The sequence below is a fragment of the Mesorhizobium jarvisii genome (genome assembly GCF_003601985.1).
Taxonomy (GTDB): Bacteria; Pseudomonadota; Alphaproteobacteria; order Rhizobiales; family Rhizobiaceae; genus Mesorhizobium; species Mesorhizobium jarvisii.
In genome coordinates this window covers 1-56361 of record NZ_QZXA01000006.1, presented here as the reverse complement: position 1 = coordinate 56361, position 56361 = coordinate 1, and the positions used below count along the sequence as shown (strand labels likewise).

At 63.9% G+C, this 56361-nt stretch carries 58 protein-coding genes (1 of these 58 only partly in view); 21 read left to right on the top strand and 37 right to left on the bottom strand.

The features are described 5' to 3' along the window. From D3242_RS16280 to denD, 4 genes are all read left to right on the top strand, one after another. Positions 1–442, top strand: partial view of a GNAT family N-acetyltransferase gene (locus tag D3242_RS16280; RefSeq protein ID WP_027047365.1) — the 3' portion only. It extends 245 nt beyond the left edge of the window; the window shows 442 of its 687 coding nt (coding positions 246–687); its start codon lies beyond the left edge, outside the window; its stop codon occupies positions 440–442. 10 nt (positions 443–452) lie between these two features. Further along, positions 453–1424 carry a cation diffusion facilitator family transporter gene (locus D3242_RS16275; RefSeq protein WP_038649388.1) on the top strand — a complete coding sequence of 324 codons (972 nt, stop codon included), beginning with the start codon at positions 453–455 and terminating at the stop codon, positions 1422–1424. 82 nt (positions 1425–1506) lie between these two features. Then, the gene (locus D3242_RS16270) at positions 1507–1719 is read left to right on the top strand and encodes a hypothetical protein (protein ID WP_019861021.1); all 213 of its coding nucleotides are present in this window, start codon (positions 1507–1509) and stop codon (positions 1717–1719) included. Positions 1720–1731: 12 nt separating this feature from the next. After that, on the top strand, positions 1732–2709 hold the full coding sequence (gene denD / locus D3242_RS16265) for a D-erythronate dehydrogenase (RefSeq protein WP_019861020.1): 978 nt from the start codon (positions 1732–1734) through the stop codon (positions 2707–2709). 36 nt (positions 2710–2745) lie between these two features. Here denD and D3242_RS16260 read toward each other — a convergent pair whose 3' ends face one another. From D3242_RS16260 to D3242_RS16245, 4 genes are all read right to left on the bottom strand, one after another. Beyond that, positions 2746–3969, bottom strand: coding sequence for a nickel/cobalt transporter (locus D3242_RS16260; RefSeq protein ID WP_038649385.1), 1224 nt, complete (start codon positions 3967–3969; stop codon positions 2746–2748). Further along, positions 3966–4634, bottom strand: a complete 669-nt coding sequence (locus tag D3242_RS16255; protein WP_064980759.1) for a DUF1007 family protein — start codon at positions 4632–4634, stop codon at positions 3966–3968. The genes D3242_RS16260 and D3242_RS16255 overlap by 4 nt, the downstream gene beginning before the upstream one ends. A gap of 249 nt (positions 4635–4883) precedes the next feature. After that, positions 4884–5783 carry a LysR family transcriptional regulator gene (locus tag D3242_RS16250; RefSeq protein WP_019861014.1) on the bottom strand — a complete coding sequence of 300 codons (900 nt, stop codon included), beginning with the start codon at positions 5781–5783 and terminating at the stop codon, positions 4884–4886. A 3-nt stretch (positions 5784–5786) separates the two neighbouring features. Then, complete coding sequence (locus D3242_RS16245; RefSeq protein ID WP_064980757.1) at positions 5787–6983, bottom strand: amidase; 1197 nt, start codon at positions 6981–6983, stop codon at positions 5787–5789. Between the two features lie 542 nt (positions 6984–7525). Between D3242_RS16245 and odc2 the strand changes: the two genes are divergently transcribed. Further along, complete coding sequence (gene odc2, locus D3242_RS16240) at positions 7526–8659, top strand: ornithine/lysine decarboxylase (protein WP_064980756.1); 1134 nt, start codon at positions 7526–7528, stop codon at positions 8657–8659. Between the two features lie 152 nt (positions 8660–8811). Beyond that, positions 8812–9381 carry a GNAT family N-acetyltransferase gene (locus tag D3242_RS16235; RefSeq protein WP_064980755.1) on the top strand — a complete coding sequence of 190 codons (570 nt, stop codon included), beginning with the start codon at positions 8812–8814 and terminating at the stop codon, positions 9379–9381. A gap of 85 nt (positions 9382–9466) precedes the next feature. Here D3242_RS16235 and D3242_RS16230 read toward each other — a convergent pair whose 3' ends face one another. The 4 genes from D3242_RS16230 to D3242_RS16215 all read right to left on the bottom strand — a co-directional run bounded on the left by D3242_RS16230 (position 9467) and on the right by D3242_RS16215 (position 11661). Further along, on the bottom strand, positions 9467–9751 hold the full coding sequence (locus tag D3242_RS16230) for an SCP2 sterol-binding domain-containing protein (protein ID WP_064980753.1): 285 nt from the start codon (positions 9749–9751) through the stop codon (positions 9467–9469). Between the two features lie 180 nt (positions 9752–9931). Beyond that, positions 9932–10468 carry a hypothetical protein gene (locus D3242_RS16225; RefSeq protein ID WP_019861009.1) on the bottom strand — a complete coding sequence of 179 codons (537 nt, stop codon included), beginning with the start codon at positions 10466–10468 and terminating at the stop codon, positions 9932–9934. A 124-nt stretch (positions 10469–10592) separates the two neighbouring features. Further along, the gene (locus D3242_RS16220; RefSeq protein ID WP_027047362.1) at positions 10593–11018 is read right to left on the bottom strand and encodes a hypothetical protein; all 426 of its coding nucleotides are present in this window, start codon (positions 11016–11018) and stop codon (positions 10593–10595) included. 13 nt (positions 11019–11031) lie between these two features. Beyond that, complete coding sequence (locus D3242_RS16215; RefSeq protein ID WP_019861006.1) at positions 11032–11661, bottom strand: rod-binding protein; 630 nt, start codon at positions 11659–11661, stop codon at positions 11032–11034. 258 nt (positions 11662–11919) lie between these two features. On the opposite strand from D3242_RS16215, the gene D3242_RS16210 reads away from it, so the two are divergent. Further along, positions 11920–12960 (top strand): aminopeptidase, encoded by a 1041-nt coding sequence (locus D3242_RS16210; protein ID WP_051726865.1) that lies wholly within the window; start codon positions 11920–11922, stop codon positions 12958–12960. Between the two features lie 17 nt (positions 12961–12977). Here the strand turns inward: D3242_RS16210 and D3242_RS16205 are convergent, their stop codons facing one another. Both D3242_RS16205 and gloA2 read right to left on the bottom strand, forming a co-directional pair. Next, positions 12978–13505, bottom strand: coding sequence for a GNAT family N-acetyltransferase (locus D3242_RS16205; RefSeq protein WP_064981664.1), 528 nt, complete (start codon positions 13503–13505; stop codon positions 12978–12980). A 180-nt stretch (positions 13506–13685) separates the two neighbouring features. After that, positions 13686–14069 (bottom strand): SMU1112c/YaeR family gloxylase I-like metalloprotein, encoded by a 384-nt coding sequence (gene gloA2, locus D3242_RS16200; RefSeq protein WP_081295874.1) that lies wholly within the window; start codon positions 14067–14069, stop codon positions 13686–13688. A gap of 257 nt (positions 14070–14326) precedes the next feature. Between gloA2 and D3242_RS16195 the strand changes: the two genes are divergently transcribed. Both D3242_RS16195 and D3242_RS16190 read left to right on the top strand, forming a co-directional pair. Next, positions 14327–16066: a peroxidase family protein gene (locus D3242_RS16195; RefSeq protein WP_038649367.1), complete on the top strand. Its 1740-nt coding sequence runs from the start codon at positions 14327–14329 to the stop codon at positions 16064–16066. 2 nt (positions 16067–16068) lie between these two features. Continuing rightward, positions 16069–16470, top strand: coding sequence for a hypothetical protein (locus D3242_RS16190; protein ID WP_038649365.1), 402 nt, complete (start codon positions 16069–16071; stop codon positions 16468–16470). Here D3242_RS16190 and D3242_RS16185 read toward each other — a convergent pair. Beyond that, positions 16432–18498, bottom strand: a complete 2067-nt coding sequence (locus tag D3242_RS16185) for an AfsR/SARP family transcriptional regulator (protein WP_064980751.1) — start codon at positions 18496–18498, stop codon at positions 16432–16434. The genes D3242_RS16190 and D3242_RS16185 overlap by 39 nt on opposite strands. A gap of 23 nt (positions 18499–18521) precedes the next feature. Then, a complete protein-coding gene (locus D3242_RS16180) occupies positions 18522–19832 on the bottom strand; it encodes a YcaO-like family protein (RefSeq protein ID WP_223217860.1) in 1311 nt (436 codons plus the stop codon). Between the two features lie 508 nt (positions 19833–20340). Between D3242_RS16180 and D3242_RS16175 the strand changes: the two genes are divergently transcribed. After that, on the top strand, positions 20341–21894 hold the full coding sequence (locus D3242_RS16175; RefSeq protein ID WP_064980749.1) for a peroxidase family protein: 1554 nt from the start codon (positions 20341–20343) through the stop codon (positions 21892–21894). Between the two features lie 183 nt (positions 21895–22077). Here the strand turns inward: D3242_RS16175 and D3242_RS16170 are convergent, their stop codons facing one another. The 3 genes from D3242_RS16170 to flhA are packed head-to-tail and all read right to left on the bottom strand — an operon-like array spanning position 22078 to position 25299. Further along, positions 22078–22461 carry a hypothetical protein gene (locus tag D3242_RS16170; RefSeq protein ID WP_064980747.1) on the bottom strand — a complete coding sequence of 128 codons (384 nt, stop codon included), beginning with the start codon at positions 22459–22461 and terminating at the stop codon, positions 22078–22080. Between the two features lies 1 nt (position 22462). Continuing rightward, positions 22463–23215, bottom strand: coding sequence for a flagellar biosynthetic protein FliR (gene fliR, locus D3242_RS16165; protein WP_064980745.1), 753 nt, complete (start codon positions 23213–23215; stop codon positions 22463–22465). After that, entirely contained in the window at positions 23212–25299 is a 2088-nt protein-coding gene (gene flhA / locus D3242_RS16160) for a flagellar biosynthesis protein FlhA (RefSeq protein ID WP_019860996.1), read from the bottom strand. The genes fliR and flhA overlap by 4 nt, the downstream gene beginning before the upstream one ends. Positions 25300–25415: 116 nt before the next feature. Here flhA and D3242_RS16155 point away from each other — a divergent pair, with 116 nt between their 5' ends. Further along, entirely contained in the window at positions 25416–25715 is a 300-nt protein-coding gene (locus D3242_RS16155) for a putative quinol monooxygenase (protein WP_019860995.1), read from the top strand. Between the two features lie 35 nt (positions 25716–25750). Here the strand turns inward: D3242_RS16155 and D3242_RS16150 are convergent, their stop codons facing one another. Further along, positions 25751–26230: a MarR family winged helix-turn-helix transcriptional regulator gene (locus D3242_RS16150; protein ID WP_019860993.1), complete on the bottom strand. Its 480-nt coding sequence runs from the start codon at positions 26228–26230 to the stop codon at positions 25751–25753. Between the two features lie 62 nt (positions 26231–26292). On the opposite strand from D3242_RS16150, the gene D3242_RS16145 reads away from it, so the two are divergent. The 10 genes from D3242_RS16145 to D3242_RS16100 all read left to right on the top strand — a co-directional run bounded on the left by D3242_RS16145 (position 26293) and on the right by D3242_RS16100 (position 36007). Next, the gene (locus D3242_RS16145; RefSeq protein ID WP_019860992.1) at positions 26293–27021 is read left to right on the top strand and encodes an NAD-dependent epimerase/dehydratase family protein; all 729 of its coding nucleotides are present in this window, start codon (positions 26293–26295) and stop codon (positions 27019–27021) included. A 16-nt stretch (positions 27022–27037) separates the two neighbouring features. Further along, the gene (locus D3242_RS16140) at positions 27038–27550 is read left to right on the top strand and encodes a cupin domain-containing protein (RefSeq protein WP_019860991.1); all 513 of its coding nucleotides are present in this window, start codon (positions 27038–27040) and stop codon (positions 27548–27550) included. 154 nt (positions 27551–27704) lie between these two features. After that, complete coding sequence (locus tag D3242_RS16135; protein WP_019860990.1) at positions 27705–29486, top strand: chloride channel protein; 1782 nt, start codon at positions 27705–27707, stop codon at positions 29484–29486. Between the two features lie 165 nt (positions 29487–29651). After that, positions 29652–30311, top strand: a complete 660-nt coding sequence (locus D3242_RS16130) for a helix-turn-helix domain-containing protein (RefSeq protein ID WP_064980744.1) — start codon at positions 29652–29654, stop codon at positions 30309–30311. Positions 30312–30350: 39 nt separating this feature from the next. After that, a complete protein-coding gene (locus D3242_RS16125; protein ID WP_027047358.1) occupies positions 30351–31427 on the top strand; it encodes an extracellular solute-binding protein in 1077 nt (358 codons plus the stop codon). A 22-nt stretch (positions 31428–31449) separates the two neighbouring features. Then, on the top strand, positions 31450–32316 hold the full coding sequence (locus tag D3242_RS16120; protein WP_064980742.1) for an ABC transporter permease: 867 nt from the start codon (positions 31450–31452) through the stop codon (positions 32314–32316). Next, positions 32316–33113 carry an ABC transporter permease gene (locus D3242_RS16115; RefSeq protein ID WP_064980741.1) on the top strand — a complete coding sequence of 266 codons (798 nt, stop codon included), beginning with the start codon at positions 32316–32318 and terminating at the stop codon, positions 33111–33113. Before D3242_RS16120 ends, D3242_RS16115 begins: the two co-directional genes overlap by 1 nt. Next, the gene (locus D3242_RS16110) at positions 33110–34225 is read left to right on the top strand and encodes an ABC transporter ATP-binding protein (protein WP_064980740.1); all 1116 of its coding nucleotides are present in this window, start codon (positions 33110–33112) and stop codon (positions 34223–34225) included. Before D3242_RS16115 ends, D3242_RS16110 begins: the two co-directional genes overlap by 4 nt. A 24-nt stretch (positions 34226–34249) precedes the next feature. Then, entirely contained in the window at positions 34250–35635 is a 1386-nt protein-coding gene (locus tag D3242_RS16105; protein WP_064980739.1) for an NAD(P)/FAD-dependent oxidoreductase, read from the top strand. A 3-nt stretch (positions 35636–35638) separates the two neighbouring features. Beyond that, positions 35639–36007: a cupin domain-containing protein gene (locus D3242_RS16100; RefSeq protein ID WP_019860978.1), complete on the top strand. Its 369-nt coding sequence runs from the start codon at positions 35639–35641 to the stop codon at positions 36005–36007. 24 nt (positions 36008–36031) lie between these two features. Here D3242_RS16100 and D3242_RS16095 read toward each other — a convergent pair whose 3' ends face one another. The 21 genes from D3242_RS16095 to D3242_RS15995 form a co-directional block, all read right to left on the bottom strand. Continuing rightward, complete coding sequence (locus D3242_RS16095; protein ID WP_064980738.1) at positions 36032–37675, bottom strand: MFS transporter; 1644 nt, start codon at positions 37673–37675, stop codon at positions 36032–36034. Between the two features lie 265 nt (positions 37676–37940). Then, positions 37941–38207: a flagellar biosynthesis protein FliQ gene (gene fliQ / locus D3242_RS16090; RefSeq protein WP_010911298.1), complete on the bottom strand. Its 267-nt coding sequence runs from the start codon at positions 38205–38207 to the stop codon at positions 37941–37943. A gap of 13 nt (positions 38208–38220) precedes the next feature. Continuing rightward, entirely contained in the window at positions 38221–38628 is a 408-nt protein-coding gene (gene flgD, locus D3242_RS16085; protein WP_019860975.1) for a flagellar hook assembly protein FlgD, read from the bottom strand. Continuing rightward, on the bottom strand, positions 38628–39071 hold the full coding sequence (flbT, locus tag D3242_RS16080) for a flagellar biosynthesis repressor FlbT (protein WP_038649334.1): 444 nt from the start codon (positions 39069–39071) through the stop codon (positions 38628–38630). Before flbT ends, flgD begins: the two co-directional genes overlap by 1 nt. Then, positions 39068–39415: a flagellar biosynthesis regulator FlaF gene (gene flaF / locus D3242_RS16075; RefSeq protein WP_019860973.1), complete on the bottom strand. Its 348-nt coding sequence runs from the start codon at positions 39413–39415 to the stop codon at positions 39068–39070. Before flaF ends, flbT begins: the two co-directional genes overlap by 4 nt. Positions 39416–39444: 29 nt before the next feature. Continuing rightward, complete coding sequence (locus D3242_RS16070) at positions 39445–40488, bottom strand: flagellar hook-associated family protein (RefSeq protein ID WP_019860972.1); 1044 nt, start codon at positions 40486–40488, stop codon at positions 39445–39447. 3 nt (positions 40489–40491) lie between these two features. Further along, positions 40492–41946 carry a flagellar hook-associated protein FlgK gene (gene flgK, locus D3242_RS16065; RefSeq protein ID WP_019860971.1) on the bottom strand — a complete coding sequence of 485 codons (1455 nt, stop codon included), beginning with the start codon at positions 41944–41946 and terminating at the stop codon, positions 40492–40494. A 27-nt stretch (positions 41947–41973) separates the two neighbouring features. Further along, positions 41974–43230 (bottom strand): flagellar hook protein FlgE, encoded by a 1257-nt coding sequence (locus tag D3242_RS16060; protein ID WP_019860969.1) that lies wholly within the window; start codon positions 43228–43230, stop codon positions 41974–41976. A gap of 79 nt (positions 43231–43309) precedes the next feature. Next, positions 43310–43978, bottom strand: a complete 669-nt coding sequence (locus D3242_RS16055) for a response regulator transcription factor (RefSeq protein WP_010911291.1) — start codon at positions 43976–43978, stop codon at positions 43310–43312. Between the two features lie 223 nt (positions 43979–44201). Then, on the bottom strand, positions 44202–44789 hold the full coding sequence (locus tag D3242_RS16050; protein WP_064980737.1) for a transglycosylase SLT domain-containing protein: 588 nt from the start codon (positions 44787–44789) through the stop codon (positions 44202–44204). Beyond that, positions 44719–46098: a flagellar hook-length control protein FliK gene (fliK, locus tag D3242_RS16045; RefSeq protein WP_064980735.1), complete on the bottom strand. Its 1380-nt coding sequence runs from the start codon at positions 46096–46098 to the stop codon at positions 44719–44721. The genes D3242_RS16050 and fliK overlap by 71 nt, the downstream gene beginning before the upstream one ends. Beyond that, a complete protein-coding gene (locus D3242_RS16040; RefSeq protein WP_064980734.1) occupies positions 46095–47468 on the bottom strand; it encodes a chemotaxis protein MotC in 1374 nt (457 codons plus the stop codon). Before D3242_RS16040 ends, fliK begins: the two co-directional genes overlap by 4 nt. Next, positions 47465–48850: a MotB family protein gene (locus tag D3242_RS16035; RefSeq protein WP_064980732.1), complete on the bottom strand. Its 1386-nt coding sequence runs from the start codon at positions 48848–48850 to the stop codon at positions 47465–47467. The genes D3242_RS16040 and D3242_RS16035 overlap by 4 nt, the downstream gene beginning before the upstream one ends. Beyond that, a complete protein-coding gene (locus D3242_RS16030; RefSeq protein ID WP_064980730.1) occupies positions 48847–49467 on the bottom strand; it encodes a hypothetical protein in 621 nt (206 codons plus the stop codon). Before D3242_RS16030 ends, D3242_RS16035 begins: the two co-directional genes overlap by 4 nt. 3 nt (positions 49468–49470) lie before the next feature. Further along, complete coding sequence (gene fliF / locus D3242_RS16025) at positions 49471–51120, bottom strand: flagellar basal-body MS-ring/collar protein FliF (protein WP_019860961.1); 1650 nt, start codon at positions 51118–51120, stop codon at positions 49471–49473. Between the two features lie 131 nt (positions 51121–51251). Beyond that, the gene (locus D3242_RS16020; protein ID WP_019860960.1) at positions 51252–52322 is read right to left on the bottom strand and encodes a flagellin N-terminal helical domain-containing protein; all 1071 of its coding nucleotides are present in this window, start codon (positions 52320–52322) and stop codon (positions 51252–51254) included. A gap of 280 nt (positions 52323–52602) precedes the next feature. Beyond that, a complete protein-coding gene (locus D3242_RS16015) occupies positions 52603–53595 on the bottom strand; it encodes a flagellin N-terminal helical domain-containing protein (protein ID WP_019860958.1) in 993 nt (330 codons plus the stop codon). A 244-nt stretch (positions 53596–53839) separates the two neighbouring features. Further along, positions 53840–54571, bottom strand: coding sequence for a flagellar type III secretion system pore protein FliP (gene fliP, locus D3242_RS16010; RefSeq protein WP_019860957.1), 732 nt, complete (start codon positions 54569–54571; stop codon positions 53840–53842). Further along, positions 54568–55062 carry a flagellar basal body-associated FliL family protein gene (locus D3242_RS16005; protein ID WP_064980728.1) on the bottom strand — a complete coding sequence of 165 codons (495 nt, stop codon included), beginning with the start codon at positions 55060–55062 and terminating at the stop codon, positions 54568–54570. Before D3242_RS16005 ends, fliP begins: the two co-directional genes overlap by 4 nt. 20 nt (positions 55063–55082) lie before the next feature. Beyond that, positions 55083–55790, bottom strand: coding sequence for a flagellar basal body L-ring protein FlgH (flgH, locus tag D3242_RS16000; protein WP_019860955.1), 708 nt, complete (start codon positions 55788–55790; stop codon positions 55083–55085). Beyond that, positions 55787–56361: MotE family protein (locus D3242_RS15995; protein ID WP_245435300.1), on the bottom strand; the 575-nt coding region annotated here is incomplete at its 5' end. The genes D3242_RS15995 and flgH, both read right to left, overlap by 4 nt.

Here is a 56361-nt window from a genome sequence, read left to right as displayed (position 1 = left end):
CGTCATCGACAAGGCCAGCGGCAAGGTCGCCGGTCGCCAGACATTGATGCGCATCGATCCCGCCTACGGCGTCATCGAGATCGGCAACATCTATTGGGGGCCGCTGATCTCGCGCAAACCGGGCGCGACGGAAGCGCAGTTCCTGTTCATGAAATACATCTTCGACGAACTGGGTTACCGCCGCTACGAATGGAAGTGCAACAACCGCAACGAACCGTCGAAGCGGGCCGCGGAACGGTTCGGCTTCAAGTTCGAAGGCATTTTCCGCCAACACCTCATCGTCAAGGGTGAAAACCGCGATACCGCATGGTATTCGATCATCGACAAGGAATGGCCGGCCCTGCGCAAAGCCTATGCAGCGTGGCTCGATCCGGCCAATTTCGACAGCGCCGGCCAGCAGAAGCGACGGCTCGAGGATTTTCGCGCGGATTTCGGCGCCTAGGAGTTTGCCATTGGCGCATTCCCACGACCATAGCGGCCATGATCACGGCGGTGCCGGCCATATGCATGGCGCGACCGACAAGAAGCGCGTGCTGATCGCCGCCTGCCTGACGGCGGGCTTCATGGTGGCGGAAGCGCTTGGCGGCCTGTTCACCGGATCGCTGGCGCTGCTGGCCGATGCCGGCCACATGCTCGCCGACGCCATCGCACTCGGCCTTGCCTGGTATGCCTTCCATCTTGCCGGGCGGCCGGCGACCGGGCAGCTCACCTATGGCTTCGGCCGGGTAAAGACATTGGTCGCCTACACCAACGGCATCGCCATCTTCGCCATCGCGCTGTGGATCGTCTACGAGGCCTGGCAGCGCCTGCTCACACCGGCGCCGGTGCTGGGCGGACCGATGCTCGTGGTGGCGATCCTCGGCCTGCTGGTCAATATCGGCTCCTTCCTGGTGCTGCATGGCGGCGACCGCGAAAGCCTCAACATGCGCGGCGCCATCCTGCATGTGCTGGGCGACCTGCTCGGCTCGGCCGCGGCGATCGTGGCGGCCCTGGTCATCCTGGCGACCGGCTGGACGCCGATCGACCCGATCCTGTCGGTGCTGGTCTCGCTGCTGATCCTGTCGACGGCCTGGTCGCTGATGCGCGCCGCAGCCCATGTGCTGCTCGAAGGCGTGCCGCCAACCCTCGACCGGGATCTGATCGCCACGGACATCCAGAGCGCGGTCAAGGGCGTGCGCGAGGTGCATCATATGCATATCTGGTCGCTGGACGGGACAAGCACCATGGCGACGCTGCATGCCTGCCTCGACGAGGGCCTCGATGCCCATCAGGCCGTCAGCGCCATCAAGAAGCGGCTTGCCAGCGAGCATGGCATCAGCCATGCCACCGTGGAACCGGAATTCGGCCAATGCGCCGACGAGGCCGACGACCACGATCATGAGCATGAGCACGATGCGGCCGCGCATCACAGCCACCATCACTAAGCCCGGTCGGCAACCGGCCCCGCCTCAGGAGTTCCACAGCTTTGAAAGCCAGCTTGACGAATGCCCGCTGCCCCGGTGCTGCATGATGGACCGCGACACCAGGAATGCCGCTATTGCCGCGCTGTGGATCATGCTGCTGTTCGGCATTGCCGCCTTCTACCTGCCAACCGTGATGCTGGCACTCGGCAGTCTCTCGACCGTGCTCGCCGGTATATTCGGCATCGTCTTCGTGCTGGCGTTTTTCCTCGTCTTCTGGCTGCGCGCGCGCAGCCAGCGCAAAAATCAGGACAAGTAAGGGAATTTTGACATGCGCATTCTGATCACTGGCGCCGCGGGCATGGTCGGCCGCAAGCTCATCGCCCGGCTGGCCAAGGACGGCACGCTGCGCGGCAAAAAGATCGCCGCGCTCGACCTGCACGATATCGTGCCGCCGCAGGCCCCGGCCATGGAGGGCGTCAGCATCAGCACCCATACCGGCGACCTTGCGGAAGCTGGTGCTGCCGAAAGCCTTGTCGCGTCGCGGCCGGATGTCATCTTCCATCTCGCCGGCATCGTGTCGGGCGAGGCGGAAGCGAATTTCGACCTCGGCTACCGCGTCAATCTCGACGGCACGCGGGCTTTGTTCGATGCGATTCGCCTGGCGGGTTTTGCGCCGCGCGTCGTCTTCACCTCGTCGATCGCGGTGTTCGGCGCGCCGTTCCCGGATATCATCCCCGATGACTTTCACCCGACGCCGCTGACCTCCTATGGTACGCAGAAGCAGATGAGCGAGGCGCTGCTTGCCGACTATTCCAGGCGCGGCTTCTTCGACGGCATCGGCATCCGCCTGCCGACCATCTGCGTGCGGCCCGGCAAGCCGAACAAGGCGGCCTCCGGCTTCTTCTCCGGCATCATCCGCGAGCCCTTAAGCGGGCAAGAGGCGATCCTGCCGGTGCCGCGCTCGGTTGTGCACACCCATGCCAGCCCGCGCTCCGCGGTGAACTTCCTGATCCATGCGGCGGAGATCGACAGTGCCGTGGTCGGGCCGCGCCGCAATCTGACGATGCCTGGCGTCGCCGTCACCGTCGGCGAGCAGATCGAGGCGCTGGAGCGTATTGCCGGGCCGAGAGTGGTAAAGCTGATCCGCGAGGTACCGGACGAGACGATATGGGCGATCGTCAAGGGCTGGCCGACCCGCTTCGAGGCGAAGCGGTCACGGGAGCTCGGCTTCAGCGCCGAGAAGAGTTTTGACGAGATCATCCGCGCCCACATCGAGGATGAGCTGGGCGGCCAGATTCCTGGGTAGGAGTTGCCATCCCATTTCGATGGGATGGGGAAGGGCCTAGACGCTGCCGGTCAGGCTGGCCGACAGCAGCAACAATCCGAACAGGAAGACGAAGGCGGCGCCGCCGATCTCGACGATCGAGTGGATGCGGTTGCCCATGCGGCCGTCGCCGGCGAAATACACCGCCCAATTCTTGGCGGTCACGGCAAGCGTTGCCAGCGCCGAGACGGTGATGGCGGTGCCTAACGACATTGCCAGCACCGACAGCAGGCCGCCGATCCAGAGCCCGTTGAGCAGCGCGAAGCTCAGCACGATCAGTGCGCCGGAGCAGGGGCGGATGCCGACGGCCGCCACCGCCGACCAGGCGGTGCGCCAGTCGAAGCGATCGCCCGACAGCAGCGCTGGATCGGGCGCATGCGAGTGGCCGCAGGTTTCGCAGACCTCGCCCACCGCGTGATCGTGATGCGCATGGTCATGATGCGCGTGATCGTGCGCGCCATGGTCGTGATGGTGGTCATGCGCGGCGTGCTCGTGATGGCTGTGCGAATGGTCATGGTCATGGTCGTCATGCCCATGCAGTGCGTGCGAATGCGCATGCGCCGAATGGCTGTGCGCGGCATGCGAATGACCCGCGTGAGAGTGCCCAGCGTACGAGTGCCCCGCATGCGAATGGCCGGCGTGCGCCGCCGAGAGACTGTAGGCGGGCGCCTTGCCGAACAGGCGCAGGATGGACGGGCCGAGCTTGCGCCACAGCAGCCAGGCGCCGAACAGAGTGACGAGAGCAAAGCTCATAATCTCCATGAACCAGGCCGCGTCGGTCATCGAGATGGTTGTGCCGCGCAGGACGAAATAGGCAAGCAGCATGACGGCGATCGCCGTCAGGCCCTGCAGCAGTGCCGAGACGAAGGACAACAGGATGCCGCGCCGCAGCGCCACCTCATTGGCCACCATATAGGACGAGATCACCGCCTTGCCGTGGCCGGGACCGGCGGCATGGAAAATGCCATAGGCGAAGGACAGGCCGATGAGCACCCAGAGCTTGCTGTTGTCCTGGCGCATCGCCTTCATGGCTGTCGCCAGCGCGCGATAGAATTCCTGCTGGCGCAGGTTGATCCACATCAGGATGTGGGCGAACGGACCGGTGGTGGGCGCCATGCCGTCATTCACGCCGATGCCGAGCGAAGACTGGGCGTGCGCGGCATTGGCGAAATGCATTGCGGCAAAGGCGAGGGCCAACAGGCCGAATGCCAAACGCAGGGACGGTTTCGTCACCGGCTTCATCCTTCTGGCTGACAGGTCAGTTCGAGCTTGGTGGCAAAGATCTTGCTCATGTCGGTGCCTGTCGGGTCGTTGAAGAAGGCATCCGTCAGGGTCTTCTGGTTTTCCTTGATGGCTTCATCCGGATCCGGACGGATCACCTTGCTGGTGCAATTCGACGGCAGGCCTGCAACGGTGATGTTGGAATCCTCGGTGAAGTCGATCGCCGTGTAGAAGGTCGGGTCGTAGACGCCGATGTCGATCGTGCCGGTCAGCTTGATCGGCTCCTTGGGTTCCGACTCGAACAGGATGATCAGCTGGTCGTTGTCGAAATTGGCCATCAGATGTGGAGGCGGCACCATCGTCACGTCCTTGCCGTTCTGCGTGACGAGCTGGAAATAGTTGAATTCGGCCAGCGAGGCATGAACGGTGTCGGCGACCTCCTTCAGCTCCTTGTCGTCAAGCTTCAGGTCGGAGTTCTTGTCGAACTCCATCATCACCGTACTCGAAAACAGGTCGTCGAAGCGCCAGAGATGACGCAGCGCTTTCACACTTTGGTGATCCGGAGAGAGGATCACGTCCAGGCGTGCCTCGGCAAAGACGTGCGGATGCACGTAAGCCGGTCCCGTCGCGGCAAGGGTCGCCGCCAGGGCCGAAGCCAGTATGATTGCGTGCCGTTTGAGCTGCATTCCCGGTCGCGATTCCCTTGGCTTTGGAGAGAAACCGAAGGTTACCAGAAAGGGGGCGAAATTGGGACCGCCAGTGCGTGTCACCCAAAAGTGCGCAGCGGTTTTGGGATCATGACACGCACAAACTCAGTGCGTGTCACCCAAAAGTGCGCAGCGGTTTTGGGATCATGACACGCACAAACTCAGTGCGTGTCACCCAAAAGTGCGCAGCGTTACTACGACACGCACGCCACAGGAACCTGGGGCAGGTCAAGCGACCTCACGCGTCCTGAACCACTGCACCAGGAAGTCGACGAAAACACGGACCTTGGCCGGCAGATAGCGGCGGTGCGGGTAGACGGCGAAGATGCCGCCGCCCGACAGGATGCGGTCGTCGAGCGCCGTCACCAGCTGGCCGCTCTTGAGATCGGGCGAGGCGATGAAATCCGGCAGGATGCAAAATCCGAGTCCCGACAGGGCCGCGGCCCGCGCCGCCATCGGGCTGTTGACCTCGATCGGGCCTGATACGGCGACGCTCAGCTGATCGTTGTTGTCGCCCTTGAACGCCCAGTTGTTCAGCCCGCGGCCGTTGGTGTCGACGATGCAGGGCATGTGGCCGAGATCCTGCGGCCGCGTCGGCATGCCATGCTTGGCGATCAGTTCGGGCGAGGCGCAGAGTTTCACCGAAAACGGCGCCAGGCGTCTCGCGATCAGCGACGAATTCTCCAGGCGCGAGATGCGCACGGCGAGGTCGAAGCCCTCCTCGACCAGGTCGACGAAGCGGTCGTCGAGCTGGATGTCGAGCACGATGTCGGGGTGCTGCTTGGCGAAGTCGATCAGCGACTGGCCGATCGGCGCATCGGCGAAGGTGCGCGGCGCCGACAGTTTGATCCTGCCGCGCACGTCGCCGGAGGATTCTCGCACGGCGTCCGCCAGGCTGTCGACCTCGCGTACGATCTCCGAGGCGCGCCGGTAATAGGTGTGGCCGGCCTCGGTCATCGAGAATTGGCGCGTCGTGCGGTTCAGCAGCAGCGCGCCGAGTTCGTCCTCCAGCTCGCGCACATATTTCGACAGCAGCGCCTTGGAGCGGCCGATCTTGCGCGCCGCCGCCGAAAAGCCCTCGGCCTCGACGACGTCGATGAAGGCGCGCATGCGGGTCAGTGTGTCCATGGTTCAGGCCCTTTGTGCTGCGTCGAGAAGTTTTCGGCCGAGCCGTATCAGGGCAATGTCGCTGCCGGAAGGGCCTAACAGCGAAAGCCCGAACGGTGCGCCGGCGACCGAGCCGATGGGCAAGGTGATCTGTGGAAAGCCGGAAAGCCCGGCGAGGCACAGAAGATGCAAGGCGCGCTCGCGATAGGCCTGGAACTCCTCCGGCGTCGAGTCGACATAGGGCGCCGGGCCCGGCACCGTCGGCAGGACAAGGAAGCCGTCCTTGCCGAGCAGGGCGCTCAGCTCGCCATGAAAGGTCAGGCGGCGCACTTTTTCGGCCTGCGCCGTGCGGTCATCGACGGCGCGGCCGAAGCCGAAACGCTCCTCGACGCCGGGACCAAGGTCGCGCTCGCCGCTGGTGATCCATTCGCCATGCACGCCCCAGGCTTCCTTGGCCTGCAGCCGGCGAAAGCACCAGTAGAGTTCATCAGAGGAAGAGCTGAAGTGCTCGGTCGAGGTCGCCGGAGCACCGAAAACCGTGCCCACCAGCGCCTTCATTGCGGCATATCCGGCAAGTGCGGGGCGGGCGACCATCTCGTCCAGCCAGGTGAGCGATATCGGGCGGTCCAGCGAATGCTGGTGCGGGTCGCGGCCGAGCAGCAGCTTGCCGACGGTCTCATAGGTCTCGATGTCGTCGGCGAACCAGCCGAACGTGTCGAAGCTCGGTGCCAGCTTCATGGTGCCGTCGAGTGAAATGCGGCCATGTGTGGTGCGCAGCCCGATCAGGCCGCAAAAACTTGCCGGCGCGCGGATCGAGCCGCCGGTGTCGGAACCGGTCGCGATGTCGGCCAGCCTGCCCGCCACCGCCGATGCCGATCCGGACGACGAGCCGCCGGTGACGCGGTCGGGCGCCGCAGGGTTCACCGGAAACGGAAGATGCGCGTTCTGGCCGAACAGCGCGAAGGCCAGCTCGTCGGTCTGCGTCTTGCCGACGAAGCGGGCGCCGGCATCGAGAATCGCCTGCACGGCCGGCGCCGTGCGCGAGGCGGCATTGCCTTCGGCGAATTTCCTGGAATTGCCACAGCCGGTGCGGTAGCCGGCGACGTCGTAGATGTCCTTGACAGCCAGCCGCAGGCCCGCGAGCGGGCCGAGTTCGGCATGAGCCACGGGCACCTGGCGAAGATCGAGGAAGGCGTTGTAGGGGCCGTGCGTGCCTGTCATCGTTCGATATCCGGATACGGTTGCATGTACATTGTTCGATGCCGGAAATTTTACAACCTGCGATACGATTTTTATTGATTGTGAAATCCTTCGCCCCTATATCGCGCTTGCCCAAAGTCGCACGTGCCTGTGGGTGTCCGCCGATCCTCGAATGGTGAGGGAAATCGGTAAGGTAACTGGAGCCAACCCCTCCAGTCGGTCTAGCGGCCAACCGCCAGCCCGAGGACACCTTGAAGCAACGACGGTGCGGGCCTTTCTGGTTCTCTGCCGGTTGTCCAAAGACCGGGGTTACTGAAGAGGCACACCTTCATTGCCGGCAGTGCGGAACGGGGTTCTCCCAATCCAAGCCAAGGCAGACAAAGCGGACCGAAGCCGGGCAAGGCCGAGGTTCATCGCCGCGAGACGGCGTTTCATGGTTCCGGGGTCTCCACCGGCTGGTTCCATGGATTTTCCGTCCCGCCTTTGTCCACCGCGTGTTCGCGAGGCCGACAGCCCGCGTCCGCACCCTTGTGCGCGCCGAAAGGCGTGTTTGGAGAAACCCGATGGCTACCCAGCGCATCCTCGATTTCCTCGCCACCCGACGTCCGTCCGGCCCTTGCCTCGTCGTCGACCTCGATGTCGTGCGCGACAATTTCCGCGCCTTCGAGAAGGCGCTGCCCGATTCCAAGATCTACTATGCGGTGAAAGCAAACCCGGCGCCGGAAATCCTGCGCCTCCTTGCTGCGATGGGCTCGTCCTTCGACACCGCTTCCGTTGCCGAAGTCGAGATGGCGATGGACGCGGGTGCGCCCGCGGACCGCATCTCCTTCGGCAACACCATCAAGAAGGAGCGTGACATCGCACGCGCCTACCAGCTCGGTATCAAGCTGTTCGCGGTCGATTGCGTCGAGGAGGTCGAGAAGATCGCCCGCGTCGCTCCCGGCGCGCGCGTGTTCTGCCGCGTGCTGACCGACGGCGAAGGCGCCGAATGGCCGCTGTCGCGCAAGTTCGGCTGCGTGCCGGCCATGGCCGTCGACGTGCTGCGTCATGCCAAGAGCCTCGGCCTCGACGCCTATGGCGTGTCGTTCCATGTCGGCTCGCAGCAGACCGACCTGACCGCCTGGGACCGTGCCCTGGCCGACGCCAAGAAGGTGTTCGCCACGCTCGCCGAGGAAGGCATCGTCTTGAAGATGGTCAACATGGGCGGCGGTTTCCCGACGCGCTATTTGCGCGACGTGCCGGCGGCCCAGGCCTATGGCCAGGCGATCTTCTCGGCGCTGCGCAAGCATTTCGGCAATGCCATTCCCGAAACCATCATCGAGCCGGGCCGCGGCATGGTCGGCAATGCCGGCGTCATCAAGTCGGAAGTCGTGCTGATCTCGAAGAAGGCCGACAATGACAATGTGCGCTGGGTGTTCCTCGACATCGGCAAGTTCGGCGGTCTGGCCGAGACGATGGACGAGGCGATCCGCTATCCCCTCGTCACTCGCCACGATGGCTCGGAGACCGCGCCTTGCGTGCTCGCCGGCCCGACCTGCGATTCGGCCGACGTGATGTACGAGAAGACGCCGTATCCACTGCCTCTGTCGCTGACGATCGGCGACGAGGTGCTGATCGAAGGCACCGGCGCCTACACGACCACCTACTCGGCGGTCGCCTTCAACGGCTTCGAGCCTCTCCGATCCTACGTGATCTGACGGTTCTTTATTTGGCGCATTTTCGGACGGCGAACCGGATACCACTTCGCCTGAAAATGCGCTGAGAACCGATCAGATCATCCGGCGCGGGCGCTTGTCGTCCGCCCGGGCTCGCTTGTGGAACAGATCTCCGCTCGCCAGGGATTGCGGAAATGGAAATGTCAGTTGAAATCGTAGTTCATGCGCCGGCCTTCTCGATGGTCGCCGAAACCGTCGCTGATGTCGCGGCACGCGAAGCTTTGCTCGATCGTGCCATGGGGCCGATGCGGCGGAAAAAATCGTCGGAGAAACTGCGGCGGGGCCGCCGGCCTTCGGAAGGCCTGGCTTTCGTCGCGCGCGATGCCTCAGGCGGCGTCGCCGGCACGGTGCGGCTGTGGGACGTCAGGCTGGGTGAGGGCGGCCCGGCCGCATTGCTGCTTGGCCCGCTCGCCGTCGATCCGTCGCTCAAGAATGCCGGCATTGGCTCGGCGCTGATGCGCCACGCCGTGGCCGAGGCGGCGCGTCTCGGCCACGCGGCGATCCTGCTGGTCGGCGATGCGCCCTACTACGGACGCTTCGGCTTCTCGGCCGACAAGACGGGCCGGCTGGCGATGCCAGGCCCCTATGAGCGGCATCGCCTGCTGGCGCTGGAGCTGGTGGACGGCGTGCTCGACGGCGTGCACGGCACGCTGAAGGCTTGCGGCCGCAAGCTGAAGGCCCAGGCGCCGACACTGGCCGCATGAGGCATCGACCCCGCTATTCCTCAAACAAACGCCGCCTGAAAAGGCGGGGTTTTGATTCATTGACCCATCGGGTAATCGTGCGTGCTCAGCCGATCAACTGGCTGAGCGCCATGGCCACCGTCATGTCGCCTTCGACTTTGATCTTGCCGGTCATGAACGCCATGGTCGGGTTCAGGTCGCCAGCGATCAGCGATTCGAGATCGTCGAGCGAGAGCTTTATGGTGCAGTCGGTGGGGGCATCGGTGTTCGAGACGGTTGCGCCGTCGATGACGATGACGCCGTCGCCGCCGGTGTCGAACTTCACGGAACGATCAAACCCGCTGCTGGCCACGCGCGACTTGATCTTCTCGGCAATCTCCTGAACGCTCACGCTGTTCTCCCTGTCTGGTTGTACCTGTCGCGCAGGGCATTTCGGTCCGGCCGAAGCCCATGCGGCATCTCTGGCGATCACGGTCGCTGCCGCATATAGCTTCTGGTTGACGTTTACGTCAACGCAAATCCTGGGGACTGGTTCCTGTCGCCGCATCAATAGCCTGTCGGGCACCAGTGGTCAGTGGGCCGGCGGCGCTTCCGCTTCGGCAGGCTTCGCGGTCCCGGCAGCCGCGGTGTCGGAATCCTGCCGACGGCGTAGCCAGTTGTCGCGGATCTCGTCCTTGCTCAGGAAATTGACCTGATCGATCAGAACCTCATGCACCAGGTTCGTGCCGACGCGGGTGTTGACGGTGTCGCGGATGGCGGCGCGAAAGGAATCGAGATCGATCGTCGCCTTCTTGGTGAAGTCGATCTGGGGATTGGCGTAGAGGTAGCTGTAGACCTGGTCGGTGATGAGCGCTTCGGCCGGAATCGACAGTTTCTTTATCTGCTCCGGTTCGACGGTGTAGACGAGCTTGGCCAGGAAATAGCCGCCGATCTTGGAATCGCGGATCAGCGGCACCGAAATGACGTCGGTCTTGACGTAATCCAGCCCGCCCAGCATCGGCTTGGGTTTCTCGCCGACGCCGCGTTCACCGGCTGCCTGGAACGAATAGAAGACGGCGCCGAGCGTGGCGGCGCAGACCCAGACCGCGATGGCGATGATCTTGATCATTCAGAGCCCGACATCATCGCGCTCTCGAGCCTGTTCCATCCCAATTCAATCGGGATGGGGCTCTATCTCTTTGTTTGAGCATGATCTTTTCCAAAACCCGGCATCCATTTTTCGGGATCATGCTCTAGCCTTTCATCCGGCCGAACTCGCCGGCGGAGTAGGTGCCGTCGGTTTCGGCGCGCTGGATGGCGCTGCGCAGCAGGCTGGCGACCTCGTTGACGGCGCTCAGATGCGCCAGGATCGCCGCCTCGTTCTTCGCCAGTTTCTGGCGCAGCCGGGTCAGGCCCTCGCGGTGCTGTTCGAGGAACTCGGCTTCGCTGCCGCCCTTCATGGCGCGGGTCAGCTCATAGAGATAGCGGCTCTTGCGGGCGTTCGACGCCTTGAGATCATAGCCGGTATCGCTGCGGATGCCGGCAGTCTCTTCCTCGACCACCTCCTCGATGCGGCCGATGATGGCGGCAAGGTTTCCGGGCCGCGCGAACGGGATCGGAGCCTCCGACGCGGTCGTGCGGGCCGGCAGGTTGGCAGTGAATTCGGAAGAATCGGCCATGGTGTTTCCCATTCTAGATCTTGATGTCTGTTTTTATGGTTGTCTCGTCGCCGGTCATCGATCTGGCGGCCTTGCGCTGCAATTCCTGGACGAGCGAGGTGGACAGACGGGTCTGCTGATCGATCTCGGTCTTTTCCGGTCCGTTTGACACCGGGCCGATCGGCACCTTGCGCTTGCCGTCCATATAGTGGTCGGCAAGCAGCGACTTGGCGATGCCGATGCCGCCGCGCTCGGCCATGACGTCGGCGACGCGCTCGGCGAGCTGCGACTTCCACATGTCGCCGGCCAGACCCGTGCCATAGACGCCCTCTGTGTCCTTGGGCAGCATGTTCTGGATGAAGGTCTGCAAGACCATCGCCTCGAACTTCTTGAATTTTTTGGCCGGATCGGCTGTCGCCGCCGCCTTGTCGGCCGTGGCGCGCGACAGGATCGAGCCGGCATCGACAGACGCCGCGGTATCTAGCGAACCGGGGGTGTCGACCGAAAAGGCACCGGCAGCGGCGCCCGCGCGCTTGGTCAGCGCGGCGCGGGCAGCCTCGATATCCATCGGATCGGCAGCTCGGGCGACATCCATAACGATGTCGCTGGGTGGAGAAATCGCCAAGAAAGTCCGCCTTTTACCGGGTTTCCTTAGCCAGACCATGCCTCAACAAGCTTGTGGCAGGCTTGCGCGAGGGGGAGGAGGGCGGACTGTGGGGATTGAGCGGCTGCTTCGGGTTCTCGCCGACCTTGCCTGCGGCGGTAGGCGGATGGCCGGAGTGCCCTGCCAACGTCGAAAGTCGCTCCGCTGCCTCTACAGGTCTTGACGGGAATTGGCGTGCCTGTTTGAGAACGGGGGGCGAGACATTCGCTGCATGGGAGACGGGCAAGCGGTGGGCAAACAGTGAAGCGCGTTCTTCGAATGCTTGCCGCCGTGATTGTGGCGTCCGGCCTGGCCGGGTGCACCAGCATTTCCTACTACGCGCAGTCTGTGGAGGGCCACGTGCAGATCATGGCCGCGCGGAAAAATGTCGGAAGGCTTATCCGCGATCCCTCGACGCCCGAGGCATTGCGCGCAAAATTGACGTCGGCCAGCGCCATACGCCGCTTTGCCACGGAAGAACTGGCGCTGCCCGACAACAGCAGCTATCGCAGCTATGTCGACATCGGTCGGGCCGATGTGACCCTTGCCGTTTTTGCCGCGCCGCAATTCTCGCTTACGCCGATAACCTGGTGCTTTCCGGTCTTCGGTTGCGTTCCGTACCGGGGTTACTTTTCCCGGAAATCAGCGGCTGAAAGCGTCGCCGAACTGCAGAGGCAAGGACTGGACGTTTATGTGTCAGGCGTCACCGCCTACTCCACGCTGGGCTGGTTCAGCGACCCGCTGCTCAGCACCATGCTGCGTCAGGACGACACTTACATCGCCAGCCTTATCTTTCATGAGCTGGCGCATCAGAAGATCTATGTGAACAACGACTCCGCGTTCAACGAGGCTTTCGCGGTCGCCGTCGAAACCAGCGGTGTGAGGAGATGGCTCCGAGCTACCGGCAATCGCGCCGGATTGCGCCGCTACGAAGCCGATCGCAACCGCCGGGCGGATTTTCTCGGACTGATAGCGAAAACGCGCGATGAGTTGCGGCAGGTCTATGGAAGTCCCCGCGCCCGTGAGCAGATGGCGATTGCCAAGGCCGCCACGATCGACAGGCTGCGGATGCGCTATCGGCAGATGCGCGACAAAAGCTGGGCCGGATACCGGGGATACGATGCCTGGTTCGATGCCCCGATCAACAATGCAAAGCTCGCCGCGACTGCCGTCTACGGTGAACAGGTTCCAGCGTTCCTTCATCTGTTCGATTTGTGTTCCGGCGATTATCCAAGGTTCTACGCTGCTGTTCGCCGGATCGCGGATTTGCGCGAACCTTCCCGCGCCGAAGCGCTTAAGGCCGCGGATACCTGCAATTGACTTGGGCAAGCACGGACCTAGCAGCCTGGCGTCGCATTGCTCGTCAACAGTGACGATCCAATGTCTGCGTCGAGCGCGAAGCGCTCGCAGCGCTCGCCGTCGGACACATCGATGAAGCTCTCGATGTGCTTGAAGCCGAGCTTCGCCAATATCCGCAGCGACGCGAAATTGCGCGCCGCTGCCTCGGCCGTCACCTGTTCAAGCGCCAGGGTTTCAAAGGCGTAGCGCAGGACTTCGCGCGCCGCCTCGCTGCCCATTCCGTGCCCCCAATGCGCGCGCGCCAGCACAAATCCCAATGCGGCTGCCTTGGCGTCGGTTGTGCCGAAGGACAGGGTTATCGTCCCGATCGCGTCCGATACTCCCGCCTGGTCTATGGACCACTGGATCGCCCTACCGTCGGCGAACCGCTGACGCGAGCGGGCCAACCATCGCTCGCCCGCTCCTATGTCGCTGGGAATGTGATCACCGGCAAGGGAGGCGGATTCGACATCCGTCGCGCGCGCAAACCATGCCGGGATATCCCGTTCGCTGGGCGCCCGAAGCATGAGCCTTGGTGTCATGAGTTTGGGAAATCGGACTGCTTCCATGAGGGCATTTTCGACCCGAGGCGGCGCCAATGCAACGGCGCGGGCAGGCCGCGTCCGCCAGCTGGAAATGACGGCCCCGCTTGCGTCCGGAACCAGCCATTCAGCCGCAACCAGCATGGTCGCGAAAGCGTACCGTTCCTATGGGACTTCGTAGAGTTCCAGCGGCAATCCATCTGGGTCGCTGAAGAAGGTAAACCGTTGATCTGTATATGGGTCGATGCGGATTGGCTCAACGGCGACGCCGGCGGCTTCCAGGCGCATGATCACGGGATCAAGATTGGCCACGGCAAATGCCAGATGCCTCAGGCCTGTCGCCTCTGGATAGGACGGCCTCTGCGCTGGGGCGGGGAAGGAGAACAATTCCAGCTGGACGGACCCGATCCGCAGATCGGCCTTCCATGACTGTCGCTCCTCCCGATAGACCTCCCGGATCAGATCGAGGCCGAGGAGTTCGACGTAGAACCATCGCGACCGGTCGTAGTCGGTGCAGATGAGCGCGACGTGGTGAATGGCGTTCAGCATGTTGTGAACTCTAGCGAAGCTTGGATTTGAGGCCAAGGTCACCAGCGGGCACGAAGCACTTTGTTATGTCGCCACTCAAAGATACAGTACGGCAGCTTCCAGGCTTGGCGGGGATCGGCGGACGGCGACCATGCGGCACATTGCTGACCGGCAGATTTTGAGCCGTCAACTTTCCTGGCGCGCCTCGAAATTAGTAGCATTTCACGCTGGTTTCACGACACGTATGGAATACGGTCCAAGGGACGGGGAGAACCGGAATGAACGCTCATCGCGGCACGACTACCGCCGGGCTGGCCGTGTCGGGCGGTGTTCAAGGCATCGCCGGCATTGTCGATCCGCGTCAGGTGCAGTTTCGCAACTTTGGCAATGTTGCCGGCGCGGACGAAGCCAAGCTCTATCATGGCCTGGAGACGCCTTGGGCCACTCAGTGCCTGTTTGCCAAGCTGCTGCGCAGGATGAGTGCGGCATCCGCCGGAGGTGGCAATAAAACCAACGAGCGGATTCCGGCAGGATACACCTATCTTGCCCAGTTCGCCGCACACGACATTATCCGCAATTCCTCGCTCAGTCCCTTGTTGGCGGCCCACGAGGCAGAGCGCCGCAACGAACGCGAGGAGGCGCTCCTGCTCGACGTGCTTTACGGCGGCGGACCGTTCTCGGACCCTGGTTTGTATGTAGTGGCCAAGCCGGGTGAAGTTGTCAGGTCGCTCATGCGTACCGGGCCAATGGCACCGCCGTCACCGAACGCCATGGCGATGCCCGCAGGCGCCTGTCCCTTTGCCATACGCGACTTGCCACGCTTTCAGCAAGCCGATCTGAGCGATGGATTCGAAAGTGGTCGGACGGATGTCTTGGTCGCAGACCAGCGTAGCGACGACAACGCCAACATTGCGCAAATGACGGCGCTTTTCCTGCATCTGCACAATGCCGTGGCCGGTGCGCTGAGCAGCAGCGGAATACCCAAAAAAGACGTCGAACTGCCGGCAGGTGCGTATCTTTTCGACCGGACACGCCGCGTCACGACGGCGATCTACCGGAATGTGCTGCAAAATGATTTGCTGCCGCGCCTTATCGCCAAGCCGATATGGGACCTCTACAACGCGAACGGGTTCAGACCACTGGTCGACATGCCGCAAGGTGTCCCGATTGAGTTTTCCCACGCGGCATACCGCTTGGGCCATTCCATGGTCAGGCTTTCCTATGTCTTCAATGACCAGCATCCGGAAGGCGAAGGGCTGGAAAACGTGTTGCTCAACCGCTCCTCATCACGCCCGCATAGATTCCCGGTCTCCGAACACTGGATCGCCGATTGGTCGCATTTCTTCCAGATCGCCGGCTCGACGCCGCAGTTCAGTCGGCGTATCGGACCAACGGTCAACGAAGTGCTGCTGAGTGCCTACAGCATGCCGATCCTGTGCGTCGGCCCCGATTCAAAGCCACTTGACCCCGCCACGGCGGGTCTGTTGAGCGAGGCAGACAGGGCTGCACTACCCGATCCGAATGCGTCGGGACTTCTGTTCAGCGATTTGGTCCGAGGAACCATTGGTGGCCTGCTCAGGCTCGATGCCTTGATCGAACAATTGCCTCAGGCCGCTCTCGCGACCGCGCCGTTACTCGGTGATGCCGGGAAGCGTGACCAGGCTATTCGATCCTGGCTTCAAGGTTCGACCGTTGCCTTCACCGCGGCCGAGGCGACTGAGCTGGCAGAAAATCCGCCGTTGCTGTTCTGGCTGTTGTTGGAGGCCGCGATCGAACAGGACGGGCTGTGTTTCGGTACCATCGGGTCGGTGATTGTAGGGGATGTCTTCATGGCAAGGTTCGCGGCCTCGCGCGCCATGATCGAAGATGACCCAATTACGCAAGACCTCGTCGCCAGACTGTTTCCCACCGGCATCCCGCGAACAATGGCCGACCTGATCCTTTTCGTCGCCAGCGCGCTCAATCTGGGCGACGCCTGGCCCCGGTTTATCACCCCGCCTACAACTCCTGGAGCTTAACCATGGCTGACCCCGTCGACAATCTGGACGCCTTTCCCGAACCGATCCAAACCCTTAACTTCGAGGCGACCGGCCGCAAGGTGGTGCAATGGGCACAGGATCCCAGCACGCGTCCGCGCGACTTGGCCGAGTTCAAGGCGCAACTCGATGGACTCGTCGTCGTGCCGGACCGCTACAAGGAAATCCAGATCGTTCAGGGATACGACCACGTCTTCTTCCTGCGGTTACCGCCCAACAATCAAGTGACGCAATCGCAAAAGAAGCTCCAGGCCGAACAAGGTGGCATGGCCGACTATGGCATTCCGGAATTCTATTTCGATGCCATTCTCGAAAAGGTGCCGTTCAACCGCGACAGTTTCTTCTACTCACGCATTGCGGACTACACCATTCGGGGCTGCCGATAGAACGGGCTCTGGCAAAGGCATATGGCTGACGACAATGCCGGCCCCGGCCAGCCCTTGGCGCAGTGCCTCGAGGGCATCTGGACTGTAGATCGGAAAGCTGTCCATGAGCCATGTGCCGACGTTGCCCGGCTCCGGTGACTCATTTCCAAACCACGTCGTCTTCAGCTGCGCTAAAAATCGGTCGGCCTCTTCATGCGCCGCTTTCTCGTTGCCGAGCAAGGCGAGCGCAGCAGCCTTCCAGCCGCCGATGTACGACACACTATCGGCGGCGCGCTCGGCCGCTTCGACGCAACCGGCATAGTCGCCAAGCAGGAACCGCACGCCCGCCTGATAGCTCCATTGCAGGCGTGAAACGCCGAGTCCGGTCTGCAGCGCCAGAGTGGCAATACGCCGCGCGTTCTCGCGATCATCGCAATAGGCAAGCCCGAGAGACGCGGAGACCAAGGTCCAGGGGTCGTTGCCATTGAGTTCGCAGGCCAGAAGGAAGCTGATGCCTGCCTGCTGCGGGACGCCGTTCATGGCGTAGGACCACGCCAGATGCAGTTGGCTTCGGGAATCGATCGGATCGATCTGGGTCGCCTGCTTGGCAAACGTCAGCGCTTCGGCGTGGCGTTCGCGTCGCCGGCCGATGCCGGGGAAGATCAAATGCCGTGAATTGATGATGCCGGCCAACCCGGCGTAGGCGGCAGCGAACCGTGGTGACTCTGCGATGATTGATCTGAACAGAGCCTCGGCCCTCTCCTCTGACTCCGGGCGCCATTGAAAGATCAGCTCCTGCGCCCTCAGCCAGCGGTCGAACTGCTCCAGCGACAGGTCCGGGATGCTGGCGATCTGAACCAGCCGTTCGGACGACATGCTGACGCCCAGCGCGACGGCGATGCGGCGGATGAGCCTCTGCTGGGTCTGGTACCACTGGCTGTTTTCGATGACAAACTGCTCACTCCAGATGTAGCGCCCCGATGCAAGCTGCTTAAGCGTCATGCTGAGACGCAATGTCGGCCCGTCGATAAATCCGGTCGCCTCGATGCAATAGGCATTCTCGGTGAAGCGGGGGGGATGCCCTTCCCATTCCATTACCGCCCAGTCGCGGAATCGCACCAGGGACGCGACCAGTTCACTGCGGAAGATTTGCACGGCGTTGCGCGCGCGGACGGAACCGCTCACCAATTCGAACTCCCGCACGAACAGCAGCACGCCGGCGGCGGGCTCTTGCAGCCGTTGCGCCTGGGACCCGAACGCCTCGGCGGCGATTGCGGACACCGCCCCCCTGTCCGTGGCCCCGATCGTACCAAGCTTGATGTCACTGACCAGTGCCTGCGTGGCGGCTGAAGGTTCGCTGTCGAACTCTGTTTCAAGCAGGTCCCAAAGCCCCTTATAGGCCCTCAAGGCCGTTGCTTGGTCGCCCATCCGAGCCGACGCTTCCATGACTGCGCGGCACCCGATCTCGTTGGTCGGATCGAGATTGAGCAGGGCTTGTCCGGCTCGCTTTAGCGCTGGCCAGTCTGCCGCAGCCTTGGCCATCGCTTCCAGACACGAGATAAATTCATCCTGAAGGCATTGCCGCTGGACGAGGACCCAATTCCGAAACGAGGGGTCGATGTCGTCCAGGCCATTGAGAAAGCTTTCGGCGACACGCTGCCTCTCCAGAAGGACGGGCGGAATCCTTCCAGCTTTCAGATCGTGCCTGATCTCACTCACATCCACTGTGACGAGCGACTGCTTCAGCGTCACGTTGAGCCGGTCTCCGACGAAGACCCCTTCGACTTCAGCCAGGCAGGTCTTGAGATCGACTACGGTTTGCCTGAGCGAGGCCCTCGCTCGTGCCTCGTCCGATTCACTCCAGAGCAAACCGCAGATGCGCTCGCGGGTTTCAAAACCATGAGGGCTGAGTGCAAGATAGGCAAGGACGGCACGCGATTTGCGGTTTCTCACGGCGATGTCTCGCCCAGATTGGCTCAGCGCTACCTTGTCAAGCGTCGTGACACGGATCAGCGGCGCAGTCCTCGTTGGGGAGTTGTGCCCGATCATCGTTGTCCCGCAACTGCCTCCGTCTACATAAGATCGGCGCGGCCGCTCGGGCCGGCCTGGTCAATGAGGGAACGAAGCCGACGCGACTGGAACGGCGACGGAAGAGGTTGCAGCCCTGGGACGAAGACTTTGGCGACGGGAATGTCAAACATCGGCGTGGTCAGATCTGCTGCGTATATGCGGTATTGCTTTTTAAGCATTTCGCCAACCAAGGATACGAAATTCAAGCCCTTTTCGGCATTTTTGTGCATCAGCAGGCTACTGGACAGGTGTGAGATGAGGTCCGTGTCGATTGCGCCAGGGGTCTCGGGGCGCTCCTCCTGCCGGCTGTCGACCTCGTCGAGCCTCTCAACTCCCTGTTCTGCGCGTTTCATTGCCGCCACATCGAGAGCCAATTCCATCTGGCACATTTCCAGCAGCGCCGCCCTCAGGGCGTTGCCCGCGTCCAGCCTGCAAGCCAGCCCGACTACCAGACCGCGACCATCCGCGTCGAAGGATAGCGCCGCGATTACAGGCGCGGGAAACTCACCCGATATGTCGAGAAACTGGGTGCATCTGCCGAGCTTCTCCTGCCTTATCCGCGCAAGCAGATCGAGCACGCCCGCGCCGGCAAGCGCTTCCAGTCCGATCAACCGGCCGCCGCGCCTGCTGCGCCACCAGGCGGCAGCCGCATCTCGCTCGATTGCTTCCAGCAGCGCCGAGGTCAGGGCAGCCTCGTGGGTTATCCCTGCGGCGCATCCGCAACTGGTCACCCAGGCGCTCCGGTTGGCGCTGCGAATGAAAAGTGTCTCGGGCAAATAGCCCTGCCGACCGTCGTCCAGCCGGCGCACGGGCACCCATCGGTCACTTTCACCGAAACCGGACTGCACCCGGAAATCATCGAGGTGTTCAGCCAGCCGAACGTCCTGCCAATGGCCTACACCATCTACCATCGTGCGGTTCATCGTCCCGTGCGGCACTTGCCATTCGCTATGATATTCGATGCCCTCGCCGATGCAGGCCTCGAATGCGCGCCCCGGGGTGAGGCCGACACCACTGAAGCTGGCAGAAGCGGGTGAGGCCGAATCTCCCCAACTGCGGTGTACCTGCGCACCAAAGAAGTGCAGCCCCGGTGCGTAGCGGGCGTGCAAGCGGAACAGATTGCCAAAGTTTGCCGCAGCTGAGAGTAGTCCTTGGCGGTTATTTGTCGCTATCAAGCCGGGATCTGTATCACCAGAGTCAAGGTAGCCGAGCGCACCGAGCAACCCGCGTGCCATTGCAGCCTGTTCAGGCGCTAGATCTTGCGGCCGTGAACAAAATCGCGCTGCCAGTTCAAACGCGTTTGCGGCGGTCAATCCACAATCCTCGCTGTTGAAGAAACCCTTTCCCTATTGTCTGCCACTTTCGCCCTACGATCTTGATCGGGTCAACAAAACGTTGCGTGCGAGGCGACCCAAGCTCGGCAAAGACACGGAGCTAAAGATGGCCGTCATCTCACGCTGATTTCACGCTAGCTGGGATAATGGTTGTTTCCGAGACGTCATCTCGACTGCCCCGGAGCTGAACGACCCGAACCGGACCCATCGAGACGATGGAAGATCGGCGCCAATTCATTTTCCTCCCGGGAGCGGCGCCGCGGGGCCATGACCGGATGGGGCCGGTCTGTGCCTCGCGGCCCACTGGGAAGGGCGAAGCGGCTTCGTCGACACAAGGCCATTCTGGGTTTCCTCCCGGGAGCGGCGCCGCGGGGCCATACCGGATGGGGCCGGTCTGTGCCTCGCGGCCCACTCGGAAGGGCGAATTGGCTTCTTCGACACAAGTCCATCCTCGGATCAAGAAATTCGACAACACAGGAGATCAAAAATGGCAGCGCATGGCACCCCGCCCCGTGGCATTGATGCGACACGATCGCCGTTGTTCGAAGGCCGCTTCGGTCGCATGTTCCGAAATCTGGCACCCGCAACGTTCGGGGCAAACGACCAGGACAACCGACGCAACCTCAAGGCGCTCGGCGCCGCCATGTCTGCTGACATTGACGAGCCGAAAGATGGGCTCGATGCCGAGGAAAGCGGGATTCCTGCCCTCTATACCTATTTTGGCCAGTTCGTTGATCACGACATCACATTCGATCCCGTCAGCACCTTGCGTAAATCGCTGGATCCCGATGGGCTCGTGGATTTCCGCACGCCGAGCTTTAATCTGGATAATGTCTATGGCCGGGGTCCAGCCGACCAGCCTTACATGTATACGAAGGAAGGCCGCTTCCGCCACGGCGATGCAATGACAGGGGCCGGTGGCCAGCCCGGCCACGATCTGCCGCGCTTCGCCGGACGAGCGATCATCGGCGACCCCCGCAACGATGAAAACAGTCTGGTGTCGCAGCTGCAAGGGCTGATGCTCAACGTGCACAACCGGATGGTCGATGACAATCCGGGCCTGGGTTTTGAAGCGGTCCAGCAGCTCGTCCGCTTCCACTACCAGTATGTTGTCGTGAATGACTTCCTCTCCAGGATCGTTTCGCAACCGATCCTAGACGCACTTAAGACGGACGGCCGCTTCGATCAAAAGCGATTGCGGTACTTTCACTGGCGCAACTTGCCGTTCATGCCAGTAGAGTTTTCGGTCGCCGCCTACAGACTTGGCCATTCGATGGTAAGGCCCGGTTATCGGCTGAACGACGACAAGCTGCTGCCGATCTTCCCACGCGCCGGCAAGCCGCATGAGGAGGCGCTTACCGGCTTCCAGACGATGAAGCCGGGTCGCGCTCTGGACTGGGGTCGATTTATCGACATTGACAAGCGCGCAGGTGGATCGGATCCCGAGACTGGAGATCCTGCCAATGTGCGTCGGCTGCAATTTGCCTACAGGATCGATACATCCCTCGTTGGTTTCCTGCACGATCTGCCGAAAGCCGTGGCGGGCGACCCGCCGGCCTCCCTCGGCGAGCGCAATCTCTTGAGGGGCTGGCTTCTCGGCCTGCCGTCCGGCCAGAGCGTCGCACGTGCCATGGCCATCGAGCCCCTGGCCGATGCGGACATCATAATCGGCAAGGCTGTGGATGCTCCCGAGGATGGTGATGTCGTAGGCCCGATCATCGATGCCGTCACAGCCAAGGGTGGCGACGGCAAGGCCTTCGCCGACAACTGCCCACTTTGGACCTATGTCCTTGCCGAAGCGGCAACAAACAAGACCAACATGGCTATCCCGACTACAGGAGGCGGCACACGTTCCACGCCGCAGCTTGGACCGGTGGGCGGCCATATTGTGGCTGAGGTGTTCCTGGGATTGCTGTTCGGCGACGGCATGTCCTACCTGTCGCTCGATCCTTTGTGGAAGCCTGTGAGCGGGGCAGGCTTCAGACTGAAGGATCTGGTCTCCTACGGGCTCGGCATGGGGCCGTCGCTTCACTACCGGTGAGACAGCGCTCGTTGCAAAATAGACCGCCGTGGCCGATCTCATGCGATCGGCCCTGCGTTCAGCGGCGATATCTGCTTTTGAAGGCCGGCAATAGCCGACCAAGTGACCGAGATGCGGCACAAAGCGGCCGTTCGCGTCGTTCAGGGCGTGCGTCCGCAACGGGCGGTGACCAAATTCCCGCAGCTATTCCTCGCTCCGCTTCTGCGCGATCAGGTCCAGCCGTTCGCGGTCGGAGCGTTCGCGCTCGTCGCGGTTGCGCACGTCCTTGTAGGCGCGCTCGACCATGTTGGTGCGGGCATTTGCCGTGGCGATGAGGCCGGCCTCCTGCCTGGCGCTTTCCAGGCTCGTCTCCTGGCGTACCACCGCCTGGGCGATGCGGCGGTGATAGAGATCGGGGAACAGGCCGGAGAGCGAATTGTCCTGGTCAAAATGGCCGATCAATTCCCTGGCCTCGGCTTCCGCCGCGTTAGCCGCGGCCAGGAAAGTGGCGTGACGGGTCTCGTGGAGCGCCTTCAGCTGTTCCTGCACCTTGACCAGTTTCTTCAGGCGGTCCTTGCGCGTGCTCATCTCACCTCGCCAAAGTCAGGTCGACGAAGCCGTCGACGAACAGCGACAGCATGGTGCCGATGGCGAAATAGAGGATGATCATGCCGCCGGCGATGACGAAGGGCTGGGAGATGAAATAGATCGGGATCTGCGGCGTCAGCTTGTTGACGAAGCCGATCGTCAGATTGACCAGAATGGCATAGGCGACGAACGGGCTGCCGAGGCGGATGACCAGGAAGAAGGTGTCCGACACGGTGTCGGTGATGTCGACCAGGGCGGCCTGCGGGTTGAAGAAGACGTTGACCGGCGCGACCGTGTAGGACGCCACCAAAGCGCGGACGATTTCGTGGTCGAAGTCGAAGACGAACAGCATCAACAGCGCCGAGAACGAGATGATGGCGGCGAGCGCCGCCTGCGGTTCCGGTTCCTCGATCGCCGGCCCGCCCGAGCCGCCATAGCCGATCAGCATGGCGATGGCCGAGCCCATGAAGCGCAATGCCTCCATGTAGAGCCTGGTCATGGCGCCGATCAGCCCACCGACCAGCAGTTCCGATATGATCATCGGCACCAGGATCTGCGGGCGCGGATCGACGAAGGGAATGATGCGGTCCCACAGGAACGCGAGCAGGCCGCCGGTGGCGGCGACCGCCACGAACAGCCTGACCTGCACCGGCACGCGGGCGCTGGACAGGCCCGGCATCAGCATGAAGCAGGCGCCGATGCGGCAGAAGGCGAGGAACGCCGCGATGACGACGCTCTGCGAAAGAACGCTCACGATATGGTCCCGAGCACCCTGATCTCGACGCCCTTGGCGATTTCGACATGCGAGAGCACCGGCAGCGTGGTGAACAGCCGCTCGATGATCATGCGCACATAGGGGCGGGCGTCCGGCGCGGTGACGAGAACGAAGCGCTCGCCGGCCTCGAGGAATTTCTTGATCGCCTTGGTGGCGTCCTGGCCGAATTCCTCGAGCTGGCGCGGGTCGATGTCGAACTCGCGCACCTCGCCCTTGGCGTCGCGCTTGAGGCTTTGATGGAAGGCGAGATCCCAGCGGTTGCCGAGGCGCAGCACCTTGAGCACGCCGCCTTCCGAAAGATCGCCGCAGATCTGCTGGGCCATGCGGATGCGGACGTGCTCGACGATCTGCTCGGTGCGGCGCACATGCGGCGCGATCTCGGCGATGGCCTCGATGATCAGATGCAGATTGCGGATCGAGACGCGCTCGGCTAGCAACAGCTTCAGCACCGCCTGCAGGCCGGGATAGGAGATGTGCGTGGTGCAGATTTCGTCGGCGAGCTTGCGGTATTCCTGGTCCTGGCGTTCGAGCAGCGCCTTCATGTCCTTGTAGGACAGAAGCTGCGGCAGGTTGTTACGGATGACTTCCGAGAGATGGGTGAGCAGCACGGACATGTTGTCGGCAAAAGTGTAGTTCTCGCGCTTCAAATCCTCGGCGAAGGTTTCCATGACGGAATAGGCGCGCATGCCGAAGGCCGGTTCGCGGATCTCTTCGCCGGGGATTTCGGGTACGTCGCGGCTGCCGAGCAGAACCATGATCTCGCCGACGCGCATCGAATATTCGGCGACCACCGTGCCGTGCACCTTGATCTGATAGCTCTTCGGCGGGATGGCGAAATCGTCGGCGACACGCACTTCCGGCACGACGAAGCCGTATTGCTGGGCGAATTTCTTGCGCATCTTGGCCATGCGGAAGACCAGCTCCTGATGCGAGACCAGAAGCCGGGTCGACAGCTGCTTGCCGATCAGCAGTTCGATCTCGGCGGTGGCGAGCGAGGCCTTGACCGAGTTCTTCTCTTCCTCGGCCTTGGTCGCCTTTTCCTGCGTCTTCAGCGCCTCGGCCTCGGCGAGGACGCGGTTGGCGCGCATCGGGATGATGTAGCCGAGGCCGGCCATGCCGCCGGCCAGCGCGAAGAAGGGGAACAGCGGCAGGCCGGGCATCAGGCCGAGCAGCACCAGCAGCGCCGCCGCCACGTAAAGCGCACGCGGATGGGCGCCGAGCTGGCCGAACACGGCCTGGTTGGTCGAGCCGCGGGTGCCGCCCTTGGAAACCAGCAGGCCGGCGGCGAGCGAAACGATCAGCGCCGGGATCTGGGTGACCAGACCGTCGCCGACCGACAGCTTGATGAACACGTCGGCGGCCTGGCCCATGCCCATGCCGTGCCTGATGTAGCCAATGGCGATGCCGCCGACGATGTTGATGGCGGTGATGATGAGGCCGGCGATGGCGTCGCCGCGCACGAATTTCGAGGCGCCGTCCATCGAGCCGAAGAAGGAGCTTTCTTCTTCCAGTTCGCGGCGGCGCAACTGCGCGGTCTTGTCGTCGATCATGCCGGCGGAAAGGTCGGCGTCGATCGACATCTGCTTGCCGGGGATGGCGTCGAGGGTGAAGCGGGCGCCGACTTCGGCGATACGCGTTGCGCCCTTGGTGATGACGATGAAGTTCACCACGATCAGGATCATGAAGACGATGAGGCCGATGACGAAGTCGCTGGCCATCACCAGCTTGGAGAAACCGGCGATGACATAGCCTGCGGCGTGCGTGCCCTCATTGCCATGCGACAGGATCATGCGCGTGGTGGCGATGTTGAGGGATAGCCGCAGCATCGTGGCGATGAGCAGCACGGTCGGGAACGAGGAGAAATCGAGCGGCCGCTGGATCCACAGCGCCACCATCAGGATCAGCACCGAAAGCGCGATCGAGAAGGCGAGGCCGATGTCGATGAGGAAGGCCGGGATCGGCAGGAACAGCACGGCCAGGATGATGACGATGCCGAGCGCGAAGAAGATGTCGCGGCCATTCTTGGCCACCGCGCCGGGCTGGATGCTTTCGCTGATCGCCATGTAAGTCCTCGAACCATAGGCTGCCGCGCATGGGACAGCCCGGCGAGGGTAGTTGGCCAAGCTTGCGCGAGGGTGGGAGAGTGGCTAGATCGACGATCCCGCAAGAAGGAAGACCCATGCTTCTGATCATCGGCACGATCCGTTTGCCTGCCGGAAAGCTGGAGGAAGCAAGGCCGGTGATGGAGCGCATGATCTCGGGCAGCCGCGCCGAGGATGGCTGCCTGGAATATTCCTATGCGCGCGACGTGCTCGATGCGGGGCTGATCCGGGTCACCGAGGTGTGGCGCGACAGGGCGGCGCTCGATGCGCATTTCCGCTCGCCGCACATCGCCGAGTGGCGCGCGAGCTGGCCGGCGCTTGGTATCGGCGAGCGCAATCTCGTGCTGTATGAAGCCGGTGAGCCCATGCCGACCTGATCGACCGCTCTCGGCTGGACAGCAACCGGGGGCAATCAGGACTTGGCTGTGGCGGCTGTGGCGACGCCGACCAGCCAGCGCCTGACGGCGCGTTCTTCCGCTTCCGACAGCCCCTGCGTCAGCTCGCTCTCGATCGCCTGCACGCGCAGACGGCAGGCGTGCAGCAGTGCGCGACCGCTGTCGCTGAGATCGATGTGCTGGATGCGGCCATGCACGGCATGCGGCTTGCGCACCAGCGAGCCGGCCCGTTCGAGATTGGCGACGATGACGCTGAGCGTTTGCGGGGTGAGCAGCGCCATCCGGGCCAGATCGGCATTGGAGAGGCCAGGATAGGCCGCAAGCATGGTCAGCGTGGCAAATTGCGGCTGCGTCACGCCGAGATCGCCCAGTGCCCTGTCCATCCTGAGCCGATGCGCGCCGGCGGCCTGGCGCAGGAGATAGCCGAGATAGCCTTCCTCGCCGCGTTTGCCTTCGCCGGGGGCGGGTATCGATGCGTGCGGATTCGGCTTGCGCATAATGTAAGAGCTCTTATATGTTGTTCGTGCACTGATATTAGGACATTAAGGAGTCCCTGACGATGGGTCATCGGATCTTTCTTGCCGGCGCCTCCGGCGCCATCGGCCAGCGACTGATCCCGCAACTTCTGGCCGCCGGCCATCAGGTGACGGGCACGACGCGCAACGCGGACAAGGCCGCGATATTGCGCGCCCTCGGAGTCGGGCCGGTCGTCGTGGACGTCTTCGATGCCGAGGCGCTCTCGCGCGCGATGCTCGCCGCCAAGCCTGATATCGTCGTCCATCAACTGACCGACCTGCCGCCAGGGCTGGATCCGAGCCGGATGGGCGAGGCGGTCGTGCGCAATGCCCGCATCCGCGACGAAGGCACGCGCAATCTGGTCGCGGCCGCCGTCGCGTCCGGTGTCCGGCGCATGGTGGCGCAAAGCATCGCCTGGGCCTATGCACCAGGCCCGGAACCGCATGACGAAGCCGACCCGTTGGATGGCGGCGCGAGCGGCAATCGCGGCATCAGCGTCGGTGGCGTCATTGCCCTGGAAAAAGCCGTTCTCAACGCGCCATTCGCCGGCGTCGTGCTGCGATATGGCCAGCTCTATGGGCCGGGAACAGGAACCGATACGGCCGCCGGCGCATCGCCGGTGCATGTCGATGCCGCCGCCTATGCCGCGCTGCTCGCGCTCGACAAGGGTGCGCCGGGCGCCTTCAACGTGGCGGAACCCAACCCGGCGGTCTCGACGCAGAAAGCGGTCGATGAACTCGGCTGGCGCCCGGACTTCCGTTTGCCTGCCTGAATTCGGAGACATCGATATGATCGGCAATCAAGGTCGCTTGCGCACCGGCCAATCTCTTATCGCCATCAGCGCCGTAGCGGTCCTGTTCGCGCTTGCGGCAAAGTGGGCCGGCCCGGGTTTCACAGGCGTCGTGCCTGACGGCATGGAAACGCACATACATATGGCAAACGCCGATGCGGACGACACCGCCCGGGCACGGCCGAAGACGGTCGTGACGCCGATCTCCTGCGAGAGACTGCCCAACGTGCCGGGCAAGTCGATCACCACCGCGATCGTGGCGTTTCCGCCAAACGGTTTCACGCCTCGCCACCGGCATCCGGGCTCGGTAAGCGCCTTCGTCCTGAAGGGCACGTTGCGCTCACAGCTACAAGGGAGTCCCGCCGGTACCTACAGCGCGGGGCAGACATGGTTCGAGCCGCCTGGCACCGTCCATCTCTTCGCCGAGAATGCCAGCACCACCGAGCCCGCCGAATTGCTGGCGACATTCATCGCCGACGATGATTGCGGGGCGCTGACCATACCGGACTGACGACAGAACCGATTGCCTCCCGATTATAGCGGGAAGACCTCGTCAGCCGGTTTCACGGCCATAATGGCGCCTTTGATGTCGCCATTGTGGTTGTCATGCCGTGCCACCCGGCGTATCAGGCAGGTCTGCCCTTTGATATCGGCGAGCCGCCCGAGTGCTTTCCAGAAACCAGCCACAAGTCTATGCCCGCCGGCTGCGCGCGGTGCTTCTGCGATCAATTCCGCTGCTCGAGGCGCGCGGCATCGCCGTGGTCATGCTGGCGGGCGTCGTCGGCGTCATGGCGGGCATACTGGTCACGGCGATGAGCCAGATCGTGCAGGATCTACACGGGCTGTTGTTCGGCGTTCAGCCCGGCGGCCGGCTTTCCGGCATGTTCTCGCTCGCCAATCCCATGCAGGCTCTGATCCCGGCGATCGGCGGCGCCCTGCTTGGGTTGACGGTGATATGGCTGCGGCTGCGCAAATTCCGCACCCCGGTCGATCCGATCGAGGCCAACGCGCTCTATGGCGGTCGCATGTCGCTGACCGACACCTTCATCATCGCCGGCCAGACGATGATCTCCAGCGGCTTCGGCGCTTCGGTCGGCCTGGAAGCCGGCTACACGCAGGTCGGCTCCGGCCTGGCGTCGCGGCTGGCGCGCATCTTCAGGCTGCGCCGCAACGATGTCCGCGTCCTTGTCGGCTGCGGTGCGGCCGGGGCCATCGCCGCCGCGTTCGACGCGCCGCTGACCGGCGCCTTCTACGGTTTCGAACTGGTCATCGGCATCTACTCGGTCGCCAATGTCGCACCTGTCATGACGGCCGCGATCTCCGCCTCGCTGACCGCGGAAATGTTCGGCGGCGTGCCGTTTCCGTTGGAGCTTTCTGGGCTGCCGCAACTGACCGCCAGCCAATATGTGCCGTTCCTGCTGCTCGGGCTGCTGGGCGGCGCGGCCTCGATCGCCATCATGCAACTGGTGACGCTGATCGAGCGCGGTTTCAACAGGCTGTCGGTCGATGCCTCGCTGCGCCCCGTCGTCGGCGGTGTCATCGTCGGCCTGCTGGGGCTGATCACGCCGCAGGTGCTGTCCAGCGGCCATGGCGCGCTGCACCGCGAATTCGCCATGAACTATGGGCTGACCGTGGTGGCCAGCGTCTTCGTGCTGAAATTGGCGGCGTCGGCCATCTCGCTGGGCTCCGGCTTTCGCGGCGGCCTGTTCTTCGCCTCGCTGTTCCTCGGCGCGCTGCTCGGCAAGGCATTCGCCGGGGTGATGGCGTTGGTTTCCCCGGCGACCGGTATCGACCCTTCGGTTGCCGCCGTCGTCGGCATGACCTCGCTTGCCGTCGGTGTCGTCGGCGGCCCGCTGACGATGACCTTCCTGGCGCTGGAATCGACCCGCGACCTGACGCTTACCGGGGTCGTGCTGGCCGCCTCGATCATGGCGGCGATCCTGGTGCGCGAAACCTTCGGCTATTCATTCTCGACATGGCGCTTCCATCTGCGCGGCGAGACGATCCGCAGCGCCCACGATGTCGGTTGGATGCGCAGCCTGACCGTCGGCTCGATGATGCGCAAGGACATCAAGACCATCGATGCCGCGACGACGCTGGCGGACTTCCGCAAGCAGATCCCGCTGGGTTCGGCGCAGCGCGTCATCGCCGTCGACCCGGGCGACCAGTATGTCGGCGTGCTGATCGTAGCCGAACTGCATAGCGATCCCGCCGGCGGCGAGGTGCCGGTGCGCGATCTCGCGCAGTACAAGGATGCCGTCCTGGTGCCCAGCATGAACGTGCAGACCGCCGCCGAGACGTTCCAGCGCGCCGGGGCCGAGGAACTGGCCGTCGTCGAGGATTTCACCGACCACATCGTGCTCGGTCTGCTCACCGAGGGCCACCTGATGCGGCGCTATGCCGAGGAACTCGAAAAGGCACGCCGGGACCTTTCGGGCGAAGGATAAGGCTTCTCCCTACGCGTCCCCTTGTCAATCGGCTGCGCGGCTTACTCATGCGACCTCTCCGACTTGCAGGCTGGCCCAGCTAGTGGCGCCGTGCTGGCGCCCACGGATGGCTTGTCAGTTGTACAGTGGTACTGTACATAGTGTTAAGTGCGGTGAGGAGACGGCATGAGCAAGGGGCCGGACAAGACTTCGGCGAAAACGGGCGAGACACCGGCCGCGACGCACGCCCACCAAGTGCTGGGCATGCGCCTCAAGAGCCTTCGCCTCGCCCGCAGGCTGTCCCTGCGGGAGCTTGCGGAAGCAACCGGGACGAGCGCCAGTTTCATCAGCCAGCTCGAACGCGGCCTGACAGGGGCCAGCACCGCCTCGCTCAACCAGATGGCCTCGGCGCTCGGCGTCAGCGTCGCCATGCTGTTCGAGGAAAGCACGGCGCAAAACCATGGCGTTCTGAGACGAAGCGAGCGGCCGAGCCTGCCGCCCAGCGACGGCTGCCGCAAGATGCTGCTGTCGCGCCCGCCGCTGAGCGATATGGAGGTCTATGTCGGGGAATTCGACATTGGCGGCTCGACCGGGCCCGATCGTTACACCCACGGCGACGCGCAGGAGATGCTCGTCGTGCTGCGCGGGGTCGTCGAGGTCTCGCTCGGCGACGCCCGTCACGTCCTCGAGGAGGGCGACAGCATCGAATACACGACTTCGACACCGCATCGCTCAGAGAACATCGGCAGTGGCCGAGCCGAAGTGATGTGGATCATCGCGCCGCCGACCTCGGTGCGCGCCGAGCTTGATCAATACACGGCCTGGAAACCGCTCGCGGCCAGGTAGGTCCAATCCAATGCGGGCATCAATGGGAGAATGACAATCATGCAGAAAACGAAAGCTTTGTATCTCAGCGCCGTGATGGCGCTTGGCGTGCTGGCAACCGCAGCGTTCGCACAGGAGAAGCCGGTTGCGGGTGAGGTCAAGGAGGGGTCGCTGAAGGGCAAGACCCTGACGTTCGTCTCCTATGGCGGCATCTACCAGGACGGCCAGGCGGCCGCGCTGAAGGAGTTCGTCGACAAGTCCGGCGTCAAGCTGCTCAATGACGGTCCGACCGAGATCGCCAAGCTGCAGGCGCAGGTCGAGTCCGGCAATGTCACCTGGGATGTTGTGGATACCGACGACCTGCCGCCTTACGTCTATTGCGGCAAGCTGTTCCAGAAGCTGGATCTGACGAAGCTCGACGTCTCGAAAATCCCGGAAGGCCAGGTCGGCGAGTGCTCGGTGCCGGCGATGAACTACGGCGTCGTGCTGATGTACAACAAGGAGAAGTACAAGGATAACCCGCCCAAGAGCTGGGCAGACTTCTTCGATACGGCAAAGTTCCCGGGCGTGCGCGGGATCGACGGCTCCGGCAGCCCGACGGGCGGCTTGCTCGAACAGGCGCTTAAGGTCGCCGGCGGCGATCCGAAGGCGATGACGGTGGCCGATATCGACAAGGCCATCGATGTGGTCCGCAAGCTCGGCCCCGATACCATCTTCTGGAAGACGGGTGCTGAATCGCAGCAGCTGGCGGAGTCCGGCGAGGCCGACATGCTGATGATGTGGACCGGCCGCGCCATGACCGCGGTCAAGAACGGCGCCAAATACGCGCCGGCCTGGCAGGATTGGCTGGTGGTGATGGACCAGATGACGATCCCGGTCGGCGTCAAGGATACGGACGCATCCTACGCGCTGCTCAATGCCTATCTCGGCAAGCATGCACAGGAGGTTCTGGCGGAGCAGACGTCCTACACGCCGATCAACAGCGACGCGCAGCCCAAGGTCGACGCTTCCGTCTCCGCCTTCCTGACCAACACGCCGGAGCGCCAGAAGCAGGGCTACAAGCAGAATTTCAAGTTCTGGGTTCCGAACTTCGCGGTGGCGCAGGAAAAGTGGTCGGCGCTGATGGCCGGCAACTGACCGGCTGGCGGAGGCAAAGCCCGTGAGCGCGCTCGAACCGACAACGCCTTCCGTCCCGAAACGGGGTTGGCTATCGCGGCCGTTCGCGCTCACGCTGCCGGCGCTGATTCTGCTGGCAGCCGTCATCGGCTATCCGCTGCTCACCATCGTGTTGCGCAGCCTCTCGGAGCCGCAATGGGGCGTGCAGAATTACCTCTGGTTCTTCGGTGCGCCCGTCAATCTCACGGTGCTCCAACGCACCTTTGTCATCTCGGCATGGGTTACGATCGTCTGCGTGGTCTGCGCCTATCCTTATGCCTATCTGATGACCGCCGTCGGGCCACGTGCGCGGCTCGTCCTAGTGCTCTGCGTGCTCATCCCGTTCTGGGTGAGCGGGGTGGTTCGCACGCTCTCCTGGGTTATCCTCTTGCAGGATTCGGGTGTCATCAATTCGCTGCTGCGCGCGGCCGGGTTCGACAGCATCCGTCTGATCCGCACCCAGACCGGCGTGGTCATCGGCATGGCGCAGGTGCTGTTGCCCTTCATGATCCTGCCGCTCTATTCGGTGATGAAAGGCATCGACCTCAGGCTGATGCGGGCGGCGCAAAGCCTGGGCGCCCGGCCTTCGCGCGCGTTCTTTACGGTGTACCTGCCGCTGTCGCTGCCGGGCGTCTATGCCGGCGCGATCATCGTCTTCATCCTGGCGCTGGGCTTCTACATCACGCCGGCACTGCTCGGCGGCCCGCGCTCGACCATGCTGTCGACGCTGGTGCAGACCCAGGTGCTGAGCCTTTTGCAATGGGGCCGCGGTGGTGCCATGGGCGTGGTGCTTTTGGTCACCACCTTCGTGCTCCTGGCGCTTGCGGCGCCGGTGATGCGGTCCAGGTACCGGGAAGCGGGGCGGCGCTGATGGAAATGAAGCCGCTCACACGCGTCATCCTCGGCCTCGTCTGCCTGCTGGTGGCGATATGGCTTGTCGCGCCGATGCTGGTCGTCGTGCCGATGTCGTTCAACGAGAACAAGTCGCTCGCCTTCCCGCCGCAGGGTTTCTCCTGGCAATGGTACCAGAACTTCTTCACCAATCCGGACTGGATGTCGAGCTTCCTGAACTCGGTGAAGGTCGCCTCGATCGTGGCGGCGCTGGCGACAGTGCTCGGCACGCTTGCAGCCTTCGGCCTCGACCGCATGAAAGCGCGGCCGGCCAACCTCCTGCGCATGCTCATGCTGACGCCTATGGTGGTTCCCGGCGTTGTGCTGGCCATTGGAATCTACGCCGTTTATCTCGACGCCCATCTCGTCGGAACGCTGACTGGCTTTGTCCTCGCCCACACCATCCTTGCGCTTCCCTTCGTGCTGATCGCGGTCTCCGCCAGCCTCGAAGTGTTCGACCGGCGCCTCGAGACGGCGGCGGCGAGCCTCGGCGCGGGAGCGCTGACCGCGTTCCGCACGGTGACCTTGCCGCTGATCCTGCCGGGCATCCTGTCCGGCCTGCTCTTTGCCTTCGCCACCTCCTTCGACGAGATCGTGGTGTCGCTGTTCATCACCAACCCCTACCTCAAGACCTTGCCCGTGCAGATATTCTCTTCCATCACCCGCGACGCCGACCCGACGGTCGCCGCCGTCGGCACCATCCTGCTTTTGGCCACCACGATCCTGATCGGCGGCGGCATGCTTCTTCTTGGCCGCGAGCGGAAAGGACCCCAATGAAGCCGGGACAGGAGAGCAAGGGCGCGGCGATCGATCTCGAATCGATCAGCAAGGCCTATGGCGGCTTCAAGGCGCTGGACGGCGTGTCGCTGCGCATCGAGCCCGGCGAGTTCATGACGCTGCTCGGCCCGAGCGGTTCCGGTAAGACCACGACGCTGAATGTCGTGGCCGGCTTCACCGATCTGACGAGCGGCAAGCTGCTGGTCGGCGGCAGGAACGTCGTCGGCGTGCCGGCGCACAAGCGCAACATCGGTGTCGTCTTCCAGCACTACGCGCTGTTCCCGCATATGAGCGTCGGCCGCAACGTCGCCTATCCGCTGACGCTGCGCGGCGTCGATCAGGCAGAGCGAAAGGCGCGCGTGGCAAGGGCGCTCGACATGGTCAAGATGGGCGACTTCGCGCATCGCTATCCCAGCGAATTGTCGGGCGGCCAGCAGCAGCGCGTGGCGCTGGCCCGCGCCATCGTCTTCGACCCACCGCTGTTGCTCATGGACGAGCCGCTCGGCGCGCTCGACAAGAAGCTGCGCGAATGGCTGCAGCTCGAGATCAAGCGCATTCACCGCGAGCTCGGCACCACCTTCGTCTATGTGACGCACGACCAGGAGGAGGCGCTGGTTCTGTCGGACCGCATCGCCGTGTTCAATCGCGGGCGCATCGAGCAGGTCGGCACCGGCCGCGAACTCTACGACGAACCGGCGACGCTGTTCGTCGGCCGCTTCATCGGCGACTCCACGGTGCTGCGCGGAGAGGCGCGAAGCGACGGCACGAGCACGGCGCTGCGCATTGCCGGCGAGACGGTGACGGCACCGCGCCGGATCGCCGGCGAAGCCAGCCCGGTCATGTTGCTGCGCCCCGAAAAGCTCGCCATCCGCCGGTCCGGCCAGGACGCGGCAGGCACCACCAACCGGCTGCCGGGGACGATCGCGGAGGCCATCTATCTCGGCTCGGGATCGAAATACGAAGTCAGGCTCGCTGACGGCTCCGTGGCGATCGTGCGCTCACCGCTGACCGGCGACAGCTTCGGCCTCGGCGACAGGGTGGAGCTCTGCTTCGACGGTGCCGACGCCAAGCTTCTGGCCGACGACAGCTCGGCCGACGCGACGCTGACCTGATCCAATCAATTCGAAAGTCATCCCATGCAAGCCAAGCGAAACGGCGACATATCGTTCTGGTATGCGGACCTGGGAGGGGTTCCCGCGCCCCGGCCACCCTTGCCCGGTGATATCGAGGCAGATGTCGCGATCGTCGGTGCCGGCTATACCGGCCTGTGGACCGCCTATTATCTGAAGAAGGCGAGGCCCTCGCTGCGCATCGCGCTGATCGAGCGCGAGTTTGCCGGTTTCGGCGCTTCGGGCCGCAATGGCGGCTGGCTGTCGGGCGGCTTCTCCTGGTCGCGCGAAAAATATCTCAAGACCTCGACCCGGCAAGGTGTCAGCGCCATGCAGGCGGCCATGGCGGGCTGCGTCGACGAGGTGATCCGGGTGGCGAGCGCGGAAGGGATCGATGCCGATATCCGCCGCGTCGACAACCTGACGGTGGCCACCAACCCGGCGCAGCTCGAACGCGCGCGCGCGGAGTGCGAAACGATCCGCGCCTGGGATGTCGACCCGACCCGCGTCGAGATGCTGGATCAAGCGGCGACGCGGGCGCGCATCAACATCCGAAATGTCATGGGCGGCTTCGTCGTCCACGGCCAGGCGCGGGTGCAGCCGGCCAAGCTGGTGCGTGGACTTGCCGCCGCCGTCGAGCGCCTGGGCGTGGCGATCTACGAACAGACGACGGTGACGGCCATCGCCAAGGGCAGCGTGACGACGAACCGCGGCACGGTGCGGGCGGAAACCATCATCCGCGCGACAGAAGGTTTTACCGCGGGCATTCCCGGCGAAGAGCGGACCTGGCTGGCGCTCAACAGCGCGCAGATCGTCACCGAACCGCTGTCCGAGGCGCTTTGGCGCCAGATCGGCTGGGAGGGTCACGAGCTTCTCGGCAATGCCGCCCACGCCTATTGCTATGCCCAGCGCACGCGCGAGGGGCGCATCACCATGGGCGGGCGCGGCGTGCCCTATCGCTACGGCTCGCGCACCGACGTCAATGGGCAGACGCAGCAGGCTACGATCGACCAGCTGCATCAGATCCTGACGACGCTGTTGCCGCAGACGGCGAGCTGCCGCATCGAGCACGCCTGGTGCGGCGTGCTCGGCGTGCCGCGCGACTGGTGCACGACCGTCGGGCTCGATCCCGCGACCCGCATCGGCTGGGCCGGTGGCTATGTCGGGCTTGGCGTGTCGAGCTCCAATCTTTCGGGTCGCACGCTCGCCGACCTGATCCTCGGCCAGGACACCGAGCTTACAAAGCTGCCCTGGGTCAACCGCAAGGTCAGGCCATGGGAGCCGGAGCCGTTCCGCTGGCTCGGCGTGCATTCGATGTACCAGCTTTATCGCATCGCCGACGGGCGCGAGGCCGCCGGGCTTGCGCATACGTCGAAACTGGCCGCGCTCGCCGACGGCATTACCGGCCACTGACTGATGGAGACCAGTTTGATCGACCTTTCGACCTTCCACGATCTCGCCAAGGCCGACATCGGCGCGTTCTCACCCAAGCCCACCTCCATCGAGGGGGACCAGGTCGAGGCGGTGCGCTCGCTTTTCCAATCGCCGGACGGGACCGTCGACATCGGCATCTGGGAATGCACGCCCGGCCGCTTCACCGCCGACCGCACGGGTTCGTCGGAGATATGCCATATCATTTCGGGGCGGGTCGAGGTGAGCCGCGCCGACGGCGAGGCGCGTGAACTGGGGCCAGGCGACCTTCTCGTGCTGCCGCGGGGATGGAAGGGCGAATGGCGCATCCGCGAGACCACGCGCAAGCTCTACATGATCCAGTCGGCCGGCTGATCGGCTGATATCAGCTAGGCGGGGTCAGTGCTCGATCGGCCCCTTGGCCATCACCAGTGCTGTGCCGGCGGTGGTCGGACGCTCGATGACGCGACGCACGCGCGGCGGCTCGTCGCCGCTGTGCAGCGCCCGCAAGCGCTCGCCGACCATGGCGTCGGCATGGGTGATGCGGCCATTGTGGCGCACATATTCGAGCCAGGTCGGCGTGTGGTAGTGCTCGATCCATATCGAGGGATTTTCGAGATCGCGCGCCAGTGTCCAGTTGCGGGCGCCGTCGCGGCGGCGGATGCGGCCGCGTTCGGCCATGGTGGCGAGGAATTCCGCCTCGTCCTCGTGGCGGATGATGTATTCGATCATGATGGCGATGGGGCCGCTGCGCGGCTTCAGGTCGAGCGCCAGATGCGGCTCCTTGAAGCGGTTGAGCGGGTCGAGGTTCAGCACCTGCTGCTGCGGCAGCGGCAGGACAAGACCGATGGCGCCGCCCGCCAGCATGGCGATGGCGGCGGCGATCAGCGCCGTCTCGGCGCCATGCGCATCGGCGACGACGCCCCAGATCCAGCTGCCCAGCGCGATGCCACCGAAGGTCGCGGTCTGGTAGACCGACAGCACCCGGCCGACCACCCAGCGCGGCGTCGCCATCTGCACGGTGACGTTGAAGTGCGAGAGCGCGATCACCCAGCAGGCACCGCCGACCAGCAGGCCGAGCGACGTCTGCCAGGCGTGATGGCTGAGCGCGGCATTGAAGGCGCAGACGGCGAAGCCGGCGAAGGCACAGCGCACCATCGTCTCGCTGGAGAGCAGCTGCCGCAGCCGCACGCTGATCAGCGCGCCGCCGACGGCGCCGATGCCGAAGGCGCCCAGCATGATGCCGTAGGTCAAGGCATCGCCCTTGACGACGTCGCGTGCCACCAGCGGCAAGAGTGCCAGGACGGCGCCGGCGGAGAAGCCGAAGGCTGCGCCCCTGACCAGCACCTTGCCGATATTGGGGGACATGGCGACATAGCGCAGGCCGGCACCCATGGCAGCGCCCAGCGACTCGCGCGGCAAGGTCGACACCGGCACATCCGGCTTCCAGCGGGCCATCACGATGATGAGGCCGATATAGCTCACCGCGTTCGCCGCGAAGGCGGCCGCGGCGCCGGCGGCCGCGACGATGATGCCGCCGATCGCCGGGCCGACGCTGCGTGTCAGGTTGAAGCCCATGGAGTTCAGCGCGACGGCCGCGGGCACCTTGTTGCGGGGTACCATGTCGCCGACGGACGCCTGCCAGGACGGGCTGTTGAGCGCCGTGCCGCTGTCGATCAGGAAAGTGAAGGCAAGCAGCGTCCAGGGCGTGAGCAAATTGTAATAGGTGAACACCGTCAGAAGCACCGAAACGACCAGCATGAAGGTCTGCGCCACCAGCATCACCTTGCGCCGGTCGAAGCTGTCGGCGATGGCGCCGGCGACAAGCGCGAACAACATGATCGGCAAGGTCGTCGAGGCCTGGACCAGGGCGACCTGATAGGGCGAAGTGGCGATCGTGGTCATCATCCAGGCGGCGCCGACGCCCTGGATCAGGCCACCGAAATTGGAAACGAGACTTGCCGACCAGACGGCGCGGAAAATGCCATGCCGAAACGGCGCCAGCGCCGAAACGCCTTCGCTGTCCGGTTTCTCGTCAATCATGGATGGGTTCCTGCCAGAGCGTGCTGATCCTTGCGGTTTCTCCGCATCGTTTGCCGAAACTATGGCATTGCGCCGCAAAGGGCGAACGTCATGCGCGGAAGATCATGGTCCAACAAGGGGATAGAGGAGGGCCAGCTTTGCTGTGAGGGGCCGGGTTCATCCGCGCGCAGCATGCCTTGCATGCCGCGATGAAATCGGCCGATAGCTGGAGCCGTTCTTTCGCGCCTTCATGTTCTGAAGCGGAATGTGCTTTTCCGCGACTTCTTCAGAACCCGTTCTGGATGCGCTGGAAGATGACGTTGGTGAAGGCCGATATCTGGCCGCCAATGAACGGGCCTGTGAGCGCCACCACCAGCATGATGGCGACGATCTTCGGCACAAAAGTCAGGGTGATTTCCTGGATCTGCGTCAGCGCCTGGATGAGGGCGATGCCGATGCCGACCGCCATGGCGACCAGCACCACCGGAGCGGACGCGGTCAGCACCGTCCACACCGCGTACTGGACGATGTCGAGGGCGTCGGCCTCGTTCATGCGGGCGGTTGGCCTAGCTTGCCGGCTTGATCGACACGCCCGGGCCGACGGGGACCTTGGTGCCATCCTGCAGCACCGCTATCAGTCCGCTGCTGGCGAGCGTCACCGAAGCCACTGTTCCGGTGGTCTTGCCGTCGGCCGACGTGATCGAGCGGCCGATGATCGCATCGGCCTGCGACAGCGCCGAGGACTGCATGATCTGGTCGAGCTTGGTGTTGGTCTGCACCGATTGCTCGACCTGCGAGAAGGTGGCGAGCTGGGCGACGTACTGCGTCGAATCCATCGGCTTGGTCGGATCCTGGTTCTTCATCTCGGCAATCAGAAGCTTCAGGAAGGACTGGTAGTCGACTGCTGTCTTCGAGGTCGACGTGGTGGTCGAATTGGCGCCAACCGGTATCGTCGTCGTCATGTCCACGGTCATCAGTAGCGTGCTCCCACGGCCAGCGGGCGCGGTTCGCCCGGAACATCGTCATTGCCGCCAAGCGCGCGGCGTTCGAGAGGATAGAGCGAACGGATCGCCTTCAATGCCTCGTAAATATGATCCTCGCCGACCATACGGTCGATCTGCTTCAGTGCGCTGCAGATATCAGCGTCCTCGAAACTTGCGATGAGCAACGGCAGCGAGCGGCGGAACATTTCGCGGGCGTCATCAGCGCCGGCCGGGTTGATCAGCATGACCTGCACGATGAAGTAAAGCTGCCTGAGCGGCGTCGACGCCTGGTCGGCCTGGATCACATGACCTTCGAGCAGGAACTGCACGTCGTTCATCAGTTCAATGGTGACCTTACGGTCGACGCGGATGACCGCGCCGTTGATGTAGATCTTCTCGTTGGGCTTCAGCGATATCTTCAGCGTGTTGGTCATTGAATGCCGTCGCGGATGATCTGGGACACTTCGATCAGCCCTTCGAAATTGTTTGTGCGGCCCTGGCGGATGTCCTCCGCCTCGCGCAGCAGCCAAAGGCCGATGGAAATCAGGTTGGCACGCAATTCCTTGGGAAGCGCATTGTCGCTGGAGCCAAGATCCTCGACGAAGATTGTCCAGACGCGGTTGGTGAAATTCAGCGCCTCGATCGCCTCCATCGAATCCTGGCCGGCCGTGGCGGCCGCCGACAGCATGTCGATCGAGCGAGTCAGGAGTTCGCGCTCACGGTCCTTGGCGTCCGAGACGGAGGTGCTTTGGACATCGGCGTAGGAGAATTGATACATCGTCGGCTCTACCGTTCCGCTGGAAGTTGTCAGGTCAGGTAATTCAACAGGCTGAGCTGCTGCAGACGCGCTGTCAGGGCGAAGGACGTCTCGATATGCTGAGTCAGATCCGCGACTCTGGTGGCGGCCGTGGCCGGGTCGACGGCTTCGAGATCAAGGATATGGCGTTCGAACAGATCGATCTGCGTCTTCATGCGGTCGCTGGCATCGGAGACGCGCTTCTGCACGATACCGGTCTCCGACTGGACCTGGGCGATGCCGCTCAGCGCCTCGCCGACCAGTGTCTGCGAGTGGGTGACGATGCTGTCCTTCGCCGCCCGGCTGATGTTGCTGGACATCAGGCTGGAGACCATTGCCGCGGCCATGGCGAGCTTCCTGATGCCGTCACTGTTGGCGCTGGTCGAGGTCTCGGTGGTTTCGTTGAGCGCGATGCGGCTGACGATCTGCTGGTCGGTGGCGTTTGACATATTGGTCTGCCAGCCGGCGCCGAGGAACTGCGGCGCAACGTCGTTGGTGATGAAATCGTCCATCTGGGCGGCGGTGATGTTGGCCGCTGCCGGATCGTTGGGCGTGAAGCCGAATTTGGCGACGAAGGAGGCGTCGAAGGCGGCCTTGGCCGGTGAGCCGGCGGCCGTGAAATCGTTGATCGGCTTGACGTCGGTGTTGGTGCCGGCAAACAGATATTCGCCGTTGACGCTGGTGTTGAGGATCGAGGTCAGCTGCTGGAGGGTCGTCTGGCCGGTCGACTGCGTCAGGCTGTTGGAGTTGTCGCCCGATGATGCGGTGGTCAGGGCGGACAGGAAGGTCTGCGCCACGCCGGAGAGCTGGCCGAGCGACGTCTGCGTCGACGCAAGCCTTGCGGTGACCAGCCCGTTGGAATCGACGATCACGTTCAGCCGGTCGAGGTCGCGTGAAAAGGTGACGGACTGGGCGGTGCGTCCGCCCAATGCCAGGCCGACATCGGCGACCCTGCCGGTCGAGGATTCTTTCGTGGCTTTGACGAGGTCGGCCTGCATGCGCATCTGTTGATAGCGCATGGCGTTGGTGAGGGCGGCCGAAGAGACTGAAGTCATGGGTTATCCCACCGCGTTCAACAGGGCCGTCATCATGTCGTCGACGGTCTTCATCATCCGGGCCGATGCCTGATAGGTATGTTCGAGGTCGAGCATCAGCGACATTTCCTGGTCGACATTGACGCCGGTCGCATTGGATAGCGCCTCGGAGCTGCGCTGTGCCAGCGCTTCCTTCGCGTCGGCGGCGGTCGAAGCCTGCTGGCGCATGCCCTGCAGCCAGCCGATCGAATTGGCGGCGTAGTCGGAAACGCTTGATGTTGCCGAAATGCCGGCGGCGGGGTCGAACGTCATCGGCTGGTCGAGCCGGTCGCCATAGGCAATCAGAAGGCTGGAATAGGAAGCGCCGCCGCTGGTGTTGGCGACATAGGCCGCACCGTTGGCGCCGCCGTCGCGCAGCAATGTCGGATTGCCGCCGGCGCTCGGATCCATCGCCGCATTGATGCTGATCGTGCCGGCCAGGCCATTGACCAGCGTGCCCGCAGCCGGCACCGCCGGCGCGCCGGACCAGGTGAACAGGCCGGCGGCGTTGGGCATCGAGGGCGCGGTCTCGGCAAAGGCCGTGATCAGGCCGCGCGCGGTCTCGTCGAGCTGGCCCTGCATGGTCGAGGCGACGCCGTCGCGCAGCTGCAGCAGGCCGGCAAGCTTGCCGCTGGCGGTGGTGTTGCCGCCGCTTCCCGCCGAGACCGGCACATTGTCGATATAGATGGTGTTGCCGGGGGCACCGGCGGCATAGCCGGCCGCCGGCGTGAAGCTCACCGTGCGCGGTATCGTCTCGAACAGCGTGGTGCCGTCACCCGTGGTGATGACCATGTCGTTGTCGCCGCGCGTGAAGGTCGATATCGGAACATAGTCCGCGATCTTCTTCAGCAGCGCGTCGCGCTGGTCGAGCGCATCGGAAACATCGGTGCCAGAACGGGTTCCGGATATGACCGCCTGGTTGGCGTCCTGGAACTGGCCGAGCAGCGAGTTGAGGTCCTTGACCGCCGTGTCGATCTGGCCGTCGGTCTGGGTGCGGAAATCCTGAATGGCCTTGGAGCCTTCATTCAGGGAGCGCACGACCTGCTTGGCCGTGTCGATGACGCTGGAGCCGAGATTCTGGTTGGACGGCGAGGTGGCGTAGAGCTGCAGCGCCTGCTGCAGATTGGCGATGGCCGTCGAGGGCGAGGAGGCATTGTCGACGCCGTTGACCGAAACGTCCAGCTGATCCATGCCGCTGTAGAGCGCGTTCTGGCCGCTATAAGCCGACAAGGCACCGAGATTCTGCCGGAAGAGCAGGTCGTTGGCGACGCGCTGGATATCAACCGAACGCGCGCCGGGCGCCGTACTGGTGACGACGGCGATGCGGCGCGCATAATCCGGATTGGAGGCGTCCGAGACGTTGCGCGTGACAACGCTGGTCTGACGCGCGGTACTCATAAGCGCCGATTGGGCGATGCTCAATGCGGAAGATAACGACATGCTGGTCTTTCACGGGCCACGCCCGGTTTATCTCTTCAGGTTGACAAGGACGTCCATCAGGTCGGAACCGGTCTGGAAGACTTTCGAATTGGCGGTGTAGCTGCGCTGCGCCGCGATCATGTCAGTCAATTCCTCGGCGATATCGACGTTTGAATTCTCGAGCGCGCCGGAGATGATCGAACCGGCCTTGCCCTCATTGGCGAAGCCGACACGGATCGCGCCGGAATCGGTGCCTTGCGCATAGACATTGCCGGGCAGGGCCTTGAGCTGGTCCGGGCTTTGCACGTCGGCCAGAGGGATCTTGTAGAGCGGCTTGGTGGAACCGTCCTTGTACTGGGCGTAGATGGTGCCGTCCTTGCTGATCTGGACCTTGTCGATGGTGCTGGGCGCGTTGCCATTGACCTGGGCGTCGGAGACCGTGAAGCCTGTGCCGAGCTGCGTCAGCTTCGACAGGTCGAGATTGAGGCTCGCGCCACCCGGCACGGTGAATGAAACGCCGGTGGTCGCGCCGGTGAGCTTGCCGGTCGTGGTGTCGAAGGTCAGGTTGGCCGTGCCGAGGGCGCCGCCGGTGTAGGGGAACGATGTTCCTGGCGTCGCCTTCGACTGATCGAAAACCGCCACCTGCCAAGTGCCGGCACCGGTATTGGTGAAATAGACGTCGAGCAGTTTTTTGTTGCCGAGGTTGTCATAGGCGACCATCGACGATTTCGAGGTGTACTGCGCCGTGGCGGCGTTGGCGCCGGGCAGGTTGGCGGCGACGACCGGCGTCGCACCCGCTGGCAGATTGCCGCTGTAAGTACCCTGGGTGCTTGGTGTCGCGGTTAGGCCCTGGTCGGAGATGACGACCGGCTCCAGGCCTTCGAAGCCGTTCACCGTCGCCGCCGGGGTGCCATTGGCGTAGCTGTAAGCCATCAGCTGGAAGCCGGCCGCGTTGACCAGCCTGCCCTGTGCGTCGGGGACGAAGGCGCCGGCGCGGGTCAGGAAAGGCGTGCCGCTCGGATCCTGGACGACGAAGAAACCATCGCCGCTGACGGCAAGGTCGGAGACAGAGGTCGTGTACTGCAGCACGCCCGGATCGCTCACCGCCTGCCGGATCGTCGTGGTGACGCCGCCGGAATTATAGGCGCCGCCCGTCGACGGCATGATCAGGGTCGAGAATTCGGCCGAGGACCGCTTGTAGCCGGTGGTGTCGGAATTCGCGATGTTGTCGGCGGTTGTCGACAGGCGGTTGGCCTGGGCGTTCATGCCGGAAACGCCGGTCCGCATCATTCCGTAGAGGCTCATCGAGATGTCTCCGCAATATCCATGCCACTGGTGGCGAGGCTACGCGTCCTGTCTTGCGCGAGGCTGGCGCGGCGCGGCATCAGAAGACGAGCCGGTAGCCGAGGAAGCGTTTGGAATCGATCGGGTCGGTGCCCAGCTTCTCGCGCAGCTTCTTGCGCAATTTGCTGATGTGGCTTTCCACCACGTTCTCCTCGACCTCTTCGTCGAAGATGCCGTAGATGGCGTTGAAGACCTGGGTCTTGGTGACGCGGCGGCCGCGGTTGCTCGCCAGATATTCGAGGATGCGGCGTTCGCGGCGCGGCAGGGGCAGCGGCTGGCCATCGATCTCCGGGTCGCGGCCGTCCATGAAGATGCGCATGGCGCCGATCTCGGTGTAGGCGACATCCTCATGGGCGCGCCGGCGGATGGCGGTGATGCGGGCCAGGATCTCTCTGATATGGACGGGCTTGCGGATGACGTCGTCGACGCCGCTCTCGAACAACCGCAGCGTGTTTTCCAGGGAATGCTGCTCGCTGAGCGCAATGACCGGAGCGCCGGTGCGGTCGCGGATCTGGCGCGGAGAGATGGCGCCGTCGCGGCAGTCGCCGATCAGGAAGGCCCGCACCGATCGCAGGTCGGTGTCGGCGGCCGAGTTGACCCACTCGCCGAATTCGCCGGGCGCGAAGCCCGCGCAGGCGACGCCCTCGCGATCAAAAAGTGAATTGTATCCCTCAGTTACGAGCTCTCGCTCGTCAACGATCACGATCATCGGCCCCGCCTCCGAATCAGCACATTTGCCCCGTGGGGAAAGGCCTAACCGTTGGCGGGAATCCTGAACAACCGTCATTTCTTGTAACTAGTTTCTTGGGAGTCTGGAATCGTGCCGGTTGCATTAGCGTGCAACCAGATATGCTTGCGGGGGGAAGTTCTGGGTAAGTCAAAACGGCAAGCCCTGAGCAGTGCTACGGGCGTATTAGGGGCAGAAGATACGCTTAAGGGTTGCAGAAGGTGCGGGCGTTGGTTGTCCATTTGCCGAAACCGGTGGCGACCATATTGGCGATCACCCTGCAGACATAGACCTTCTGCGCCGGGTCGTTGTCGGGGCCGGCATGGTAGCGGGCGACGGCCATCGACCAGGTCTCGTGGCGGGCATGGAGACTGGCCAGGAAACGCGCCGCATAGTCGACGTTCTGGCGCGGGTCGAGCATGTCCTCGACGCTGCGGAAGTGCGAGGAATGATAGTGGTGGTTGATCTGCATGCAGCCGAGATCGATCAGTGTCTTGCCCTCGCGCTGGGCATTGGCGAAGGTGGCAAGCGCTTCGGCCCGGCTCCTGGGGAAGATCGCTTTTCCTTCTATATTCAATGCGTTAGGCTGAAGGCTGCCTTTCTTGCCCGTCTCGGTCAAGCCGACGGCATAGAGGATGCCAGCGGGCACGCCATAGCGATCAGCGGCGCGCAGGATCTCGGGCTCGCAGGGATTGGTAGCGGCGAGGGCGGCGTTGGCGAGGCTAGATAAAGATATCGCCGCCAGCGCGCTCGCGAGATGGCGAAGCGGCGCGGCCGTGGGCTTGCGCGTCATCATGATTACCCCTTGCGGACTGCTGGCCCTGTTGCTGGCCGCCGGCTCCACCGTTGCCGCCACTGGAGTTTCCGGGCTGAAAGGCGGATTGGTCGCGGCCAGGCGCGGCCGTGAGCGGGGCGGTTGCATCCGTCCGGGTCGTAGCCGCAACTGCCACCGGAGGTTGCATGATGGTGACCTTATCAACCTCGAAGCCCAGCCCGCGCAGCGACTTGACGATTGCCTCGCTGTCGCTGGAAAGCCGGCGGTAGGCGTCGTGTGTTTCGGGCTTCAATTCAATCGAGAGTTGTTCTCCCGAGAGGCGAAGATGGGCGGTGACCATGCCCAGTTCGGCCGGGTGAAGTTCGATCTTCAACACATGTGTCGGAACGGCAACAGAGCCGGCCATCTGGGTGGTCGCGGCGGCGGTCGAAAACGCATGCTGCGGACCAACATCGGCCGCTACGGCGTTGATTACGTTGAGTGCTGCCTGGCTCATCGACGCCTGCGGCGGAGCAGGGAAGCTGCGCTCGGAAACCACGTCGACGCGCGCCTGGGCCGAGAGCTGTTTTCCTGGCTCCGACCGCAACGAGGACTGGACGTCGGCGATGGACTTCAGCTGCGGCGCCGCCTGCTTCTGTTCGACGCCCGGCACATCGGCGGTTGTGGTCTCGGGCGGCGGGCCGGCGGCCATTGCATTGTCACGCCGTGGCGCGCCAGTGCCGGCGCTCGCGTCGCGGCCGGATTGGCCGTCGAGCTTCTTCAACGGCCCGTCCACGAGTGAGACCTGCTCGGGCTTCGGCATCGGTTCGAGGTCGTCGTGCCCGGCGGCGGATGTCGCCCGATAGGCTTTTGACAGGAGCTGCCCGTCGAGCGCCGGTTCCTGTCCGGCCTCGCTTGCGTCGGCTGACTTGGCCGATGTCGAGAAATGGCGCAGGTCATGAAATGCCATCAGCAATGGCAGATGATCGTCGAGCGGCATTGCGCTGGCTTCGGTCGCTGGCGTTTCGGTATCGGCGTCCTTGTCCGCCTCGGCGCCCTTGGCGTCCTTCACGGATTTCGCTGCCGTCGATCCGGTGGGCGTGGTCCTCGCCCTGCCGGCCGGCATTGCCTCGTCCTCGCCTGCCTGTGCCGCAAGGCCGGCGGCAAGCTTGCTCCAGCGCGGGTCGCGCGCGCGTCCCTCGGTCGTCGGCTGCTTTTCCGCCTGGCCCGCGCTGCCATGCACCATCTTGCCGAAACCAGCATCATCCTTCTTGCCGGGGGCGGCCGGCTGCTCCGCCGTGCGCGCGGCGGTAAATCCTGGCAGGGCCGGGCCGAGACTGGGGGTCATTTCGGGGCGGCTCCAAGCATCTGGTCGATCAGGTCGAGCTGTCGACGGGTTTTCATCATGGCGGCGTCGGTCGGATCGGTCGTGTCGGGACCGGCAGAAGCTGCCGGCGCCGATGCCGGCAGGACCGTCGCCGAATCGGCTGAAGGCGCCGTCGCGCTCGGTGCGGGGGCCACCGTCCCGCCGGATGGCGAGGCGGCGGGCTGTTCGGAGACGGCACCTTCGACGGGCGGCAATCCGGCCGCGTCGGTGGCCTGTGTGGCGGCGACCTCGGATTTGGGCTGCGGTGCAAGGGGTGCAGACGCCGGAGTTGCCGCCGGAAGGGAAGCAGGCGGCGCCACCACCTCACCGGCGATCGCCTGTGCGGCGTCGAGCAGGGCACGGTCACCGTCCGACAGCCTGCTGCGGTCGATCTTGCCGAGCTTGGTGCGCACATCCTCGATCGTACCGGAAGTCACCGTGGACAGGCTCGAGTAAAGCTCGGCGCGCGGATCGCCCTGATTGGTGTTGCCGTCGCGGCCCTGCTCGGCCCGCGCGGAGGCAAAGGCCGACAATTCGCTGAGGCCGTCGATCGCGGCGCGGCGGGCGATACGCAGATAGATCACCTTCTCGCGCTCGGGATCCATCATCGAGGTGATGTCGGCGAGCTTGTCCTGGCTGATCGACATGTGCAGGGTAATGACGCCGGAGACGAAGGAATCGGCGAACTGGCTGGCATAGGGTGAATAGAGATAGCGCTCGACATATTGGGTGGAGGCACGCGCGAACCGTGCTGCGTCGCCTCTGGTGACGGCGATGCCGACCGAACGCCGCAGGGCCGCTTCCTCGACCAGTGTGCCGGGGCTGAGCAGCTTGGCCTCATCGAGCAGCGTGAGCGCCATCACCGGGTCGTCCGTCGCCATCAGCGACCCTTTGACCAAGGCAAGAAAAGCACCGAGGTCGCTGGGCAGCGTCATAGGATCGATTGGCCTCAGGACTTCGATCGCACCGGTGGGTCGGCCAACCAGATAGTTTATGACGCCCTTGGCGATTGAGAGGTCTTGGGCATCGACGGCCTTGGCACGAGAAACCGCCGCCTCGACGGTCACGGGATTGCCGCCACTCATGCCGTAGACCAGGAGCGCGCGAAAATTCTTGGGGTCCTTGAAGTCCTCCGCATCCGCTTCGCGCAGCCGGGTATCAATCATCTCGAGCAGCTTGGCCTGCATCGGCATCGCGGCGTGATCGCCGGCGGCGATGCGGTCCTGGACCAGCTGCAGCGAGCGCACCAGCTGGTAGGGCTGCAGCGTGTCCTGGGCAAAGCCGGCCGACGGATATCCGGCTGCCAGCAGCAACAGGCCCATCAGCCGGCTGGTGACGGCCGCCCGCTTCATCCTCCGGTCGCCATCAGGATCTCGATGCGGCGGTTGGCCGCCGACAGGGGATCGGCCGGATCCTTCGGCTGGCGGTCGGCGAAGCCGGCGACCTCGGTGATGCGACGTTCGTCGACGCCGCCGCGCACGAGCATGTAGTAGGCGGAATGCGCGCGCGCCGTCGACAGCCGCCAATTGTCGTAGCTGGCGCTGCGGAAGGGGCGCGCATCGGTGTGGCCGTTGATGCTGATCGTGCCCTTCTGGCTGTTGACGATGCGGCCGATCTTTTCCATCGCCAGCACCAGTTCGCGGCTCGGCACCGCCGATCCGACTTCGAACATGCCGAAGTCGAGCTGGTCGGTGATCGAGATGACGACGCCCTTGTCGGTGGCTTCGACCGAGACGCCGTCGTGCAGCTTGTCGCCAGGCTTGAAGGCTTCGGCCAGCTGTTGCTTGACGTCGGCCGCGGCCTTCACGGCAGCGGCGGTCGGCTGCTTCTCCCCGGCTTCAGGCGCGGTCGTCTCTTGCGCGGCGGCTGCACTATCCGCCTTGGCGGCAGCCACGGCCTTGCTGTCGCCCGCCTTGGCATCACCGGCATTGGCACCGCCGGCCTTGGTTTCGCCAGCCTTGGTTTCGCCAGCCTTGGCCATCGTCGCGGCGGCGTCCTTGCCATCCTCGGCCAGGGGCTCGAGCGGGGCATCCTTGACGGGCGGCGCCGGCAGCACGGCCTTGACCTTGGCGACCTGCGTTTCGGCGGCCTTGTCGCCTGGCTTGAGCGGATCGCCCTCGATCTTGGGGCGTTGGGCGCTCGCCTCGGCGGCGGGTGTGGCCACCTGCTGCGACCAGAAGTCCGGCTCGAAGGGATCGCGGTAGGATGCGCCGCCCGAGGCGCCCGTCGCCGGCCCGGCGCTTTGCGCGCCGCCGTCGCCCTTCTGGCTGACATTCTGCATGACGCCGGTGTCGGTGGCGATTTCGGAGAGCACCGCATAGGGGTCGGCGAAGAGGTGATCGTCGGTTTGTTGCGGCTGTTGCTTGTCCTTCTTGGCGTCGGATGAGCCCGCGTCACCGCTGCCAGCCTGGCCGGGTTTGGCTTTCGTCTGCTGCGGTTTGTCGGCCGTCGAGCCAATGGCGCTTGGCCCGTCGCCCAGATCCTCCAGCCCCTTGCGACTCGAATTGCGGTCGACCAGCTTGACCGGGTTGAAGTAGCTGGCGACGGCCGCCTTGGTCTGTTCATTGGCGGCGTTGATGAGCCACATGACCAGGAAGAAGCACATCATGGCGGTCATGAAGTCGGCGAAGGCGATCTTCCAGACGCCGCCATGATGGGCCTCATCGTGGTCGTCATGACCCCGCCGCACGATGATGATCTCGTGCCTGCCGTGATCGGCCTCGGCGACACTCATGACAAGACCTCGGAAAGGGTTGTCGACCATTCGGCCATGCGTGTCTCGAACACGGCCTCGTCAATGGTCACGGTCAGGTCGAAACCTGGCGCCTCGACGAAGTCGAGATTTGCAGCGCGTGGTCCAAGAGATGCCTTCAGCGTTTCGAACAGCGACAGTGGCCCGCGGACGGCGATGCGCACCGCTTCGCCATCGCCGACGGCTTCGCGAACCGCGCCGTCGAGCGCTTCAAGCGAGCGCTTCTGCAGATCGTCGCTGACAATGGCGCCGATGATGCGGGCGACCGTGGCGGTGACAAGATCCGTTACGCGTGCCTCCATGGCGTCGATGCGCAGCGAGACCGCCTTGCCGATATCGCCGCCGAAGCTTTCGAGGAAAACCCTCGCTTCCTCGGCGTGCGCCTGGCGCTCCGCTTCCAGCGCCGCGTCATTGGCAGCGACAAGCCGTTCCGCCAGCGTTGCCTCCGCCTGGGCAACCGCCTCGGCGATCAGCGTGCCGATATCGGCCTGCGGTGCGGATGCTTCCGGCCTGTGCTCGGATGCGGCCTGGGGCTGGCTGACGCGCGGCGTGCGCGTACCGAAATCAGGGAGAAGATCGAAAAGGGCTGCGGAGGCCATGGTTTACGCCGCGACTTCCTGGGCCGCCCATTTGCGCAGGATCTGCGCTGTGCGCTCCTCGTTAAGATCGACCATGCGGGCAAGCCGCTCCTGCGGCGCCGGCCTGATCTTCTGGCGAAGATCATCGAGTGGATTGGTGCCCGGCCGCGAGCTAGGCAAGGCGCCGATGGCGGCACCCGCATCGGCGGAAGCAGCCGCCTCGGGTGTCGGCAGCGACCGCTGGACTTCATCGAAGTTCGGGCCCGACAAAGCGGGCGCCGCTTTTGCCGTCAGCGCTGCCGCCATCGGCCGCAGACCGAAGAAGGCCACCAGGAACACCACGACGATGAAAGCGCCCGCGTTGATCAGCGTGCCGGCGTGCTGGCCGATGGAATCCAGCATTCCAGCCTGCGGGATCGCTTCGCCGTCGAGCCCGTCGATGAATTCGACCGCCGAGACGTCGATGACGTCGCCACGCTTGTCGTCGAGGCCGGTGGCCGACGTCACCATCTTCTGGATCTCGGCGACGCGCTTGGCGATCTGCTCCGGGGTCGCGTCCTTGCCCAGGATCGCCTTCAGCCGGTCCTGGTTGACGACGACGGCGATCGACATCTTGGTGACGGTGTAGCCGTTGGAGACGGTGGCAATCTTCTTGGAGTTGATCTCGTAATTGGTGATCTCTTCCTTGCGGTCGTTCGCCGAGGTCGTTTGCGGACCCTCGGTGCTGGCCGCCTGGGTCTCCGGCAGGTTCTGTTCGACGCTCGCCGGGGTCGAAGCCTGCTTCTGATTGCTGTTCTCATTGGCGCGCACCGACTGCACCGAGCGCTCGACACGCGAATTCGGATCGAAAATGGTTTCTTCCGTCTGGCGGGTGTCGGTGTTGACCTCGGCCTTGACGCTGGCGCGGAAATTGTCAGGGCCGAGATATGGCGCCAGCGCGCGGCGGATGTTGTCGCCGATCTGCGCCTCGACCGTCTGCTCGACGCCGAGTGTGCGCGCCGCACTGGTGTTGGAGGGATCATCGCCGGCGGCCAGCAGATTGCCGTTGGAATCGAGCACCGTCACCTTGTCGGCCGACAGGCCAGGCACGGCGGCGGCGACGAGATGGCGGATCGACTGGGCGCTTTTCTCTGCGTCGATGCCGGCATAGCGGATGACCACCGATGCCGAGGGCTGCTGTTCGTCGCGGCGGAAGTTGGCGCGCTCGGACATGACAATGTGGACGCGAGCCGCCTTGATGCCTGATATGGACTGGATGGTGCGGGCGATCTCGCCTTCCAGCGCACGCACGCGGGTGATCTGCTGCATGAACGAGGTCAGGCCCATCGCACCGACATTATCGAACAGCTCGTAGCCGGCATTGGCGCTGGTCGGCAGACCCTTTTCGGCAAGCAGCATGCGCGCCTGCGCCGTGGTGCCGGCCGGCACCAGAACCGAGGTTCCGTCGGCGCCGACGTCGAAGCCGATGCCCGCCTCGCCCAGCACCAGGCCGATCTGGTTCACGTCGGAGCGGTCGAGCCCGACATAGAGCGTGTCGTAGGCCGGGCGGTTGAGGTAGACCGAGGCGATGCCGATGACGCCCATCACCAGAACGGCGATGCCCGCCAGCATGGCGAGGCGCTTCACACCAAAACCACGGAGATTCGAGATGATGCTCTGGATCTGTTCCGGCACGATAGAGCGACTCCCAGCATGATTGTCCGCCGGAACACTAACCCTCGAAGCTTGTGCGAAAATGAAATCGGGCCGCGCTTGCGGCGCGGCCCGTGAATTGGAGGGAGCAGTGTCTGCCAGCTACGGCCGGATCAGCCGTTCTTGAACAGCGACAGGATCGACTGCGAGGAGCTGTTGGCGATCGACAGCGACTGGATGCCGAGCTGCTGCTGCACCTGCAGGGCCTGCAGGCGGGTCGATTCCTTGTTCATGTCGGCATCGACGAGCTGGCCGACGCCGCGGTCGATGGAGTCCATCAGGCTCTGCGTGAAGGTTTTCTGCAGGTCGATGGAGCTCTTGGCGGCGCCAAGGATGGTGGCCTGGTCGGTCAGCTGGCTCATGACCTTGTCGATCTTGCCGATCATCTGGGTGATGATGTCGTCGGTCACGCCTGCTGCCGTGATGTCGAGATTGAAGGCGGAAACGTTGTCGATCCTGGGGACCACCGCGCCCGCGGCCGTCTGGCCAGCGGTGTTGGCGGCGATGTCCGTGCCACCGCCGGCGATCGCAGCCGCGTAGGCGGTGTCGTACAGGTTCTGGGCGGCCGCTGTCGCGTATACGGAAGTCTTGCGGTCGAGCGTGCCCTGGTTCTTGACGGCGGTGGAAAGACCGCTGTCGAACAGTTTCGTGCTCTCGACATTGATGTCGATCGTTCCGAGCGAGATGGCGCCGGAGGAGGAGCGATTGAAGGACGCGACGATTTTGGCGTCGGGTTGGACGCCGTCATTGGGGGCTGCGACCTGCGTCGATGTCACCGAAAGGAAATTCGAACCCGAGAAGGTGGCGGCATCGGCAAAGGACTTCATCTGCGCCTGGAGCGTGGTGATTTCCGTCTGCGTCTTTGCCTTTGCGGCATCCGTCTGGCCGACGGTGGAAAGCAGCTTGGTCTTGAGCTGGCCGATCGACGTCAGGACATTGTTCATGCCGGTGTAGGCGGTGTCGACCTTCGAGGCGCCGAGGCCGAGCGCATCCTGCACCGTCGACAGCGCCTGGTTGTCCGAACGCATCGTCGTGGCGATCGACCAGTAGGCGGCGTTGTCGGAGGCCTCGGAGACCCTGTAGCCCGTCGAGATTCGCGACTGTGTATGCTCAAGCGATTTGTTGGTGGCGTTGAGGCTTTGAAGTGCGGTCAACGCCGCAGCGTTTGTCATGATGCTCGCCAAGAAACTCGCTCCTTTTTCCCAGGCCGGTCTTTCTCAAAAAACCGGCATTGCCCTCGCGAGCCGGTGGCCCGCCCGTCGATTGCCGTCGCCCCGACCGGGCCGATTCGCCAATCCGTTGTAAGCTATGGTTAACCATGACTAACGCGTTATGGTTAACGGCCTGTTAAAGGCCCGCTTTCGACGGTTAAGAGACGAGGGTTGTGCGGGGCTGGAGCAAACGCAAAACGGGCCGCGCTTTTGGCGCGGCCCGTTTGCCTGGTTTGGTCTGCTGCTAGAGCGATCAGCCGCGGAAGAGCGACAGGATCGACTGCGACGAGCCGTTGGCGATCGACAGCGCCTGGACGCCGAGCTGCTGCTGGACCTGCAGCGCCTGGAGGCGGGTCGATTCCTTGTTCATGTCGGCATCGACGAGCTGGCCGACACCGCGGTCGATGGAGTCCATCAGGCTCTGCGTGAAGGTCTTCTGCAGGTCGATCGAGCTCTTGGCGGCGCCGAGCTTGGTGGCGGCGGTCGTCATATCCTTGAGCGCGGCGTCGACAACGGTCATCATCTGCGAGATCTGACTGTCGCTGGCGGCCGTGGTACCAGAGAAGATGGCCAGGCTGGCGACCGAATAGGTATCGGTGGCCGCAGCCGCAGCGCCCAGCGTCGGAGCCGAAGCCGTGGCAGTCTCGGCGCCAGAGACGCCGAGACGATTGGCGTCCAGGATGCCCTTCGACGTAGCAGCGGTGCCGGCTTCATACAGCTTGATGCTTTCCACGTTGACGTCGATCGTCGAGATCGAAACCGCGCCAGCGGAGGTGCGGTTGAAAGCCGAAACGACCTTGACGTCAGCGGCGGTGGTGGCCGTCGCGCCGCTGTTCACCGACAGCATGTTGGTGCCGGAGAAGGTGGCGGAGTCGGCGTAACCCTTCAGCTGTGCCTGAAGAGCGGCAATTTCGACCTGGGTCTTTTCCTTGGCGGCGTCGGTCTGACCGTAGGACGCGGTCAGCTTCTGCTGGATCGCGTTGATGGTGGTGATCGCGCTGCTCATGCCGGTGTAGGCGGTGTCAACCTTGGAGGCGCCGAGGCCGAGCGAGTCCGAAACGGTGGACATGGCCTGGTTGTCGGAGCGCATCGTGGTCGCGATCGACCAGTAGGCGGCGTTGTCCGAAGCCTGGGAGACACGATAGCCCGTGGAGATGCGGGACTGGGTGGTGTCGAGGCTCTTTTGGGTGGCGTTAAGGCTCTGCAGCGCCGTCAATGCAGCGCTGTTCGTCATGATACTGGCCATGGCTACTCGTACCTTGTTTTTACAGGTGTTTTTTTGACATACCGGCTTTTCCGGTATGACGGAGCGGCATCATGCCAATGATCGTCGAGAGATCACCCGCCATCTGCGAGCGACTATGGCGGCGAGTTCCTACCAAAGGGCTAAATCGGACGGTTAATCGAAAATAATTCGAGAAGAAAACGACGATGTCCGGCGCACTGCCCGGTACCGTCGGCGGACGCGGCTTCGGGCCGGGATCGTGACGTCAGGTGAAGGAGCGCACCAGGCTGCCGACGAGCAGGTTCCAGCCATCGATCAGGACGAAGAACAGGATCTTGAACGGCAGCGACACCACAGTGGGGGGCAGCATCATCATGCCCATCGCCATGGTGATGGTGGCGACGATCAGGTCGATGACCAGGAATGGCAGCACGATCAGGAAGCCGATCTCGAAGCCGCGGCGGATCTCGGAGATCATGAAGGCGGGCACCAGGATGCGCAGGTCGACCGTCTCCTTGGCAACGACCTGGCCGCGCTCGCGGGCGAGGTCGGCGAAAAGGTCGAAATCCTTGTCGCGCACATTGTGCAGCATGAAGGTGCGGAACGGATCCGAAATCTTCTCGAAGGCCTCGGTCTGGCTGATCTGGTTGTCCATCAACGGCTTGACGCCGGTGTTCCAGGCCTGATCGAAGGTCGGCGCCATGACATAGAAGGTCATGAACAGCGACAGTGAAATGAGGATCAGGTTCGCTGGCGTCGACTGCAGGCCGATGCCGGCGCGCAGGATCGAGAAGGCGATGACGAAACGGGTGAAGCTCGTCACCATGATCAGCAGCCCGGGCGCTACCGACAGCACCGTCAGCAAGCCGAACATCTGGATGATGTAGCCGACGGTGGTGCCGTCGGCCTTGCCGATGCCGCCCAGGTCCAGCTGTTGCGCCGCCGCGACGGAGGTGGCGGCGCCGATCAGCGCCGCGGCGAGAAGGAACTTCTTCATTCGAGCAGCAATGTCCTGATGAGAACCTGTTTGGCGTGCCCCTGGCTGCGGATCGAGGCACGTTCCTCGATATCGGCTTTCAGGTGCTGGTAACCGCTGGCGCCCTCGACCTGATGCATCTTCAGCGTGCGCACGAAGGCCAGAAGGTCCTGATGGATGTCCTCCGTCATCGCCGGCGGCTGCGGCGCGTCGTAGACCACGGATACTTCCATCCTGATCCAGGTGTCGGCGGGGGAGGCGATATTGGTGGTGATCGGCGCCAGCGCGACAAGCGTCAGTCCCGTGCCAGGCTGTTGCGCGGCAGCGGGTTCGGCGATCTTGCCCTCATTTTCAGGTGCAGCCGGCACCGATGATGGTGCGCCGGCACCCTTGAGATAGCCGCCGGACATCCAGCCCATGCCGATGGCTGCGACCGTCACCACCAGCAGCATGGCGCCCTGAACCACAAGGGATGGACCCTTGCGAGGCTGGAGTTGTTCGACATTGGCCACGGCGCTTTGTTTTCCAATCCCTAGAACGGAAGAACCTGGTCGAGAACCTGCTGGCCATAGGCCGGCTGCTGGATCTCGGTGATGCGGCCGCGCCCGCCATAAGAAATGCGCGCCTCGGCGATGCGTTCGTAGGGGATCGTGTTCTCGGCGCCGATATCGGCCGGCCGCACAATGCCGGCGATGGTCAGCACCCTGAGCTCGGCGTTGACGCGCACTTCCTGCGACCCCGTGATCATCAGATTGCCGTTCGGCAAGACATCGGTGACGATCGCCGCGACATTGAGTTCAAGCGTTTCCGATCGCTTGATCTCGCCATCGGCCGTCGTGTCCGTGGCGGAGTTGAGCGTGCCAGCACCCTTGCCGGCGGTGCTCCACTTATCCCATTGCGCGCTGAGGTCGAAGCCGAGCTTGCGGTTGGCGGTGCGGCTTCTGTCGTTCTGGTTCTTGAAATTGGCGCGGTCGTTGATCTTGATCTTGACGGTCAGGATGTCGCCCTGCGAGAGCGCCCGGGGATCGGTGAAGAGGCGGCTCTGGCGATCGTCCCACAGCGAGAACTTCTTCACCGGTGCCCGAGGTGGCTCGGGGTATTTATACAGGGAAGACGTGTTGCCGCCGTCGATGCCCGAGCCGACCGGCGACAGCGACGGTTCCTTGCCGACTTCCCTGAGGTTGGTGCCGCAGCCGGACAGCGCTGCCACCGCGCACAGGATGAGCGTTCTGAGGATCATGACGGATCTACCCTTCGGGCTGCGCTGGCCATGATGCCGGTGAGCGTCGCCGCCGCCTTCTGGTCCATTTCGTTGAGAATGACGCCAGCCTTGCGTGAATCGAGCTTCATCAGGATGGCCGCGGCCAGGTCGGCGTTGACAATCGCCAGGCGTTCGGCCGCCGCATCGGGCTTCATGCCGGCATAGATCTTCACGACGCCGTCCTCGGCCCGGGCCAGGAACACTTCACGCCGCTTCAGCCAGGTCTCGTATTCGGCTTTCTTTGCGTCCAGCGCTTTCATGCGCTCGTCGATGCCGGCCTGCAGCTGCTTCAATTCCTCGGCCTGCAAGGCATAGCGGCGGTCGCGGGCGGCGTCGGCGATGTTGGAGCAGAAGCGCTCGATCTCGCTCTGGTCGGGCGCCTTCTCCCGCGCCAGTTGCTGCGGCGCCACCGCGGGCTGCGCTCCGGGCAGAACCTGGCGAACGACATCCTCGCCATGCGCGCCGCCACTGGCAACGGCCATGGCCGCGAGAGTCGCGGCCGCGAACAGGATTGCGCGGGAGGAGCGTCTGTCGCGGGATGGGAGGGAGG

Coding starts and splice junctions, on each gene's coding strand:
- D3242_RS16270 (WP_019861021.1), top strand. CDS start 1,507: ATGATGGACCGCGACACCAGGAATGCCGCTATTGCCGCGCTGTGGATC.
- denD (WP_019861020.1), top strand. CDS start 1,732: ATGCGCATTCTGATCACTGGCGCCGCGGGCATGGTCGGCCGCAAGCTC.
- D3242_RS16260 (WP_038649385.1), bottom strand. CDS start 3,969: ATGAAGCCGGTGACGAAACCGTCCCTGCGTTTGGCATTCGGCCTGTTG.
- D3242_RS16255 (WP_064980759.1), bottom strand. CDS start 4,634: ATGCAGCTCAAACGGCACGCAATCATACTGGCTTCGGCCCTGGCGGCG.
- D3242_RS16250 (WP_019861014.1), bottom strand. CDS start 5,783: ATGGACACACTGACCCGCATGCGCGCCTTCATCGACGTCGTCGAGGCC.
- D3242_RS16245 (WP_064980757.1), bottom strand. CDS start 6,983: ATGACAGGCACGCACGGCCCCTACAACGCCTTCCTCGATCTTCGCCAG.
- odc2 (WP_064980756.1), top strand. CDS start 7,526: ATGGCTACCCAGCGCATCCTCGATTTCCTCGCCACCCGACGTCCGTCC.
- D3242_RS16235 (WP_064980755.1), top strand. CDS start 8,812: ATGGAAATGTCAGTTGAAATCGTAGTTCATGCGCCGGCCTTCTCGATG.
- D3242_RS16225 (WP_019861009.1), bottom strand. CDS start 10,468: ATGATCAAGATCATCGCCATCGCGGTCTGGGTCTGCGCCGCCACGCTC.
- D3242_RS16220 (WP_027047362.1), bottom strand. CDS start 11,018: ATGGCCGATTCTTCCGAATTCACTGCCAACCTGCCGGCCCGCACGACC.
- D3242_RS16215 (WP_019861006.1), bottom strand. CDS start 11,661: ATGGTCTGGCTAAGGAAACCCGGTAAAAGGCGGACTTTCTTGGCGATT.
- D3242_RS16210 (WP_051726865.1), top strand. CDS start 11,920: ATGCTTGCCGCCGTGATTGTGGCGTCCGGCCTGGCCGGGTGCACCAGC.
- D3242_RS16205 (WP_064981664.1), bottom strand. CDS start 13,505: ATGCTTCGGGCGCCCAGCGAACGGGATATCCCGGCATGGTTTGCGCGC.
- gloA2 (WP_081295874.1), bottom strand. CDS start 14,069: ATGCTGAACGCCATTCACCACGTCGCGCTCATCTGCACCGACTACGAC.
- D3242_RS16195 (WP_038649367.1), top strand. CDS start 14,327: ATGAACGCTCATCGCGGCACGACTACCGCCGGGCTGGCCGTGTCGGGC.
- D3242_RS16190 (WP_038649365.1), top strand. CDS start 16,069: ATGGCTGACCCCGTCGACAATCTGGACGCCTTTCCCGAACCGATCCAA.
- D3242_RS16185 (WP_064980751.1), bottom strand. CDS start 18,498: ATGATCGGGCACAACTCCCCAACGAGGACTGCGCCGCTGATCCGTGTC.
- D3242_RS16175 (WP_064980749.1), top strand. CDS start 20,341: ATGGCAGCGCATGGCACCCCGCCCCGTGGCATTGATGCGACACGATCG.
- D3242_RS16170 (WP_064980747.1), bottom strand. CDS start 22,461: ATGAGCACGCGCAAGGACCGCCTGAAGAAACTGGTCAAGGTGCAGGAA.
- flhA (WP_019860996.1), bottom strand. CDS start 25,299: ATGGCGATCAGCGAAAGCATCCAGCCCGGCGCGGTGGCCAAGAATGGC.
- D3242_RS16155 (WP_019860995.1), top strand. CDS start 25,416: ATGCTTCTGATCATCGGCACGATCCGTTTGCCTGCCGGAAAGCTGGAG.
- D3242_RS16150 (WP_019860993.1), bottom strand. CDS start 26,230: ATGCGCAAGCCGAATCCGCACGCATCGATACCCGCCCCCGGCGAAGGC.
- D3242_RS16145 (WP_019860992.1), top strand. CDS start 26,293: ATGGGTCATCGGATCTTTCTTGCCGGCGCCTCCGGCGCCATCGGCCAG.
- D3242_RS16140 (WP_019860991.1), top strand. CDS start 27,038: ATGATCGGCAATCAAGGTCGCTTGCGCACCGGCCAATCTCTTATCGCC.
- D3242_RS16130 (WP_064980744.1), top strand. CDS start 29,652: ATGAGCAAGGGGCCGGACAAGACTTCGGCGAAAACGGGCGAGACACCG.
- D3242_RS16125 (WP_027047358.1), top strand. CDS start 30,351: ATGCAGAAAACGAAAGCTTTGTATCTCAGCGCCGTGATGGCGCTTGGC.
- D3242_RS16115 (WP_064980741.1), top strand. CDS start 32,316: ATGGAAATGAAGCCGCTCACACGCGTCATCCTCGGCCTCGTCTGCCTG.
- D3242_RS16110 (WP_064980740.1), top strand. CDS start 33,110: ATGAAGCCGGGACAGGAGAGCAAGGGCGCGGCGATCGATCTCGAATCG.
- D3242_RS16105 (WP_064980739.1), top strand. CDS start 34,250: ATGCAAGCCAAGCGAAACGGCGACATATCGTTCTGGTATGCGGACCTG.
- D3242_RS16100 (WP_019860978.1), top strand. CDS start 35,639: ATGGAGACCAGTTTGATCGACCTTTCGACCTTCCACGATCTCGCCAAG.
- D3242_RS16095 (WP_064980738.1), bottom strand. CDS start 37,675: ATGATTGACGAGAAACCGGACAGCGAAGGCGTTTCGGCGCTGGCGCCG.
- fliQ (WP_010911298.1), bottom strand. CDS start 38,207: ATGAACGAGGCCGACGCCCTCGACATCGTCCAGTACGCGGTGTGGACG.
- flgD (WP_019860975.1), bottom strand. CDS start 38,628: ATGACCGTGGACATGACGACGACGATACCGGTTGGCGCCAATTCGACC.
- flbT (WP_038649334.1), bottom strand. CDS start 39,071: ATGACCAACACGCTGAAGATATCGCTGAAGCCCAACGAGAAGATCTAC.
- flaF (WP_019860973.1), bottom strand. CDS start 39,415: ATGTATCAATTCTCCTACGCCGATGTCCAAAGCACCTCCGTCTCGGAC.
- D3242_RS16070 (WP_019860972.1), bottom strand. CDS start 40,488: ATGACTTCAGTCTCTTCGGCCGCCCTCACCAACGCCATGCGCTATCAA.
- flgK (WP_019860971.1), bottom strand. CDS start 41,946: ATGTCGTTATCTTCCGCATTGAGCATCGCCCAATCGGCGCTTATGAGT.
- D3242_RS16060 (WP_019860969.1), bottom strand. CDS start 43,230: ATGAGCCTCTACGGAATGATGCGGACCGGCGTTTCCGGCATGAACGCC.
- D3242_RS16055 (WP_010911291.1), bottom strand. CDS start 43,978: ATGATCGTGATCGTTGACGAGCGAGAGCTCGTAACTGAGGGATACAAT.
- D3242_RS16050 (WP_064980737.1), bottom strand. CDS start 44,789: ATGACGCGCAAGCCCACGGCCGCGCCGCTTCGCCATCTCGCGAGCGCG.
- fliK (WP_064980735.1), bottom strand. CDS start 46,098: ATGACCCCCAGTCTCGGCCCGGCCCTGCCAGGATTTACCGCCGCGCGC.
- D3242_RS16040 (WP_064980734.1), bottom strand. CDS start 47,468: ATGAAGCGGGCGGCCGTCACCAGCCGGCTGATGGGCCTGTTGCTGCTG.
- D3242_RS16035 (WP_064980732.1), bottom strand. CDS start 48,850: ATGAGTGTCGCCGAGGCCGATCACGGCAGGCACGAGATCATCATCGTG.
- D3242_RS16030 (WP_064980730.1), bottom strand. CDS start 49,467: ATGGCCTCCGCAGCCCTTTTCGATCTTCTCCCTGATTTCGGTACGCGC.
- D3242_RS16015 (WP_019860958.1), bottom strand. CDS start 53,595: ATGGCCAGTATCATGACGAACAGCGCTGCATTGACGGCGCTGCAGAGC.
- fliP (WP_019860957.1), bottom strand. CDS start 54,571: ATGAAGAAGTTCCTTCTCGCCGCGGCGCTGATCGGCGCCGCCACCTCC.
- flgH (WP_019860955.1), bottom strand. CDS start 55,790: ATGATCCTCAGAACGCTCATCCTGTGCGCGGTGGCAGCGCTGTCCGGC.